Genomic DNA, 56,091 nt, shown 5'->3' with positions numbered 1-56,091 from the left:
GCGGCCTTCGGCGGCACCCTCGTCGAGCGCAATGGGCCGCGCTGGGCGATGGCCGTCTCGGCCGTCTGCTTCTCCTCGGGCTTCCTGGTGGCGGCGCTCGGCGCGGCCACCCGCCAGTACTGGCTCGTCGTCGCCGGCTACGGCTTGATCGGCGGCATCGGCCTGGGCATCGGCTACATCTCCCCCGTCTCCACGCTCGTCAAGTGGTTCCCGGACCGCCCCGGCACGGCCACCGGCATCGCCATCATGGGTTTCGGCGGCGGCGCCCTGATCGCCTCGCCGTGGTCGGCCTGGCTGCTGGGCGTGCTGGTCGCCGACCCGGCCGGTATCGCCCGTACGTTCCTGGTCATGGGGCTGGCGTACGCGGTGTTCATGACGCTCGGCGTGCTGCTGGTACGGGTGCCGCCCACCGGTGCGGACGCGCCCGGCAGGGGCCGCGCGGCCGCTCCCCGGCCGCTGGTCACCACCGCGCAGGTCTCCGCCCGTAACGCCCTGCGCACTCCGCAGTTCTGGTGCCTGTGGGTGGTTCTGTGCACGAACGTCACGGCGGGCATCGGCATTCTGGAGAAGGCCGCGCCGATGGTCTCCGACTTCTTCGCGCGCGGCCCCGCGCCGGTGACCGCGTCGGCGGCCGCGGGCTTCGTCGGCCTGCTCTCGCTCGCCAACATGCTCGGCCGGATCGTCTGGTCGACCGCCTCCGACCTCACGGGACGCAAGCACGTCTACCGCCTCTACCTCGGCGCCGGCGCGCTGACGTACCTGCTGATCGCGCTGGCGGGCGACGCGTCCAAGCCGCTGTTCATCGCGTGCGCCGCGGTGCTGCTGTCGTTCTACGGCGGCGGGTTCGCCACCGTGCCCGCCTACTTGGCGGACCTGTTCGGCACGTACCAGGTGGGCGCGATCCACGGCAGGCTGCTCACCGCCTGGTCGACGGCGGGCGTCCTCGGACCGCTGATCGTCAACGCCGTCGCGGACGCGCGCAGGTCCGCCGGGCACACCGGCCCCGAGCTGTACACGACGTCGTTCTTCATCATGATCGGGCTGCTGGTGGTGGGGTTCGCCGCCAACGAGCTGGTGCGGCCCGTGCATCCCCGGCACCACGAACCGCCGCCGGCCGGCGACCGGGCCGCCGCCCCCGCCGCCCCGAAGGGAGCCGCCCCGTGACCGGCCGCCGCACCGCCCTGCTCGTCGCGGCCTGGCTCTGGGTGGGCCTGCCGTTCGGGTACGGCCTTTACGAACTCGCCCTCAAGCTGAGACAACTCTTCACAGGATGAACCGGACCATCACCCACCGCACACGCGAAGGCGGACCCTCATGGCCGAGTTGCACGACCTGACCGCGCTGGAGCAGGCCGAGGGGGTCCGGACCGGCGAGCTGTCCCCCGTCGACCTCACCGAGCACTACCTCGCCCGCGCCGATCAGCTGGACGCCACGCTCGGCGCCTACCTCACCCGTACGCCGGAGATTGCACGCAAGCAGGCGTCCGCCGCCGAGGACGAGGCCGCCGCCGCCCGCCGCGAGAGCCGCGCGCTGCCGCCCCTGCACGGCGTGCCCGTACCGGTCAAGGATCTCAACCAGGTCGCCGGGGTGCGCTGCACGATGGGCTCGGAGGCGCTGGCCTCGTACGTGCCCGAGGTGGACGACCACGTGGTCACCAGGCTGCGCGGGGCGGGCACGATTCTGCTCGGCAAGACCAACACCCCCGAGTTCGGCCTGCCCTGCTACACGGAGAACCGCCTCGCGCCGCCGGCCCGTACGCCCTGGGACCTGGAGCGTTCGGCGGGCGGTTCGAGCGGCGGGGCCGCCGCCGCGGTGGCCGGCGGGCTGGCGCCCGTCGCGCACGGCAGCGACGGCGGCGGGTCCATTCGCATCCCCGCCTCGCTCTGCGGGCTGTACGGCATCAAACCCAGCCGCGGGCTGGTCAGCTCGGGCCCGCTGCTGCACGACGTGACGGGCCTGGGCACCTCCGGCCCGCTCGCCCGTACGGTCGCGGACGCCGCCGCGCTGCTGGACGTGCTGGCGGGCCCGATGCCCGGCGCCCCGTACGCGGCCCCCGCGCTGCCGCCCGGCGAGACCTACGCCTCGCACGCCCGGCGCGAGCCCGGGCGCCTGCGCGTCGGCTGCCTGACCGACGTGCCGTTCCCCGGCATCACGGTGCACCAGGACTGCCGGGACGCCGTCACGCGGACGGCCGCGCTGCTCGCGGAACTGGGCCACGACGTGGACGAGTTGACGCTGCCCGCCGACGACAGCTCCCGGTACGCCTTCACCCGCGTCTGGTCGGTGATCGCCGCCAACCGCCCGGTGCCGCCGGCGGACGAGGCGAAGCTGCTGCCGCTCACCCGCTACCTGCGCGAACGCGGCGCCGGCATCCCGGCCACCGAGTTCGCCCGCGCGCTGTACTCGTTCCGGATGCTGGGCCAGCTGGTCGCCGACGGCGTGATGCAGCCGGACGGCGGCTTCGACGTCATCCTGACGCCGACGGTCGCGCAGCCGCCGCCGCGCGTGGGCGGGCTGCGCAACGACGCCGACCCGCAGGCCGAGTTCGCCGCCGTGGGGGCCTTCACACCGTTCACGCCGCTCTACAACGCCACCGGCCAGCCCGCGGTCAGCGTGCCGCTGCACTGGAACGCGGCCGGCCTGCCGATCGGCGTCATGCTGGGCGGCCGGTACGGCGAGGACGCGACCTTGATCGCACTCTCCGCCCAGCTGGAGCAGGCCCTGCCGTGGGCCCACCGCAAGCCCGGGGTGTGGTGAGCGTCAGCCGTCCGTGCCGCGCGCGGCGGACGGTTTGCCGACCCGGTCCACACGCAGCCGCCGCGCGCCCGCTCCCTGCTCGCCGAGCTTGTCGTACGGGTTGGACAGCGCGCAGGTCTGGAGGGAGAGGCAGCCGCAGCCGATGCAGTCGGTGAGCCGGTCGCGCAGTTCGACGAGCTGGGCGATGCGCTCGTCCAGCTCGGTACGCCAGACCTCGGAGAGGCGGGCCCAGTCGTCCCGGTTGGGGGTGCGCTCGTCGGGCAGTTCGGCGAGCGCGTCACGGATCACCGCGAGCGGGATGCCGACCCGCTGGGCGGCGCGCACGAAGGCGACCCTGCGCAGTGCGTCGCGGGTGTAGCGGCGCTGGTTGCCCGCGGTCCTGGTGCTGCTGATCAGCCCCTTGGACTCGTAGAAGTGCAGGGCGGAGACCGCCGCGCCGCTACGCGCGGAGAGCTGGCCGACCGTGAGTTCGTGGACCTTGAAAGGAAGCTGAGGCACAGCGCAACCCTATCCACCGGTCACAGGTAGAAGCGGCTGAGCGTCTGTGCCACACACACCGGCTTGTCGCCGCCCTCGCGCTCGACGGTCACCGTCGTGGCGAGCTGCACCCCGCCGGACACCTCGGTCACCCCCGCGATCCGGGCCGTCGCCCGCAGCCGCGAGCCGACCGGGACGGTGGCGGGGAAGCGGACCTTGTCCACGCCGTAGTTGATGCCCATGGTGACGCCTTCGACCCGCATCAGCCGCGGTACGAGGGTGGGCAGCAGCGCCAGGGTCAGGTAGCCGTGCGCGATGGTGGTGCCGAACGGCCCGGCCGCGGCACGCTCCGGGTCGACGTGGATCCACTGGTGGTCGCCGGTGGCGTCGGCGAACAGATCGATCCGCTTCTGGTCGATCTCCAGCCAGTCGCTGGGGCCGAGGTCCTCGCCGACCGCGTTCCGCAGCTCGTCGAGCGAGCCGAACACCCGGGGCTCTGCCATGTGCGTGTGCCTCCTCAGTCTCCGCCGCCGCGGACCGCGACGTCCGCCGACTAAGCGCTTGCTCAGGATGCTCAGCGGGCCGCCCGCTGTCAATGCCGTCCGGTGCCCCGCTACGGCCGCCGCGCCCCCACCATGCGCAGGACCAGGTCGGCGTACAGGTCGCCCACTTCCTCGGGGGTACGGGCGCCCTCAGCGGAGAACCAGCGGGCCACGTCCACGCACAGCGACAGCACCGCGAGGGTGGTGCCCGGCACGTCGCCGACGGTGAACTCGCCCGCCTCCGCGCCGTCGCCGATGATGCCGCGCAGCGCACGGTCGGTGCGCCGCCGCAGGTCGGCGACCACGGCGTAGTGTTCCTCGCTCAGCGCCTGTAGCTCGTACTGGATGACCCTGGCGGTGGTGTGGTGCCGCGCGTGCCAGCGCGCGAAGGTGCGGACCGCGGCACCCAGCCGTTTGGTGGCGCTGCCGCCGGCGCCGGCCGCCGCCTCCATGATCCGCAGGGCCTTCTCGTGGCCGACGCCGCTGATCCGGTAGAGCAGCTCTTCCTTGGTCTTGTAGTGGATGTAGAGCGCGGCGGGGCTCATGCCGGCGCGCCCGGCGATGTCACGGGTGGTGGTGGCGTGGTAACCACGCTCGGCGAACGCCTGGACGGCGGCGCAGACCAGGCGGCGGGCCGCTTCCGGGGTCACGTCGGCCCAGTCCTCCGCCGGGCCGTCCGACCGCTCCGCCTCCGTGACCATCGCGCACCCCGATCCTCGGTCCGCCGCGGGCCATCCGCGACGGACCGAACACCTTACCCCGCCGGTGAGCAAGCGCTTAGAGCCGCCGGGGCACGGTGTGCGGTACGGGCTTCCTCAGAACGCCGGGACCCCGGTGAGCGCGCGGCCGATGACCAGCTTCTGGATCTGGCTGGTGCCCTCGTACAGCGTCATCACGCGGGCGTCGCGCAGCAGCTTGCCGACCGGGTACTCGTCGATGTAGCCGTAGCCGCCGAAGACCTGGAGCGCGTTGTTCGCGGCGCGCACGGCCGCCTCGGAGGCGAACAGCTTCGCCTTGGACGCCTCGGTGGCGAACGGCTCGCCGCGGTCGATCAGGTCGGCGACCCGCCAGGTCAGCAGGCGCGCGGCGTCCACGTCCACGGCGATGTCGGTGAGCAGTTCCTGCACCAGCTGGTGGTGGGCGATGGTGCGGCCGAACTGCTCGCGCTCGCCGGCGTACCCGACGGCGGCGTCCAGGGCGGCCTGGGCGATGCCCACGCAGCCGGCGGCGACCGACATGCGCCCCTTGGCCAGCGCCGACATGGCGATGGAGAAACCTTTCCCCTCGGGGCCCAGCAGCGCGTCGGCGGGCACCCGCACGTCCTCCAGCACCAGTTCGGCGGTGGCCTGCCCGCGCAGCCCCAGCTTGCCGTGGATCTCCCGGCGCGCCAGGCCGGGGGTGTCCGCGGGGACGAGGAAGGCGCTGACGCCCTTGTGGCCCGGCGCGTCACCGGTGCGCGCGAACAGCAGCACCACGTCGGCCCAGGTGCCGTTGGTGATGAACATCTTGGTGCCGTTGATGACGTACGTGCCGCCCTCCCGCACGGCGCGGGTGGTGAGGCTGCCCGCGTCCGAGCCGGTGCCGGGCTCGGTGAGGCCGAAGCAGCCGACGGCCTCCCCCGAGGTCAGCCGGGGCAGCCAGCGCCGCTTCTGCTCCTCGTCGCCCCAGGCCGCGACGGTCTTGGCGACCAGGCCCAGCGACACGGAGACGATGCCGCGGACCGCGGAGTCGCCGCGGCCCAGCTCCTCGGTCACCAGCGCGTACGCGAGGTGGCCACCGCCGGAGCCGCCGTACTCCTCGGGGACGGTCAGGCCGAGGAAGCCGAGCCCGCCGAGCTTCTTCACGATGCCGGGGTCGACCCGTTCGGCGCGGTCCCAGGCGGCGGCGTGCGGGGTGATCTCGCGGTCGACGAAGTCCTTGGCGAGCTGCCGGACGGCAGTCTCTTCCTCGCTGAGCTCCAGGTTCATCAAGGCCCCTTGGGAAGGGTGACGGCAACCGGGCCGCCGGGAAGGGCCGGGCGGCCAGTTAACTACCACTGCTAGTTTTTGGTCGGCAGCCTCTACTATGTGCGTCATGGCCCGACCCCGCAAGCCCCTCCTGAGCCGGGAGCGCATCGTCACCACGGCGCTCTCGCTCATCGACGCGGAGGGCCTGCCGGCCCTGTCCACCCGGCGGCTCGCCGCCGAACTGGGCGTCAGCGGACCGTCCCTGTACAACCACTTCACGACCAAGGACGAGATCCTCGACGCGGTCGCCGACACGGTGATCGCCGAGGTCGACGTGTCCGCCCTCGCGGCCGGCGCGGACTGGCGGACCGGCCTGCTGGCCTGGGCCCGCTCCTACCGCGCGGCGCTCGCCGCGCACCCGCACGTCGTGCCCGTCCTCGCCCAGGGGCCAGGACGCCGCCCGGCCGGGCTGAAAATGGCGGACGCGGCCTTCGGCGGCATGGTGGAGGCGGGCTGGCCGCCGGCCCAGGCGACCCGGATCTGCGCCATGGTGCGGTACTTCGTCGCGGGCTCCGCGCTGGGCTCCTTCGCGCGCGGCTTCGTCGACGACCCGAGCGCCTACGACCCGGCCGACTACCCCCACCTGGGCCAGGCGCACCTGCTGGCGGAGCACCAGCAGCGGGTCGACGAGGGGGCGTTCGAGACGGGCCTGCTGGCCCTGGTCGACGGGCTGGCGCTGCGCCATCCGGGCCCCGCCGCGCCGCCCGAGGAATAGCTGTAAGGTGCATCTGCCCGGGTGGTCCCGGCGCTGCGCGCGTACGGCCCGGCCCCGCGGCCCGGCGCGCTCCACCTTCACGTGGGGAGGACGACGTGCGAGACCCGATCGCCGCGGCACCGGACCGGAGCGCTCCCCGGGCCCTGGACCGCTGGGCCCGCCACCTCGTCCACGTACTGCGCGGCCAGGCACAGGTCGACTTCATGCCGAGCGCCGTCACGGGCGCGGTCTTCTCCCTCGCGCTCCTCGCGGCGGGCTGGTAGTACGCCCTGTACGGCCTCCTCGGCGCCACGGCGGGCACGGCCACGGCACGCCTGCTGGACGTGGACCGCGAGCGGGTGACCGCGGGGCTCGAAGGCTTCAACGCCTGCCTCGTGGCCGTCGGTTCGGCGGTCTTCCTCGGCGCCGGCCACCTGTCCACCGTGCTGCTCGCGGTCGGGGGCAGTGTGGTCGTCACGGTCGTGACCGCCGCGGTCGCGCGCGTCCTCGACACCTGGCGGCTGCCGACGCTCACCCTGCCGTTCTGCCTGGTGGCGAGCGCCATGACGCTCGGCGCGCCGGGCTTCGCGCGCGTCTGGCACCAGGGCGCCGGCCCGGCGGCGCTGCCCCGGCCCGCCGGACCCCCGTCCGGGCCGGCGTTCACCGACGTGTGGCACGGGCTGTTCGCGAACGTCGCCCAGGTCTTCTTCATGCCGCAGTGGTACGTCGGCGCGCTGTTCCTGGCCGGGATCTTCGCCGCGAGCCGGACGGCCGGAGCGGCGGCGGTCCTGGGCAGCCTCACCGGCACCGCCACCGCGTGGGCGCTCGGCGCGCCGGCGGCGCAGCTCGCGTCCGGCGCCGCTGGCTACAACGCGGTGTTGGTCGCGATGGCGCTGTGCGGGGTGTTCCTGCCCGCCGGGCGCGGGACCGCGGCGTACGCGGTCGTCGGCGCCGCGGCCGCGACGGCCCTGACACCGGCCCTGGCCGCGCTCACCGCCCCGCCCGGCGGGCACGCCTTCACCTGGCCGTTCGTCCTGACCACGCTCGTGTTCCTGGCGGCGGCCCCGGCGTTCCCCCGCCTGCGGGGAGCCTGACCCGCCGCGGGGAGCCCGGCCCGCCGCCCGGCGGCCGTACAGCGGTCACGTACCGGCCGCGCCCAAGTACCGCCGCAGCCCCACGCATTCGAGCGCAGCGAACACCGCGACCACCGCCGCGCCGAACGCCAGGAACACGGAGCCGAAGGCGGTGAGCGGCAGCGGGCCGGAGAAGGCGAGCAGCAGCATCGCCACGCAGGACAGGCCGTTGACCACGACGACGGCGGCGGCCGGGCCCTTGGGGATACGCGGATAGCCGGCGATGAGGGCGACGGCAGCGGCGGCGCCCAGCATGGCGACACCGGACGGCACCGACCAGGTGGTCGGCAGGCCGAGCGGTGCGCTGAGCGGTCTGCCGCCGGCGAGCAGGACGACGCCGAAGGCGGCGGCACTCCAGGCGTCGATACGCAGGACCGTGCGCAGCAGGCCGGCCGCGCCCGTGCGGGCCACCGGTGCGGGTCGGTGCGCGGTCGCGGAGCTGGTGGGGCTCATACGGGTCTCCTCACTCCGTGGGCGGTCCCGGCGGGACCGGGCCGTTGCGGGAGACGATGCCGCCACCGGAGCCAGGGCCTCAATTACCTGCGAGGTCATGGCCTTGGTGACCGTCGGCGGACGCGCCGGCCACTGGCGGACCGCGCGCCTCAGAAGACGACCAGCGCCCGGCCTCCCCTGCCCTCCCGCATCGCCTGGAACGCGGCGGGGATGCCGTCGAGGCCGATGCGCTCGGTGACCATGCCCGCCAGGTCGAGCGCCCCGCTGCGGACGTGTTCGGCGATGCGGGGCAGGTCCTTCGCGGGGTCGCTGTTGCCGTAGACGCAGCCCGACAGCGTACGGCCGAAGTAGAAGAGTTCCAGGGCGGAGAAGGCGACCTGCTGGTCCTGGCCGCCGATGCCGACGACCGTGGTGCGGCCGCCGCGCCGGGTGGACGACCAGGCCGTACGGATGGTCTCCGCCCGGCCGACGCACTCGATCGCGACGTCGGCGCCGTATCCGCCGGTGAGTTTGCGTACGCGCTTCGCGGTGTCGTCGGAGGCGGCGAGGAACTCGGTGGCGCCCGCCGCACGGGCCAGTTCCTCCTTGGCCGGGGACACGTCCACGGCCACGATCGTGCCGGCGCCCGCGATCCGCGCGGCCTGGAGGGTGGCCAGGCCCACGCCGCCCACGCCGAACACCACCACCGACTCCCCCGCGCCGACCCGCGCGCTGTGGTGCACGGCGCCCCACCCGGTCAGCACCGCGCAGCCCAGCAGCGCGGCGTCGGTGAGCGGGACGCCGGCCGGCAGCGGCAGGGCCGCGTGCGCCGGGACGACCGTCTCCTCGGCGAAGGCGGCGGTACCGAGGCCGGGGTAGAGGTCGCTGCCGTCGGCGGCGAGCCTGGCGTACGGGGCGCCCGCCGCCTTTCCTGCGTCGGCGCACAGCCACGGCTCGCCCAGTCCGCAGAAGTGGCAGGCGCCGCAGGCGGGGGCCCAGTTCAGGACGACCCGGTCGCCCGGGGTGAGGGTGCCGACGCCCGCGCCGACGGCGGTGACGGTGCCCGCTCCCTCGTGGCCGAGGACGGCGGGGGCGTGCTGCCGCAGCGTCCCGTCGGACAGCGACAGGTCGGAGTGGCAGACGCCGGCCGCCGCGAGGCGGACGCGCACCTGCCCGGGCCCCGGGTCCGGCAGTTCGATCTCGGCGACCTCCAGTGGGGCGCCCACGGCGGTCAGTACGGCGGCGCGGGTGGTCATGGCGTACGCGACTCCCTCTTCTGTCGGAACTGCGGGGGCTGTCAGAGCTGGAGGGACTTGGTCTGGAGGTATTCGCTCAGGCCGTGCCGCCCCAGCTCCCGGCCGAAGCCGGACTGCTTGTAGCCGCCGAACGGCGCGAGCGGGTTGAAGCGCCCGCCGTTGATGTCCACCTGCCCGGTGTCCAGGCGGCGGGCGAAGGCGACCGCCTCGTCGGTGCCGGCGGCCCAGACCGCGCCGGCCAGGCCGTACACGGTGCCGTTGGCGATCCGTACCGCCTCGTCCTCGTCCGCGTACGGCAGGACCGCGACGACCGGGCCGAAGATCTCCTCCTGCGCGATGGCCATGCCGGGCGTGACGTCCGCGAAGAGGGTCGGGCGGACGTAGTAGCCCCGCTCGCGGCCCTCGGGGGCGTCCGGGCCGCCCGCGACGACGCGGGCGCCCTCCGCGACGCCGCGCTCGATGTAGCCGCGCACCCGGTCGCGCTGCGCGGCGCTGACGACCGGGCCGAGCCGGCTGGCGCCGTCCAGCGGGTCGCCCGGCACGTACTTGGCGACGGCCGCGGCGGCCAGTTCCAGCGCCTCGCCGTACCGGTCGGCGGGGACCAGCATCCGGGTCCAGGCGCTGCACGTCTGGCCGGAGTTGGCCATGACGTTGGCGATGCCGACGCCCACGGCCCTGCCCAGGTCGCCGCTGGGCAGCACCACGTTGGCGGACTTGCCGCCGAGTTCGAGGGCGCAGCGCTTGACGGCGCCGCCGGCGATGGCGCCGATCTTCCTGCCGACGGCGGTGGAGCCGGTGAAGGAGACCAGGTCCACGTCCGGGTGCCCGGCCAGTGCCTGGCCCGCGACCGGGCCCAGCCCAGTGACGAGGTTGAAGACGCCGGGCGGCAGGCCCGCTGCGGCCACGCACTCGGCGAAGAGCTGCGCGACCAGCGGGGTGTCCTCGGCGGGCTTGAGGACGACGGTGCAGCCCGCGGCGAGGGCCGGGGCCACCTTGGCGACGATCTGGTGGAGGGGGTAGTTCCAGGGGGTGATCGCGCCGACGACGCCGACCGGTTCGTGCAGGACGGTGGAGTTGCCGATCTTCTCCTCGAACGTGTACGAGGCGGCCAGTTCGGCGTACGAACCGGCCACCGCGACCGGGACGCCGGCGTGCACCGCCTTGCTGAAGGCCAGCGGCGCGCCCAGCTCGGCGGTGACCGTCGCGGCAATCTCCTCGGCGCGGGCGGCGAGTTGGTCGCGGAGCGCGGCGAGGCGGGCGGCGCGCTCGGCGGGCGCGGTGCGGGCCCAGGCGGGCAGGGCGGCGCGGGCGGCCCGCACCGCCGCGTCCACGTCCTGGGCCGTCCCGGCGGGCACGGTGGCGATGACCCGTTCGTCGGCCGGGTTGACGACGTCGATGGCGTCCGGGCCCGCGGCGGGCCGCCAGCTTCCGTCGATGTACATAGCGTCGTGCTGCTTCACGTCGTCGCCCTCCCGCACCGGCTGCTGTTCCGTGAGCCCCGAAGGTACCCGCGAAACCCCAAACTAGCGGCGGTAGTTTTGAGCCGCCAACCCCACGCCGGCCACCGGCGCCGCAGGGGACCGGGTCACGCGGCCGGCGCGCGCATCGTCTCCGTGATCCGGACGAACTCCGCTCCCCCGTGACCGGCGGCGATCGTGCGGTCCATCAGCGCCTTGAGCGCGTCCAGCACGTCGGTGTTGACGCCGCGGTCCCGCGACGCCTCGACGATGTGCCCGACGCCCGCCGCCTCCATGGAGAGGCTGCCTTCCCCCGCGCCGTCGAGCCGCCCGGCGTCCAGGTCGCCGGCCATCCCCTCGGCGAGGGCCGGGAAGATCTCCACGATCACCCCGAGGTAGCCCATGAGGTCCTTGGCGGTGACCCCCTCCGCCCCGGCCAGGGTGAAGGCGTGCGCGAGGCCGGCCATGCCGGAGTAGAAGAAGCTGAGCATCGCCAGGTCGTAGACCGCCGCGACGCCGTGGTCGGCGCCGAGGTAGGGCGCGCGACCGCCCAGCGCCTTGAGTGTCTCCTCGTAGGTGTCGAAGGCCCGCCGGGAGCCGCTGTAGAGCACCATCGCCGCGGGGGTGCCGACGACGGGCGTCGGCACCATGATCGAGCCGTCGAGGTAGTCGATGCCGTGCCCTGCCGCCCACTCGGCGGCGCGACGGGAGCGTTCCGGGGTGTCGGAGGTGAGGTTGACCAGGACGCGTCCGGCCAGGTCGGCGCCGACCGGCTCCAGGATGCGGTGGGCGACCTCGTAGTCCAGGACGCAGACGACGACCAGCGGGCTCGCGGCGACCGCTTCGGCGACGCTGCCGGCCCGTACCGCGCCCGCGGCGACCAGCTCGTCGGCCTTGGCCGCCGAGCGGTTCCACACGGTGGTGGGGTGGCCGGCCTTGAGGAAGGCGCCGGCCAGCGCCCGGCCCATCGCGCCGAGTCCGAGCACGGTGACCGGCGTACGGTCCGCCGCGCCGGCGGCAGGGGCGGACGGGGTGGCGGGGGTGATTGCCATGGGGGCTGCTCCATCGGTCCGGCGGGCCCGGCCCGGTGCCGGGCCCGTCTGTCACCACCACCCTGCCGAGCCGCGCTTACGGATCACTTCGGGTCCGCTTCGGGTCCGCTTCGGTCAGGCCGGAAACGGGCCCGGAGGTCAGCAGCGGGCCGTCAGCAAGGGCTGGAAGTAGCCGTCGGCCGCCGGCTCGTGCCACACCAGGCGTTCGAACCCGGCGGCCGTGCCGAAGGCGGTGACCTGTTCCCTGGTCAGGGCCCAGGAGGTGGCGCGACGGCTGCGTACCTCCCAGGTGCCGCCGCGCGGCAGCAGCTGGATGAGGTCGAAGTCGTAGTGCTCGCCGTCGTCGTGCCACTCCCACAGTTGCAACGTGACGGCCCGGCCGCCGTCGGGGGTGCGGGCGACGCGGGGCGGCAGGACTTCCGGGTGCTCGCGGCGGGCCTCATCGTAGGCGCGCATGCCCAGCAGGAGCAGGCCGCCGGGGCGCAGCACCCGCCGCATGGAGCCGAGGGCAGCCCGGACGTCCTCGGGGGTGGTGAGGAGGGCCAGGGAGTTGTCGGCGCACACCACCGCGTCGAACCGGGCGTCGGGGAAGGGGAGCCGGCGCATGTCGGCGGCGGCCACCGGCAGACGCAGGCCGCGGGCGGCCGCTTCGTGCGCCGCGCGGGCCGCCGCGACCGGGCTCAGGTCGGTCCCCGTGACGGCGTGGCCGGCCGCCGCCAGGCCGATCGCCTGGGTGCCGATGCCGCAGGCGCAGTCCAGCAGGGTGTGCGGCCGGTCGCCGAGCGCGGCGCGCACGTACGCGTCGAGGGCGCGCCCCTGCTGGGCCACGGCTGCGGACCAGTCCGGGTACAACAGGTCGTAGGTGGGCGCGAGTTGGTTGAAGAACCGTTCCAATGGCGGGTCGGGCATGGGGTCACGATAGTGCGGCGGGCAGCGGCCTTCACCGGGTGGCGCGGGTTCCGTCGCCGGGGGCGGACAGCGGGGGGTCCGGGGGTGTCTTCCGGGCCGCCGCCGGTTCTTTCCGGGTGCGGCGGGCCGGGGTTGCGGTTTTCCGTGCGGGCGGCGGTGGCCGCGGAGACCAGGAGCAGGGCGCCGAGCATCGCGAAGGGGGCCGCGGTGCCGGCCAGCCCGGCCAGCAGGCCCGCGGTGGCGGGGGCCGCGACCTGGCCGAGGCGGTTGCCGGTCAGGCGCAGGGCCAGTGCGGTGCTGCGGGCCGCTTCGGGGGCGGCCTGGACGACCGTGGTCATGGACAGCGGCTGGCCGACGCCGAGGCAGAAGCCGAGCGCGGCGAGCATCACCGCCATGGCCCAGACGGGCGCGGGCAGGGTCAGTCCGGCGCAGAGCAGGCCCGCCAGCGCGCTGCTGCCGGCCATCAGGGCGGTGCGTCCGAGCAGGCGGATCAGGGGCGTCATGACGAGCCGGCAGGCGACCGTGGCCGCAGCCCGCAGGCTCAGCAGCAGGCCGACGGTGGCGGGCGCGACGCCGCGGGCCTCCCCGATGACGGGGAGGTAGGCGGTGAGGATGTCGGTCGCGGAGAGCACCGCCAGGCTCATGAAGATCCCGGCCGCGACGCCCCGGGTGCGCAGGATGCCGCGTACGGAGGGCGGGGGCGCCGCCGCTTGCGTACGGCTTTGGCGGACCGCGCCGCGGCCGGCGCCGCCGGGGCCCTGGCCGTGCTCCAGGCGCCACAGCGACCCGTACGAGAGGGCGGCGAGGGCTCCGGAGACCAGGAGGGCGGTGGCACTGGTGGCGGCCATCGCGTCGGCGTGCCCGGAGACGAGCAGCCCGGCGGCGGCCGGGCCGACGAGCTGGCCGAGGGAGGCGCCGATGGTGAAGTGACCGAAGTTGCGGTCGCGTTCGCCGGGGGCGCTGCGGCGCGCGACGATGGACTGGGCGCCGATGACGAAGCACAGGTGGCCCAGGCCCATCACCCCGCTCCAGGCGGCCATCGCCGGCAGGGAGCCGGCCACCCCGCTCAGCGCGCAGCCGCCGGTGATCAGGGCGACGCCCGCGACGAGCAGGGGTGCGCAGCGGCCGTGGTCGGTGCGGCGGCCGAGCGGCACGGCCACCAGCAGCGGCAGCAGCGCGTACACCGCCGTGATCACACCGACCGCCCGTTCGTCGGCGCCCAGCGCCAGCGCCCGGTAGGAGACGGCGGGCCGGGCCATGCTCACCGCGGACTGGGCACAGGAGAAGGTGATCACCAGGCGCAGCAGCCAGCCCCGGCCGGGCGTCGCGGCGTCCACGGGTCAGATGATCCCGTACAGCAGTCCGGCGGCGAGGACGACCAGGGAGGTCAGCACCGCCCACTTCACGGTGAACCTGGTGTGGTCGCCGAACTCCACCTTCGCCATGCCGACCAGGACGTAGACGGCGGGGACCAGCGGGCTGGACATGTGCAGGGCCTGGCCGACGAGCGAGGCGCGGGCGATCTCCAAGGAGCCGACGCCGTGCGCGGCGCCCGCTTCGGCCAGGATCGGGACGATGCCGAAGTAGAAGCCGTCGTTGGACATGAAGTACGTGAGCGGGATGCTCAGCACGCCGGTGACGATGCCCATGTGGGGGCCGAGCGCGTCCGGTATGCCGTCGACGAGCCAGCGGGCCATGTGCGCGACCATGCCGGTGCCGGTGAGGACGCCGGTGAAGACGGCGGCGGCGAAGACCATGCCGGAGACGTTCAGGACGTTCTCGGCGTGTGCGGCGATCCGGGCCTTCTGGTCCTTCATCTGCGGGAAGTTGACGGTGAGCGCGGTGGCGGCGCCGAGCAGGAAGAGCACCGGTATGGGCAGCGTCTGGAGGACGAGGAGGGTGAGCAGTGCGACGGTGAGCGCGGCGTTGAACCAGTAGAGCCTGGGGCGGAGGGTGGCGCGGTGCGGGTCCAGGCCCTGGAAGTCGTCGTCGGCGCCGGCCGGGGAGCCGGTGGCGGCCGGGGAGCCGGAACCGGTCGCGGAGCCGGACTCCGTGCCGCCGGTGGGCGCCGTGCCGCTGCCGCCGCCCGCCGTGGCGAGCACCGGCTCGGCCTTGGCCTCGGCCTCGTCGAGCGTGAGCAGGCCGAGCCGCTTGCGCTCCCGCCGCCCCAGGACGTACGCGAGCAGGAAGACCGCGACCAGGCCCGTGGCCAGCGCCGGGACCATGGGGACGAAGATGTCGCCGGCGTCCAGCTTGAGCGCGGTGGCGGCGCGGGCGGTCGGGCCGCCCCAGGGGACGGTGTTCATCACGCCGTTGGCGGTGGCGGCGACGCCGGTCATGACCACCAGGCTCATCTTCAGGCGGCGGTAGAGCGGGTAGAGCGCGGAGACCGTGATCATGAAGGTGGTGGAGCCGTCGCCGTCGAGCGAGACGATCGCGGCGAGCAGCGCGGTGCCGACCACGACCCGCACCGGGTCCGCCTTGCAGAACCGCAGGATGCCCCGGACGACCGGGTCGAACAGCCCGACGTCGATCATCACGCCGAAGTAGATGATGGCGAACATCAGCATCGCGGCGGTCGGCGCCAGGTCGCCCACGCCCTTGAGGACGTACTCGCCCAGGTGGGCCCCCTTGCCCACCAGGACGCAGAACAGCGCCGGGATCAGGATGAGCGCTGCCATCGGTGACATCTTCTTCATCATGATCAGCACCAGGAAGGTGGCAATCATGCCGAATCCGAGGATTGTCAGCATGCGGGTACCTCACGTTCGCCCTTGAACACCGCCGGAACGGCGGTCGAGGCGACGCTAGGTGGCCGAAACTTTCGTTAACAAGGTCTTGACGCGCGAGCAATACGAGCAAAACGCGAGGCCATGAGCGCGGCGTGGGGCGTTTTCCGGGGCGGTGCGGCCGGCGGCAGGGTGGCCGAGAGTCTCCGTTGACGGGCCGGGCCCGCAATCCTAAGGTCCTCCATAGGATTGCTGGATCCCCTGAGCGGCGGGAGCGCGCGATGACTGGCACGGGCAACGAGCGGGCGAGAAAGACGGCCGAGGGGCTCGCGTACTCCTCCGGCTTCGGCAACGAACACAGCTCCGAGGCGGTCACCGGCGCCCTGCCGGCGGGCCGCAACTCCCCGCAGCGCGCCCCCCTGGGCCTGTACGCGGAGCAGCTCAGCGGCAGCGCCTTCACCGAGCCGCGCGCCCACAACCGCCGCACCTGGCTCTACCGCATCCGCCCGTCCGCCGCGCACCCCGCGTTCGTACGGGCGGACAACGGCGCGGTGCGCGGCGCGCCGTTCACCGAGACCGCCCCCGACCCCAACCGCCTGCGCTGGAACCCGCTGCCCGCGCCCGAAGGCCCCACCGACTTCCTGGCCGGGCTGTGGACACTGGGCGGCAACGGCGACGCCACCCAGCGCACCGGCATGGCCATCCACCTGTATCACGCCAACGCCTCCATGGAACGGCGGGTGTTCGGCGACGCGGACGGCGAGCTGCTGATCGTGCCCGAGCACGGCGGCCTGCTGATCCGCACCGAGCTGGGCCTGCTGCGCGCCGAACCCGGCCATGTCGCGCTGATCCCGCGCGGCGTCCGCTTCCGCGTCGAACTGCTCGACGCCACCGCCCGCGGCTACGTCTGCGAGAACTACGGGCAGCCCTTCCAGCTCCCCGACCTCGGCCCGATCGGCGCCAACGGCCTGGCCAACGCGCGGGACTTCCTCGCGCCGGCCGCCGCCTACGAGGACGAGGAGGGGCCCTTCGAGGTCGTCAACAAGTTCTGCGGCAACCTCTGGAAGGCGACGTACGACCACTCGCCGCTGGACGTCGTGGCCTGGCACGGCAACCACGTTCCGTACGTCTACGACCTGCGCCGCTTCAACGTCATCGGGTCGATCAGCTACGACCACCCGGACCCCTCGATCTTCACCGTCCTCACCTCGCCGTCCGACACCCCCGGACTGGCGGGCGTGGACTTCGTGGTCTTCGCGCCGCGCTGGCTGGTCGGCGAGGACACCTTCCGGCCACCCTACTTCCACCGGAACGTGATGAGCGAGTACATGGGCCTGGTCGAGGGCGCCTACGACGCCAAGGCGGAGGGCTTCGTGCCGGGCGGCGGCTCGCTGCACAACATGATGTCCGCGCACGGCCCGGACCGGGAGACCTTCGACCGGGCCAGCGCGGCCGAGCTGAAGCCGCAGAAGATCGACGACGGGCTGGCGTTCATGTTCGAGACGCGCTGGCCGGTCACCCTCACCGGGCAGGCCGCGGGCGCGGACCACTTGCAGAGCGGCTACGACGGGGTGTGGCAGGGTCTTGAGCGCCACTTCCGTCCCTAAGAGCCTGCGCCCAGGCCCCGGCCCCTGATACGGAGTCGTCCGTGACCACCTTCGCCCCCGACTCGCTCGACCTGAACCGCAAGCTGCCGCTGTGGTACCAGGTCTCGCAGTCGCTGCGCGCGTCCATACTCGGCCGCTCCCCCGGCGCCCCGCTGCGCCTCCCGACCGAGGACGCGCTCGCCGTCCACTACGGCGTCAGCGTGCTGACCATGCGCCAGGCGCTCAAGGAACTGGAGGCGGAGGGGCTGATCAGCCGGCACCGCAGGCGCGGCACGTTCATCGAGCCGAGCGCCCGGCGCGGCGCGCCCGTGCGGCTGCTCGGTTCGGTGGACGCGATCGTGGCCCAGCAGTCCGGCATGAGCACCGAACTGCTGGGCCACGGGACGGCCGGCGTGCCGGCCGAACTGGCGGAGTACTTCCCCGGCCTGGCGGAGGTGGCCACGTACCGCAGGCTGCGCAGCGACGAGAAGACCGGCGAGCCGACGAACCACGCGGAGAACTTCGTGCACCCGGACGTGGCCGCCCGCGTCGACCTCGCGGACCTCGCGCGCTGGCCGATGACGAAGGTGCTGCGGGACGCGGTGGGCGTCTCCATCAGCCGGATCACCGACACGGTCGAGGCGCGGCTGGCCGACCCGGCGACCGCCAGGCTGCTCCAGGTGCCGCTGCTCAGCCCGATCCTGCACTACACGGGCATCACGTACGACCAGGAAGGCCGGGTGGTGGACGTCGCCCGCATCCACTACCGGGGCGACCGCTTCTCCTTCACGGTCACGCTCGACGCGCACTGAGCAGCGTCCTCCGGCCTCCGCGCGGACAGGGGCCGGGCCCGCGTGCAGGACATTCCGGCAGACCCCGCCCGTACCGACCGGCACCGCCCCAAGTCCCGCCCAGGAGGCACCCCGTGACCACCCCCGACCGTACGTCCCGCCACAAGCAGCCCGGCCCGCCGGCGGACATCACCACCGCCGGCGCCGCCGTCCCCCCGCTGGAGCGCCTGGCCGAGGAGATCAGCAGCCGCACCTCCGCGACGGTCGTCTACGGCGAGCCCGTCACCGCCGCGGGCGTCACCGTCATACCCGTCGCCGAGGTGAGCGTCGGCTTCGGTTTCGGCTTCGGCGGTGGTGCCGAGCGCCGGACCGGGACGGCGGGGGCCGGCGAAGGCGTGGCGGGCGGCGGGGTCAAGGCCCGTGCCCGCGGCTTCGTCGAGATCAAGGACGGCACCGCCAGGTACCGGCGGCTCCGGAGTCCCTGGCTGGACGCTGCCGTACCGCTCGCCGCTCTCCTGACGGGCATCGCCCTTCCGCACCTCGCACGCCGCCTTGCGGGGCGCCGCACCGGGTGAGCGAAGGGGCACCAAGCGCGCCCCGGGCGGGCGTCATATGCGCTCCAGGCTGCGGCCCGTGCTGCGCGGGCCGAGCAGCGCCACGTCCAGGCACAGCAGCCCCATCAGCACCGCCGAGCCGGTGAAGACGGCGCCGGGCCCCAGACCGTCCAGCACGCTCAGCGCGACGAACGGCAGCACCACCGAGGTGAGCCGGGACAGCGAGTAGGCGATGCCGATCGCGCTGCTGCGCAGGCCGGTCGGGAAGATCTCGGTCTGGTAGACGTGGAACGCGTTGGAGAAGACGTTGCTGCACACGGTCAGCGCGAAGCCGGCGCTCACGATCAGCCAGCCCGCGCCGGCGAAGCCGAAGGCCAGGCCGCTCACCGCCATGCCCAGCGCGGCGGCGATGATCAGCGTCTTGCGCTCGATCCGGTCGATGAGCGGCACGGACAGCGCCGAGCCGAGCGGGTAGCCGCAGAAGCTCAGGGCGGCGTAGCTCAGCGACGCGGTGACGGTGTGGCCCTTGGCGGCCAGCACGACCGGCGCCAGCGACCCGAAGCCGTAGTAGCCGACGGTCTGGAGGACCTGGAAGATCCACCACATGACGGTGCGCCGCCGCTGGTCGCCGCGGAACATCGCGCCCAGCGGGACGCGGCGCTGCGGCACCTCCGCCGCCACCGCGACCGACGGCAGCGTCTCGCCGGTCTCGCGCGCGACGCGCTCCTCGATGTCCGTGACGATGCGCGCGGCCTCCTCCTCGCGGCCGTGTACGGCGAGCCAGCGCGGCGACTCGGGCAGCCGGGCGCGCATGAGCTGGATGAACGCCGCGCCCAGCGCGCCCGCCACCAGCAGCCAGCGCCACCCCTCGACGCCGAGGAGTTCACGGGTGGCGACCAGGCGCGCGCCGACGAAGGCGGCCACCGGCACGCCGAGGAAGCCGAAGGTGTAGGCCCAGGCGATGTAGCGGCCGCGCACCGCGCGCGGCAGGAACTCGGCGAGGTAGGTGTCCACCAGGACCAGTTCGGCGCCGAGGCCGAGCCCGGCCAGGAAGCGCAGCGCGATCAGCCACTGGGCGTTCGGCGCGAAGGCGGCCAGCAGCGAACACAGCGAGTAAGCGCCCAGGTTGACCAGGAACATCCGGCGCCGTCCGAAACGGTCGGCGAGCACGGACAGCACGTTGGCGCCCGCGAACATGCCGAGGAACCCGGCGGCGATCACCCACGACCTGGTGGTGTGGTCCAGGTGCCAGCGCTCGGCGAGCACCGCGGCCAGCACGCCGCCGAGGAAGATCTCGTAGAGGTCGAAGAAGGCGCCGATACCCACGGTGAAGGTCAGGCGGCGGTGCCAGCGCGACGGCGGCAGCCGGTCCAGCCGGGCTCCCGCCCGCACCCCGGCGAGCTGCGTGGCGGTCATGGCGCTCCTCCCGGCGGACGGCGGCGGCACGGGCCTGCGGGCGTACGGCCAGGACCGTACCCGGCGTTGATCACTCGTAAAAGACCGCCTGCCGGCGTCGCCGTTACGATGCCTCCAGGCGACCGAGCGCACCGAAGGTCCAGGGAGGGCGGCCGCGTGACGGTGACACAGGCCACGGGCAGCGGCGGCGGCAGGCTCGCGGCGGCGCCCCGGCTCGACGACCTGATGCCCTGGTCGGCCGCGCCGCTGCGGCTCGGCCGCGGCTGGGTGATGGCCCCGGACTCCGCCTCGCTGCGGGCCCGCTGGGCGGCGCTGCACGAGGCCGGGGACGACGCGGCGCGCGAGCGGCTGTTCCGCCCCAGCCGCGCCCGTACGCTGCGGACGGCCGTGCCCCAGTTGCCCGGCCAGACCACCCCCACCGGCCGGCTCGCGCACACCGGCGGGCCGTGCCCCGAGCCGGTGCGCGTCCTGCACGGCCCGTTCGACCGGCAGTGGCTGCTGCCCGACCACCGGCTGATCGACAGCGCCCGCCCCGAGCTGTGGCGGGTCGCGGACGCGCGGCAGGTCTTCGTGGTCGAGCAGGGGCACGTGCCGCAGTCCGCGGGCCCGGCCCTGGTCGCCTCGGCGCTGCTGCCGGACGGCCGCTCGCCGGCCGGGCGGCCGGGCCGCATCCGCCCGCTCTACCGGCGCCCCGGCGGCCGCGAGCCCAACCTCGCCCCCGGGCTGGCGGAGCTGCTCGCCCGGCGCCTGGACCGGCCGGTCGGCGCCGCCGGGCTGCTGGCCTGGACGGTGGCGAGCGCCCGGCCCTCGCCGTCCGGCGCCGTCGTACCGCTGACCGCCGACGCCGGGGTGTGGGAGGACGGCGTCGCGCTGGGCGAGCGGCTGCTGTGGCTCCAGACGCGGGGCGCGCGGGGTGACGGGACGGCGTACGGGGCGCGTGCGGGCGACCGCCCTCGTATGCCCGGCGGGCGGCGCCCCTACGTGCGCGCGCCGCTGCCCGCCCGCGGGCTGCCCGACGGCATCTCCTACCTGCCCGACGAGGAAGCGCTGCTCCTCGGCCCCGGGCGGGTCTCCCCCGTGCCCGCCGCGGCCTGGGACTACGAGGCGGGCGGCGTACGCGTCCTGGAAGCGTGGTTCGAGCGCCGGACCGCTCCGGCCGCAGACCCGGAGAGCCTGGAGGCGCTGCGGCCTGCCGCCTGGCCCCAGGAGTGGACCACCGAGCTGCTGGAGCTGGTCTCGGTGCTCGCCCTGCTGGCCGAACTCCGCCCGGCGCAGGAAGCGTTGCACCGGCGCACGGCGGACGGGCCGCGCGTCGAGGCGCCGGAGCTGCGCGCCGCGGGCATCCTGCCGCCGCCCGGCACGGCCCGCCGCCCCGCCTCCGTCCTGGACCACCACGAGGAGGGACCCGGCGGGCAGTTCGCCCTCCTGTGACGCGGTCGGCGTTGCCCGGCGGGCGCGGACGGGTAGGTGCTCCGACCATGGACCCCACTCCCCCGCCGCAGCCGCCGCCCCTGGAGGGCATCACCGTCGTCGCCGTCGAGCAGGCCGTGGCCGCGCCGTTCGCCACCCGGCAGCTCGCCGACCTCGGCGCCCGGGTCGTCAAGGTCGAGCGCACCGACGGCGGCGACTTCGCGCGGACCTTCGACACCTCGGTGCGCGGGCTCGCCTCGCACTTCGTGTGGGCCAACCGCGGCAAGGAGTCGCTGGCGCTGAACCTGAAGGACCCGCGCGGCCGCGACCTGCTGGAACAACTGGTCGCCGGGGCCGACGTGTTCGTGCAGAACCTGGCGCACGGCGCGGCCGCGCGGCTCGGGCTGGACGCGGCGGCGCTGTGCGCCCGCTTCCCGCGCCTGGTCGCCGTCGACATCTCCGGCTACGGCGCCGCCGGCCCGTACGCGCACAAGCGGGCCTACGACATGCTCGTGCAGTGCGAGGCCGGGCTGGTCTCGCTGACCGGCACCCCGGAGGAGCCGGCGAAGGCCGGGATACCGGCGGCCGACATCGCGGCGGGGATGTACGCGTTCTCGGGTGTGCTGGCCGCGCTGCTGCGCCGCGGCACGACCGGGCGCGGCGGCCCGGTCGAGGTCTCGCTCCTGGACTCGCTGGCCGAGTGGCTGGGGCACCCGCTCTACTTCGGGATGTACGGCGGCGAGCCGCCCGCGCGTACGGGTGTCGCGCACGCCGTGATCGCGCCGTACAACGCGTACCCGACGGCGGACGGGCAGCCGGTCCTGCTGGCGGTGCAGAACGACCGGGAGTGGCGGCGGCTGGCGTGCCGGGTGCTGGAGCGGCCGGAGCTGGCCGGGGATCCGGCGTTCGCGACCAATGTCGCGCGGGTCGGCAACCGCGACGAAACGGACCGGGTGGTGGGTGCGGCGCTGGCCGGGATGGGGGTGGCCGAGGCCGTGCGGCGGCTGGAGGAGGCGGACATCGCGTGTGCCCGGCTCAACGGGGTGGCGGAGCTGGCCGGGCATCCGCAGTTCACCGCGCGCGACCGCTGGCGGGAGGTGGGGTCGCCGGCCGGGCCGCTGCGGGCGCTGCTGCCGCCGATCACGCTGCCCGGCGGCGCCGGGCCCGTGATGGGGGACGTCCCGGCCCTCGGCGAACACACCAACGCGCTGCTGGGCGCCCTCGGGCTGACGAGCGAGCGGATCGCAGCGCTGCGCCGGGACGGTGTGGTCGCCTGAGGGACCGGGTCGTCAGGCTGCCGTGACGCGTCAGCCGCGGCCGCCGAACAGCGACCGGCGCAGCCTGCGCAGCGGAGCGAACAGCGACACCCTGGCGCCGCGGCTCGTCCTCGTGCGCGTGTGGTCACGAGCGGTGAGCTCCTGCATCAACGAGGTCGCGCCCTCCGTCTCCCGCTGCGGGACGGCAGGTCCGCCCAGCACCGCGAGATGGCGGTCCAGCCGCGCGCTGGACGCGCCGCTTCCGCAACTGATCGCAGGCACTCGCGGCCTGCTGCGCATTGCTATCTGTTCCATGACTCTCCCCACCCGTACGAGGGCACCCGGCCCGGGCAGGGTAACCCTATCTCTCTCCCGCGACACGCGCGCGGCCTGGTCATCAGGATTCACCTGCCCCGCACCGACGTTGACGGCCACCTTACGGATCACGCCCGGCCGAGGGCGAGTTGGACGAGTACCGAGGTCGTGGGCCTGTCGGAGCCGCCGTCCGGTTCCAGCGTGACCGCGAGCCGGTCCGGCAGCCCCGCGGCACCGTGCCGAAGATCACGTACGACGGCGGGGCCCGCGACGCGGTACCAGGGCTGGTACGGCAGCAGCCCGGCCGGGCGGGCCGTGCCGGTGCCGTCGCGCAGCTGCCACAGCTGGTACACGTACCCCTCGGGCGGCGGCGGCAACCCGGAGGCGTTCACCACGGCCCGGTCCAGCGAGGCCGACTCGACCGCGCTCAGCGAGCGCCCGCCGACCGGGCGGCCGGCGACGGCCAGCGCGTCCGGCGCGGCCAGGACGGCGTTCACCTCCTGCGCCGCGGCCCGCTGTTGCTCCAGCTCGCCGTCCGTACGGGCGAGCTGGACGGCGAGCAGGGCGACGGCGGCGAGGCTCAGCGCGGCGACGGCGACGGCGATCCGGGTGCCGCGGCGCGCGGCGGCACGGCCGGGCACCGGTGCGGGAACCACGACCGGACCGACGGGTTCCGCAACCGGGACCTCCTGGGGGACGGCGCGCGCGGCCGCCAGCACGCGGTCGCGCAACCCGGCGGGCGCGGGCCGGGCGGCGGCCTGCGCCAGCCAGGTGACGTCCTCCGTCAGGCGGCGCAGCTCGGCCGCGCAGCCGGCGCAGCGGCGCACGTGCCGCTCGAAGCGGCGGCGTTCGCGCGGGGCGAGTGCGTCGAGCGCGTAGGGCGCGGCCAGGTCGTGCGCTCCCCGTGCGCCGGCGCGCAGCGCGTCGCGCAGGGCCGCGTACGGCGGGCGACGGCTCACCGGACGCCCGCCAGGCAGTCGCGCAGCCGCGCCAGCCCGTCGCGCAACCGGGACTTGACCGTGCCGAGCGGTACGGCCAGCCGACGGGCCACCTCGCGGTGGGTGTAGCCGTCGTAGTACGCCAGGGTGACCGACTGGCGCTGCAGCACGGTGAGCCGTTCCAGGCACCGGCGCACCCACTCGCGTTCGAAGGCCCCCTCGACCGCTTCGGACACCTCGTCGAAGGCGGGCGCCACGGCCCGCCGCGCGGCCCGCGCCTCGCGCTCGCTCGCGGCCCGCGCCGAACGCACCCGGTCCACCGCGCGGCGGTGGGCGAGGGTGAGGATCCAGGAGTGCGCGCTGCCGCGCAGGGGGTCGTACCGGCCCGCCCCGCGCCAGATCTCCAGCAGCACGTCCTGCGTCACCTCCTCGGCCTGCGCGCCGTCCCGCAGCACCCGCCGGGCCATGCCGAAGACGGGCGCCGACACCAGGTCGTACAGCTCCGCGAACGCGCCGTGGTCACCGCGCGCGATCAGGGGCAGCAGCGCCTCGGCGCTGCGCCCGGCAGCCATTCGGGACTCCACGCGGCCTCACCCCGCTCCGTCCGGACCGGACATTGTCCCTCCGGGGCGGGCCCGGGGCGAGAGGCGCGGCGGCCGGGTCGCGGCGCCGGGAAATCGGGACCCATCCACCGGGCGCGCGGCCCCGAATAGCCGCCACAGCGCCGGACCGGCGGGCGTCCGCCGGTCCGCTCCGACCCGCACACGCCCGAAGGACCCACACGATGACCGCCACCACGAGCACGAGAAGGACCGGCAGGACCACCAAGGCAGGCAAGGGCGGGAAGGCCCGCAGGACCGTCGCCGTGCTCGCGTGCGGCTCGCTGGTCACTGCGGGCGTCGCGGGCGCGGCCGCAGGACCGCTCGCGAACCGCTCCGCGCAGGCCTCCAGCCACCGGGAGGCCCCGCAGATCTCCGGGCAGCCGGAGTACGACACCACGGACGTGTACGCCTACCAGAGCCCCGACAAGCCGGACACCACGACGCTGACGGTGAACTGGTGGCCCTTCGCGGAGCCGGCGGGCGGCCCGAACTTCTACAAGTTCGCCGCCGACGCCCAGTACGACGTGCACGTCGACAGCGACGGGGACGGGCAGGGCGACCTGGTCTACCGGTGGACCTTCAAGGACCACTACCGCAGCGGCGACACGTTCCTCTACAACACCGGGCAGGTCACGTCCCTCGACGACAAGGACCTGAACTTCTACCAGACGTACGACATCGACCTGCTGCGGCTGAAGGACCAGAAGGTCGTCTCCAGCACGAAGATCGCGAACGACCTGGTCGCCGCGCCCTCCAACGTGGGCAAGGCATCGATGCCCGACTACCAGAAGCTGCGCGACCAGGCGGTGCGCCCCCTCGCGGGCGGCGCGCAGTCGTTCGCCGGCCAGGCGGACGACCCGTTCTTCCTGGACCTGCGCGCCTTCGACCTGCTGTACGGCGGCGACCTCTCGGAGGTCGGCCGGGACACCCTCAAGGGGTACAACGTGCAGTCCGTCGCCCTCCAGGTGCCGACGAGCACCCTGCGGCAGTCGGCCGCGCAGCCGGTGATCGGCGTCTGGTCCACCACCCAGCGCAAGAACGCCTCCGGCGGCTGGTCCCAGGTGTCGCGGCTGGGCAACCCGCTCGTCAACGAACTGGTCGTACCGCTCAAGGACAAGGACCGCTTCAACGCGTCCGCGCCCTGGAACGACGCGCAGTTCCTGAAGTACGTCACCGACCCCGAGCTGGCCCGGCTCATCGAGAAGATCTACGGGATCAAGGCGCCGGCCCTGCCCCGCAAGGACCTGGTCCAGGCGTTCCTGACCGGCATACCGAAGCTGAACCAGCCGCCCAACGTGCGCCCGGCGGAGGCCCTGCGGCTGAACACCGCCATCGCGCCCACGGCCCAGCCGAAGCGCCTGGGCGCCCTCGACGGCGACAACGCGGGCTACCCGAACGGCAGGCGGCTCACCGACGACGTCGTGGACATCTCCCTCCAGGCGGTGATGGGCGAGCTGGTGGGGCAGAAGAACGACCTGGGCGACGCGGTCGACGCCAACGACCGGGCCTTCGGCAAGACCTTCCCCTACCTGGCGCTGCCCGCCTCCGGCTCCGAAGGCCCGCTCGCCAAGAAGGGCGGCAGCGGCACGAGCGGGCAGGACCAGGGCGCGGTGAACCAGTCGTCGGGCTCGCGGACCGGGCTCCGGCCGCAGGACGACGACACCGTGCTGATCGTCTCCGCCTCGGCGGGCGCCGCCGGGCTCGCGCTCGCCGGCCTGGGCCTGCTGTGGCTGCGCGCCAACCGCCGACGGCACGGCGAGCGTTGAGGGCCCTCGTGATGTCCGGGAGCGTGCGCGGCCGGTTCGCCACCGCCGTCCTGACCGTGCTACTGGCCGGCGCGATCACGGTCGGCGGGCTCGCCCTGGACGGCGCCGGCGGCCGGGCACCCGCCCTCGTGCCCGTGCCGCCGGCGGCCGACGTGCCGGTGGGCCGGGGCGCGGCGGCCGGGCTGGCCGGCACGGTGGCCGCCCTCCAGTCGCGGCTGCGCGAGCAGCCGGGGGACTGGGCCGGCTGGGCGCAGCTCGGCGCCGCCTACGTCGAGCAGGCCCGTACGACCGGTGACCCGACCCGCTACCCGCAGGCCGAACGCGCCCTCGCCCGCTCGCTGGCGCTCCGCCCGCACGGCAACGACGCGGGGCTCGCCGGGCGGGCCGCGCTCGCCGCGGCCCGGCACGACTTCCGTGCCGCACTGCGGGACGCCGACGCCGCGCTCGCGGTCAACCCGTACGGCGAGCGGGCGCTGGCGGTCCGCGTGGACGCGCTGGTCGAACTCGGCCGGTACGACGCCGCCGCGGCGGCGGCACGGCACGCCGACACGGTGCGTCCGGGCATTCCGTCCTTCACCCGGCTCGCGTACGTGCGGGAGCTGCGCGGTGACACCGAGGGCGCCCGGAGGGTGCTGGGGCAGGCCCTGCGGTCCGCCGCGCGGCCCGACGACCTCGCGTACGTCGCCACGGCGCTCGGCCATCTCGCGCGCGGGCAGGGCCACTACACCGCGGCCCTGCGCCACTACGCGACCGCGCTGCGCGCCGTCCCCGGCCACCTTCCCGCCTTGGAGGGGCAGGCCCGCACGTACGCGGCGCGCGGCGAACTCGGCACGGCGGCCCGCAAGCTGCGCGAGGTGGTACGCCGCTACCCGCTGCCAGGGCCGCTGGCCGCGCTCGGCGAGGTGTACGAAGCGCGCGGCGAACGGGCCGCCGCCGCGCGGCAGTACGCCCTGGCCGCGACCTGGGTAACCCTCGCACGGGCCAACGGCGTGGCGGTGGACCTCGACACCGCGCTGGTCGCCGCCGACCACGGCGACCGCCTCGCCGCACTGCGCGCTGCCCGCGCTGAGTGGGCCCGCCGCCACACCGTGCACACCGCCGACGCCCTGGCCTGGGCCCTGCACCGCACCGGCCGCGACCGCGAGGCCCTGCCCTACGCGCTGCGCGCCGCCTCGCCCGGCTACCGGGACGCGGCGTTCCGCTACCACCGGGGCATGATCGAGCGCGCCCTCGGCCGAGACGCCGACGCCCGCCGCAGCCTGTCCGCCGCGCTGCGCCTGGACCCCGGCTTCTCGCCCACGGGTGCGGCCGCCGCCCGGTCCGCGCTGGCCGCCCTGGAGGCCGGACGATGAGGAGGCGTACGGCCGCCTTGCCGGCCGTGGTGTCCGCGGCCGTACTGCTGGTGCTCGCGCCGGCCGGTTCCGCGGGCGCGCACCCGCTCGGCAACTTCACCGTCAACCGGTACGACGGGCTCACCGTCCGGCCGAGCGAGCTGCGCGTGGACCACGTCGAGGACCTCGCCGAGATCCCGGCCGCGCAGCAGAAGGACCGCATCGACCGGAACCGGGACGGGACGGCGGACCGTGCCGAGCTGGCGGCATGGGCCCGGGAACGGTGCGGGCAGGCGGCGCGCGGCAGCGGGCTGACCGTGGACGGGCGCCCGGAGCGGCTGCGGACGGCGGGCGCCACCGCCGCCGTCCGGCCCGGCCAGGCCGGGCTGCCGACGCTGCGCCTGGAATGCCGGCTGACCGCGCGGCTGCCCGCCGACGGCCGCGCCGCCCTGCGGTTCCGCGCGGCCGGCGGCGACGGCGGGCCCGGCTGGCGGGAGGTCACGGCGCGCGGCGACCGGACCCGGCTCACCGCGTCGGACGTGCCGGCGGAGTCCGTCTCCCGCCGGCTGACCGCCTACCCGCGCGACGTGCTGGCGTCACCGCCCGACCGGCGGTCGGCGGCCGTGCGCGCCGAACCGGGCGGGCCGCCGCTCTCCGGCGCGGCACCGGCGGCCGGCCCGTCCGTACTGCCGCGCGGCGCGGACCGCTTCACGCGGGCGCTGACCGGGCTCGTCGCCCGGCACGACCTGACGCCCGCCTTCGCGGCGCTCGCACTCGGCACCGCGCTGCTGCTCGGCGCTCTGCACGCCCTCGCGCCCGGGCACGGCAAGACCATGATGGCGGCGGCAGCGGCGGCCGGAGGGCGGGGTTCGCGGCGGGACGTGCTGGCGCTGGGCCTGTCGGTGACGGTGACGCACACGCTCGGGGTGTTCGCGCTGGGGCTGCTGGTCACGACCGGGTCGGCCGCCGCGCCCTCCGTGGTGGCCTGGCTCGGTGTGGCCAGCGGGGCGCTGGTGGCCGGGGCCGGCGCGGTCCTGCTGCGCCGCGCCTTGCGCCCGCGCGGGCGCCGGCACGCGCACGACCACGGCCACGCGCACGACCACGGGCATCCGCACCACCACCCCCGCGCCCGCCCCCGCACGAAGCGCCCCGGCCTGCGCGGCACGGTGCTGCTCGGCTTCGCCGGCGGGCTGGTGCCGAGTCCCTCCGCCGTCGTGGTGCTGGTCGGCGCCGCCGCCCTCGGCCAGGCGTGGTTCGGCTTCCTGCTGGTCGTCGCGTACGGCGCGGGGCTGGCCTGCGCCCTGGCCGCGGCCGGGCTGCTCGCGGTACGGCTGACGCTGCGGCTCGGGGAGCGGCTGACCGCCGGGCGCGGCGCCGGCGCGCGGCTGCTGGCGCGGGCGCACCGCCTGGCGCCCGTCGCCACCGCCGCCGTAGTACTGCTGCTCGGCTGCGGATTGTTGCTCAAGGGGGCGGCAACCACGCTGGGTTGAGGTACGTTTCCCACCGAATCGCTCTCTTGCGAGGGGGGCTCGTCCATGAGCGAGGATCCAGGCGGTGCGGAACCCGGCGGCGAACGGGATGGCGGGGACGGCGCGCGGCTGCTGGCCGGGCGCTACCGGCTGGCCGACGAGCTGGGCCGGGGCGGCATGGGCGTGGTGTGGCGGGCCCGGGACGAGGTGCTGGCCCGCGAGGTCGCCATCAAGGAAGTACGGGCCCCGCGCGAGCTGACGGCGCAGGAAGAGCAGATGCTGTACGCGCGCCTGGAGCGGGAGGGCCGGGCCGCCGCCCGCATCTCGCACCGCAACGTGGTGACCGTCTACGACGTGGTCTCCGAGCAGGGGCGGCCGTGGATCGTCATGGAGCTGGTGCGCGGCCTGTCGCTGGCCGAGGTGCTGGACGCCGAGGGGCCGATGCCGCCGCGCCGGGCCGCCGCGATCGGCGCAGAGATACTGGCCGCGCTGCGGGTCGCCCACGAGGCGGGCGTCCTGCACCGCGACGTGAAGCCGGGCAACGTCCTGCTGTCCAACGACGGCCGGGTGGTGCTGACCGACTTCGGCATCGCGCGGGTGGCGGGCTCCTCCGCGCTGACGATGACGGGCGAACTGGTCGGCTCGCCCGAGTTCCTGGCGCCGGAGCGGGCGCTGGGGCAGCAGGCGGGCCCCGAGTCGGACCTGTGGTCGCTGGGCGTGACACTGTACGCGGCCGTGGAGGGGCACTCGCCGTTCCGCCAGGACACCCCGCTGACCACGCTGCGCGCGGTGGTCGACGAGCAGCTGCCGCCGCCCCGCCTGGCGGGGCCGCTGACGCCCGTCCTGGAGGGGCTGCTGCGCAAGGACCCGCGGGAGCGGCTGGACGCGGGCGCGGCGCAGCGGATGCTGGAGGCGGTCGCGGGCGGCGGTACGCCCACGGTGGTGGTGCCGCCAGGCGCGTACCCGCCGGCGATGGCTGACGACCAAACCCGTACGGGGTACGGCCCCGCCACCCCGATGCCGCCGCCGGTGCCGCCGGCCGGGGCGCCGGGCACGGACACCACGACGACGGCCGCGGCCGACCGGGAGGCCGAGCGGCGCCGGCGGCGGTCGGTCCGGCTGCTGGTGGCGGGGGCCCTGCTCGCGGCGCTGGCGGCGGGCGGGGTGGCGTACGCGCTCCTGGACGACGGCGGTACGCCCGACCGCACGCCGGGCAGTACGACGGGCGGCGGGGGTTCCGGCGGAAACACCGGCGGCGGTGGCGGTGGCGGTACGAACGGAGGCGGCGGCGCCACACCGGGGAGCACGTCGCCCGGCAGCACCTCCGCCGCCACCACGCCGCAGGGCACCACCCCGCCCGGCCGTACGTACCCCGGCACCACGCCGCCCGGCCACACCTATCCCCGTACCACCCCGCCCCGCCCGACGTCCTCGGCGCCGCAGCCCACCGAGCCCACCACGTCCGCTCCCACGACGGGCGGGGCGACGACCGGGGGCGGGGCAACGGACGGCGGGACGTACGGGGGCGGTACCGGCGCGACGGGCGACGGCGGGTAGCCGCACGAGGAGGCCCCGCCCGTGACGGCGGGGCCTCCTCGGTGCGCGGGCGGGGCGCCGGGTCAGGCGGCGGAGCCGAAGACGGGCAGGTATCCCCTGGCCTGTCCGTTGACGGTGGGATGGTAGGAGTTCTCCACGGGGAGGGTGACGCTGTGCAGCCAGGGGGCGCCGGAACAGATCTCGTGCCCGGCGAAGGTCGTGTTGACGTCCCCGAAGGCGAAGCCGTGGTCGGCGGCGCGCTTGGCGGTGACGGCGTTGATGTCGTCGGCGGCGGCGTTTATGGCCGCCCGGGACTTCTCGGAGAGGCCGACGGAGCAGCTGCCGCCGAGCTTGTAGAAGCGCGGGTAGCCCAGGACGACGACCTGCGCCGAGGGCGCCCTGCCGTCGATGGCGTCGTAGACCTGGTCCAGCTTGGCCGGCAGCGTGTCCCTGACGTACGCGCGGGCCTGCGCGATCCGGGCCAGGCAGGCGGACTCGCCCTGGAGGGCGCAGGTGGTCATGGTGTCGGCGAAGCCCGCGTCGTTGCCGCCGATGGTGATGCTCACCAGGTCGGTGCCGGCGTTCAGCGGGGCCAGCTGCTTGGCCAGCACGTCTCCCGTGCGGGCGCCCGAGCAGGCGGTGAAGTCGAACTTCGCGGGGTCGTTGGCGGCGGCCCACAGGGCCGCGTAGGACTTGGCGCTGCGCTTGCACGCGCCACTGCTGCCGTAGTAACTGCCGGCTCCCACACCGGAGGAGTAGGAGTCGCCGAGGGCCACGTAATCGGTGGCACGGGGCTGCGGCGCGGACGCGGCGGCGCTCGCGCCGGAGAGCGCGAGCGCCGAGGTGACGAGGAACGCGGACATCGTGGCCGCGCATCGGGACAGTCTCATGGAACCTCCCTGAGCAGGATCTCTGCCACTTCTCATGTAGCAGGACCCATCGGTGCCGGGAAGCGTCGCCGCCGATTGTCACGAGCACGAGTGATCTCCATGGCCGTGCCATGGCCATGGCATGACGCGCATACGGGTGAACGCCGGGGGCTCCCCGCCGCCGCCAAGCACGCTGCGGCCATGGCCCGTTCACGCCTTCTTTGCGTCTTGACGGGCGCGCGCGCCCTGCGCGACATTGAAGCCCGGCATCAGGCGCTTATGGGGGGCCAAGCTGCCCATGCACACCACCATCAACGGCAACGCGCCCAACGGCGGCAGACCGGACCGTGACGGGACCGCGCACGATGGCCCGGGTGACAGCGGGCCGGGCGATCCGGAGCCCGTCACGGACGGCCGGGGCGGCGGCAGGTTCCGCGCGGACACGGCGCCCGTGCTGGCCGGGGCCGCCGTGGCCGTGGGCGGGGTGGGCGCCGTCCTGGCGCTCGCCGACATCGCCTCCCCGCTGCGCGCGCTCTGCGTCCTCGTCTTCCTGCTGCTGGCGCCGGCCGCCGCCATCGCCACGGCGCTGGGCCGGCTGGACCCGCTCGGCCGGGCCGTCGCCGCGGGTGCCGGGGCGCTCGCCGTCAACCTGCTGGTGGCGCAGGCCATGCTCGCGCTGCACAGCTGGTCGGCGCGCGGCGGGGTGGTGGCCGTCGCGGTGCTCAGCGGCATCGTATTCCTAGGGGTCAGCGTGCGGCGCCGGCGTGCCGGCGCCCGTGGACGGGGAAGTCGGACGAACTGACGTGGACATCAGCGTGTACCGCACGGGCGAGTTGAACGGCACCGATCGGGCGGCGTGGAGCACCGTGCAGTCCCAGGCCCATCTGCTGGGGACACCGCAGCTGGCGAATCCTTTTCTCGCCCCCGAGTTCGCGCTCGCCGTCGGCCGCTGCCGGCGCGGGGTGCGGATCGCGGTGATCCGCGAGGACGGCGAGCCGGCCGCTTTCCTGCCCTTCCAGCGCTCGGCGCTGGGCGTCGGGCGGGCGATCGGGCTGGGGGTGTCGGACGCCCAGGGGCTGGTGCACCGTCCCGGCTTCCAGTGGGACCCGCGTGAACTGCTGCGGGCCTGCGGCCTGGCGGTGCTGGAGTTCGACCACCTGGTGGAGGGCCAGAAGCCCTTCGAGACGGCGTCGCTGCGCAGCTTCCCCTCCCCCGTCGTCGACGTGGACCAGGGGTTCGACGCGTACATGGCGCGGCTGCGGGAGCAGTCCCCGAAGTTCATCCGCAGGACCCTGACCAAGGGGCGCAAACTGGGGCGGGACATCGGCCCCGTGCGGTACGTGCACGACGAGCGGGACCCGGTGATGCTGCGCCGGCTGCTCGACTGGAAGTCGGCGCAGTACCGCAGGACGGGGCGCAGCGACCGCTTCGCGCACCCCTGGATCGTCCAGCTCGTCAACCAGCTCTTCCACACCCGCACCGCGTCCTTCGCCGGGCAGCTGTCGGTGCTCTACGCCGGCGAGCAGCCGGTCGCCGCGCACTTCGGCATCCGTTCCGAGCGGGTGCTCTGCTGCTGGTTCCCGGCCTACGACCCGGCGTACGCGAAGTTCTCGCCCGGCCTGACGCTGCACCTGCACATGGCCGAGGGGGCCGCCGCCGACGGGTTGGCCTATGTCGACCTGGGGCGCGGTGAAAAGCAGTACAAGGACTGTCTCAAGACCCGTGAACTGACGGTGTCGGAAGGGTGGGTGGCACGGCGCCACCCGGTGGCCCTGGGCCATCGGGCACATCGCGTCCCGGTACGGGCCTTGCGCAACACGGTGGTGTCCAGGCCGGAATTGTTCGAGCCTGCTGATCGTCTTCTCAAACGGATGGGCCGGATCCGCTCGGGAGGTTGAGGAAGGCACCGCTCCATATTCGCCAATGATGCCAAACGGGATGCGAGGTCGAGGTATTGCCATAGAGTCCCAGTCATCAATACCGTCGTACATCCACCCGCACCGGCCCGTCATGCAAAGCGGCACTAGGGGAGGGCTCAAGCGTCGCGAGGGGGCCCGGGGCGGGGCGCGGTAGGGGGGTGCCGTGCTCGATCTTCACGTGACGATCACCGCGTCGATCATCGGGACACGAGCCGCGCGGCCGGAAACACGCATGCCAGCTCGCCCTGTTCGCACGGCGAAAAGATCTCTGCCGTCATGAGCGGGGTGTGAACCCCCCTTTCGAACCGGATACCCATCCGGGCCGCCCGGGGGTGGGCGGTCCACCGGACGAGAGGGAAAAAGACTCATGAGTTCATCCCTTCGCCCCGCGGAAACGGATAAAAAGCCGTTGTCGCTGGTCTCCGAAGCGCAATACCGTCCCGTTTCCTCACACCTGGCCATCGCTCCGCCGGTCAGTGTGGTGATTCCCGCCATGAACGAGGCGGAGAACCTCCCGTACGTCTTCAAGACACTTCCGGAGTGGATACACGAAGTGGTGCTGGTGGACGGGAATTCCACCGACGACACCGTCCGGGTCGCGCGCGAGCTGTGGCCGGAGGTCAAGGTCGTCGAGCAGCGCGGCAAGGGCAAGGGCGATGCCCTGATCAGCGGGTTCGCGGCGTGCACCGGCGACATCATCGTGATGGTCGACGCGGACGGCTCGGCCGATGGCGCGGAGATCGTCAGCTATGTCTCCGCGCTGGTGGGGGGCGCGGATTTCGCCAAGGGCTCGCGGTTCGCCAACGGCGGCGGCACCGACGACATGACGCCGGTGCGCAAGCTGGGCAACCGGGTGCTGACCACCGTCGTCAACGCCAAGTTCGGCGCCCGCTACACCGACCTGTGCTACGGCTACAACGCGTTCTGGCGGCACTGCCTGGACGAGATCGCCCTGGACTGCGCCGGGTTCGAGGTCGAGACGCTGATGAACATCCGCGTCGTCAAGGCCGGCCTGCGGGTCCAGGAGATACCGAGCCACGAGTACAACCGCATCCACGGCGTGAGCAACCTGCGCGCCGTGCGGGACGGGTTCCGGGTGCTGAAGGTGATACTGCGTGAGCGCAGCACGCGCCACAAGCGTCCCGCCCGCCCGTCCGTGATCTCGGGAGAGGCGTCTTGAGCGTCCGCGTCTCCGTCGTCGTCTGCGCATACACCGAGGACCGCTGGGGTGACATCCTCGCCGCGGCGGCCTCGGTGCGCGACCAGTCCCACCCGGCTCACGAGACGCTGCTCGTGGTCGACCACAATCCGGCGCTGCTCACGCGGCTCAGGGCTCATTTCGCGTCACCCGAGTGGCCCGCGTCCCTGCGCGTCCTGGCCAACGCGGGGCCGCGCGGGCTGTCCGCCGGGCGCAACACCGGCATCGCCGAGGCCACCGGCGAGGTGATCGCCTTCCTCGACGACGACGCGGTGGCCGAACGCGACTGGCTGCTGCACTTCGCCGAGAACTACGCCGACCCGAAGGTGATGGCGGTCGGCGGCCGGACCGAGCCGGTGTGGTCCTCGGGGCGCCGGCCCGCGTGGTTCCCCGAGGAGTTCGACTGGGTGGTGGGCTGCGCCTACCTGGGCCTGTTCCCCGCGGACGGCGGCGCCGGGCGCCCGCACACCGTCCGCGTGCGCAACGTGCTGGGCGGCAACGCCTCCTTCCGCAAGGAGGCGTTCGAGGCCGTGGGCGGGTTCGCCACCCACATCGGTCGCGACCGCGGCAAGCGGCCGCTGGGCTGCGAGGAGACCGAACTGTGCATCCGGCTCTCCCGCGCGGTACCGGAAGCCGTCCTGCTGCTCGACGACCGGTCGGTGATCCACCACCGGGTGCCCGCCGGCCGCGAGCGCTTCGCCTACTTCCGGTCCCGTACGTACGCCGAAGGGCTGTCCAAGGCACTGGTGGCACGCAGCGTGGGTGCGCGGGACGGGCTGTCGGCGGAGCGCCGCTACGCGACCCGGGTGCTGCCCGCCGGGGTCGCGCGCGGCGTGCGGGACACGCTGCTGCGGCGGCCCGGCGGCGCCGGCCGGGCGGGCGCGATCGTGGCGGGCGTGGCCTCCACCACGTACGGCTACGCGCTCGGCAGGGTACGGGCGCTGCGCGACCGCGGGCGGCTCGCGGGCACCGGCGGACCGGCCGGGGCGCCGGACGGTGCAACTGCCCGCGCCCGCGGCGAGTCTTCGTCTGCGGGGAGTGAGGGGGCGGTCGCATGACGACACCGTGTGTGGTGCCGATCCTGATGTACCACGCGGTCGCGCACGCGCCCGCGCCGGCCGCGCTCGACCTGTCGGTCAGCCCGGAGGCGTTCGCCGAGCAGATGGCGGTGCTGGACGACCGCGGCTTCACCCCGCTGACCACCGCCCAGCTGGGGGCGGCGTGGCGGGGCGGCCGGCCGCTGCCCGCACGGCCGGTGCTGATCACCTTCGACGACGGCTACGACGGCGTCCACCGGCACGCCCTGCCCGCCCTGACCAAGCACGGCTTCGCGGCCACCCTCTTCGTCTCCACGGGCTGGCTGCGCGGCCCGTACGACACCGGGGGCGGCCTGGACACCATGCTCGACTGGGACCAGACGCGGGAACTGGCCGCCGCCGGGGTGGAGATCGGGGGGCACAGCCACGCCCACCCGCAGCTGGACCAGATCTCCGACGACCGCCTGTGGTTCGAGGTCTCGCGCTGCAAGCAGATCGTCGCCGACGAGCTGGGCACGCCGCCGGTGTCCTTCGCGTACCCGTACGGCCATTCCAGCCGGCGGGTGCGGCGGGCGGTGCGCGGCGCGGGCTTCCGGCAGTCGCTGGCGGTGAACAACGCCCTGGCGGGGCGCTGCCAGGGCCCGTACGCGCTGACCCGGCTGACGGTACGGCGCAACACCGGCACCGAGGAGTTCGAGCGGCTGGTGGAAGGCCGCGCCGTCGGGCGCTACTTCGCCAGGGAGCGGGCGCTCACCAAGGGATACGCCGTGGTCCGCAGGACCCGTCAGGCTGCCAAGGCAGTGGGGAAGGTGCGCGGAAGCCGTGTCTGACACGTCCACCCGGACCGAGCAGCGTACGGAGCGGGAACCGGCCGGGGGCGGGCGCAAGCGCCTGTTCGGCGGCCGGTTCCCCGGCGCGAAGGACGGCGGCGGGGGCAGCCAGCTGTTCCGCAACGCCTACGCGCTGATGCTGAACACCGGCATCTCCGGGCTGCTCGGCCTGGGGTTCTGGCTGGTCGCGGCCCGGTACTACACGGAGTCGGCGGTCGGCCAGGGCTCGGCGGCCATCGCCGCGATGAAGCTGCTGGCGGGCCTCACCTCGCTGACGCTGACCGGCGCGCTGGCCCGCTACATCCCGATCGCGGGCCGGACCACCGGGCGGCTGGTCCGGCGCACCTACCTGGGCAGTTCGGTGGTCGTCGCGCTCGCCGCGACGGTCTTCCTGCTCACGCTGAACCTCTGGGGCCCCTCGTACCGGTTCCTCCACGGGCCGCTGCACGGGCTCGGGTTCGTCGTCGCCGTGATCGCCTGGTCGGTGCTGACCCTCCAGGACGGCGTGCTGACCGGGCTGCGCAGCGCCCTGTGGGTGCCGGTGGGCAACCTGGTGTTCTCCACGGTCAAGCTGGCGCTGCTGGTCGCGTTCGCCGCGGCGATACCGACGGCGGGCGTCTTCGTCTCCTGGGTGGCCGCCATCGGGGTGTCCGTGCTGCCGCTGGGCTGGCTGGTCTTCCGGCGGCTGGTGCCCCGGCACGTGCAGGCCACCGAACGCACCGCCCGGCCGCCGTCGCTGCGCGAGATGGGGCGCTTCCTGGCCGGTGACTACACGGGCTCGCTCTTCTCGCTGGCCGTCGTCTACCTGGTGCCGGTGCTGGTCGCCTCCCAGGTCAGCTCCACCGACAACGCGTACTTCTACATCACGACCACCATCGGCGGCACGGTCAACCTGCTCGCCATCAACATGGGCGCCTCGCTGACCGTGGAGGGCTCGCACGACCCGGCGCGGCTGGCGGAGAACACCCGGGCGGCGCTGCGCCGGATGGCCCGGATCATGATCCCGGTCTGTCTCTTCCTGTTCGTCTGCGCGCCGTACATCCTGCGCGTCTTCGGCGCGGGGTACGCGGATGCCGCCACCCCGCTGCTGCGCTGGTTCGCGGTGGGCGCCGCGCTGCGCGTCGTCATGGAGGTCTACTTCGCGGTCCTGCGCGCGCAGAGCCGTACGTCGGGTCTGGCGTACATACAGGGCCTGTTGTGCGTGCTGGTGCTCGGCCTGACGGTGCTGCTGCTGCCGCGCATGGGGCTGACCGGTGCGGGCGTCGCCGAGATCTCCAGCCTGTCCGTGATCGTCTCGATCGCCTCCGTCAAGCTGTACCGCATCCTCAAGGGCCACCCCTCCGCTCCCCTGACGCGGGCCCCCGCCGAAGGGCTGGCCCCGGACGGCGACCTGGCGGACCTCGCCGTCAACGGTGACCTGGGCGACGTGCGGGCGCCCGGCGCCCCCGTGCCGCCCGGCCGCACCGCGCAGGAGGCGGGCGCCACGGCCGGTACGGAGGCGCACCGGCCCAGTTGGGCGGAGCGCACGCTGCGGGACGTCGACACGGTGCCGCTGGGCCTGCACGTGGACTTCGAGCACATGGAGCGCAGGCCGGACGTCCGGCCGCCGGCGGTGGGCCCGTCCTGGGCGAAGGGCGACGACGACAGCGACACGGAGCAGGAGGAAGCGCCGCTGCCGCCGCGCTTCCGCAAGGAGCCGGAGGCATCCGCGCCGGCGCCCGCGCCGGTGCCCGCGGCCGCGTCCGCTCCCCCTGCCGCGTCCACCACCGCCCCGCCCGCCGCCCGCCTGGCGGCCTTGACCACACCCGGGGCCCGGCTCGCCGCCCGCCTCGGCCGCCGCCCTGACCTCGGCGTCTGGGCCCTGCTGGCCGCCGCCGTGATCCTGTTCTGGCTGCCGCTGCGCGGCATGGGCGACGCCGACCTGGACCGGATGGGCGGGCTCGGGCTGATCAGCGTGCTGCCCGCGGCGACGCTGGTGGGCGCCGTGCTGCTGGTGCTGGCCTTCGCATCGGCCCTGTGGCTGTCCCGGCCGCGCCACGTCCTCCTGGCGGCCGTACTGGTCCTGACCGTGGTGGCCCTGCACGCGCTGCCCGCCGTCCTGGAGGCCGAACCGCGCTTCCCGACGGCCTGGCAGCACCTGGGCTTCCTGGACTACATCAACCGGACCGGCGTGGCGGTGCCGGACCTGGACGCGCGCTGGAGCTGGCCCGGCTTCTTCGCCGCAGCCCAGTTCGTCGCCGAGGCGTGCGGCGTCACGGACTTCACCGAGGTGCTGCGCTGGTGGCCGCCGGCCATCCAGCTCCTCTACCTCGCCCCGGTGCTCCTGCTGCTCAAGGCCGTACGGGCGAGCTGGCGGGCGAAGTGGAGCGCGGCGTGGCTGTTCGCGCTGTGCGGCTGGGTCGGCCAGGACTACTTCTCCCCGCAGGGCTTCACCTACCTGCTCTACCTGGTCTTCGTCGCGATCCTGCTGGTGTGGTTCCGCGACCCGCGGGTGCTGCGCGGCAAGCGCTGGCCCGGCGAGGCCGAGGTGGCTCCGGCCGGGCGCGGACAGCGGGCGGCGCTGCTGGCGGTGCTGGCGGCGCTGTTCCTGGCGTCCGTGGCGGGCCACCAGCTCACGCCGTTCGTGATGCTGGGCGTGCTGACGTTCCTGGTGCTGCTGCGCCGTACATCCCTGTACGGGCTGCCGCTGCTGTTCGGCGTCGTGGCCGTGGTCTGGATCGGGTTCCTCGCCGAGCCGTACTGGTCGGGCCACTTCGACGAGCTGTTCGGCGGGGTCGGCGGCATCGGCGGAAACGTCTCCTCATCGGTCTCCGGCCGCATCGGCGGCGACAGCACCCACAAGCTGGTGCTGTACGCGCGGGTGGCACTGGCCGGCGGGGTGCTCGCGCTGGCCTGCTGGGGCGTGCTGCGGCGGCGCGCCGCCGGCTTCTCCGAACGCTCCCTGCTGGTGCTGACCTTCGTACCGTTCCTCGCCTTCGGCATGCAGTCCTACGGTGGCGAGATGGCGCTGCGGGTCTTCATGTTCGCGCTGCCCGGCGCCTGCGTCCTCGGTGCGCTGGCGCTCTTCCCGCGCGCCGCCGGCACCCGCCGCGGCCTGGGCCCGCTCGCCGCCCTGCTGACGGGCGTGGTGCTGATCACCGGCTTCCTGGTGGTCCGCTGGGGCAACGAGCCGTTCGAGCGCGTCCGGCCCGGCGAGGTGGCCGCGATGGACTACGTCTACGCCCACGACCGGCCCACCGCTCGGCTGCTGTGGCCGTCCAACGACACCGTCAACGACGTCACCCCGGCCATGCCGTGGGGCGCGAAGGACATGGAACGGGTGCAGTACGTGCCCGTACCGGCGCCGCGCGACCCGGTCCTGGTCGACGCCCTCGTCAAGGCCCTGCGGGACGCCGGTCCCAACTCGTACTTCATGGTCAACCGCAGCCAGGCGGAGTCCCTGCGCCTGGGCTCGGGCTACGCCGCCTCCTGGGAGCAGCGGCTGCGCGCCGCCCTCGACCAGCGGCCCGAACTGCGCCGCGTGATGAGCAACGCGCACGCGGCGCTGTACGCGCTCAAACAGCAGCCACCGGGCCCGGTGGCCGAGCCGGCCCCGGGACCGGCCGGCCCGCGCATCACCTGGACGCCGTGGTCGGTCATCGGCGCCCTGGCGGCCGGTGCCCTGATCCTGCTGCTCGCGGCGCGCGAGGCGGTACGCGTGGCCGTGGCGCCGAGCGTACGCAAACTCCGCTGGATGCAGGCGTCCTTCTGGTTCTCGCTCCCCCTGATGCTGGTGTTCCTGGTGGCCCTGGTCCAGCGCTTCGTGTCGATGTCCTGAGCGGCCGGGTGCCGCCGCCCCGGCGGCCCCCGGCCCCGGGCGTCACGACCGGTCCAGCCACCGGATCCCGTACGCGTCCAGGGTGACGTTCTGCCCGTCCACCCGCGCCTCGACGGGCCGGCCGAGCGTGTTCACGACCAGGGCGGTCCGGCGGTCGGCCAGGACCCGGAGGCCGGCGCGGTCGCCGGAGGTCACGTCCACGCTCTCGTAGGAGGTGCCGGGCGGGAACGCGCGGGAGAAGCGGGACAGCAGGTCCATCATGGGCAGCTTGCTCCCGCCGCCGGGCAGTTGGGTGCTGCGCCACAGACAGCCGGGGCAGTCGGCGCCCTCGTTCTGCGGGTTCCAGTAGAAGCCGCTGGTGGCCCCGCCCTCGGCCATGGAGATCAGGGCGCTCGCCTGGACGGCGGTCCGGCGCGGCTCGCTCCAGCCGTTGCGGTCGTCGTTGGCGTCGGCGACCTCGACGTACCACTCCGCCCACCACAGCGGCAGCCCGGTCTGCTTGCGGAGCCAGCGCCCGATGTCGGCGAACTTGCGGGTCGCGGCGAACTCGCCGGGCACGTACCGGTCGTCCTTGGTGTAGCTGGACCCGTCGACGACGACGAAGTCCGCGCCCGCCTTGTGCTCGTTCCAGTACTCGACGGCGTCGACGGCCCGCTGGTCGAGGCTGCCCCAGGGGCCCTTGACGTCGGAGGCGTACGTGTCGTCGCCGGGCGCGTGGCTGTCCATGACCGCGTACGGGCCGCCCACCTGGTTGTCGGGGTTCACCTTTTTCAGTTCCTGGTAAACAAGGTTGTACAGGCGGGTGTACCCCTCGTAGTTCCAGCGGTTCTTGGCCTCGTCGAAAAAGCCCTTCAATTCGTTCCAGACGACGAAATGGCGGATGTCGGGGTAACGGCGGGCGACGGTGCCGACCAGCTTGGCGAAGTCCTCGTAATGCTGCGGACTCGGCGCCTTCTCCAGCGTGCTCCAGTCCGTTTCCCCCGCCTTGCCGCCCTTCATCCAGTCCGGGGCGCAGCACAGCGTCAGCACGGGCGTGCCGCCGGTCCGCCGGATCAGGCCGACGCGGCTGTCCAGCTCCTTGAAATCGGAACTGCCGGGGCTCGGCTCGGGGTTCTGCGCGCCCCAGCCCATGATGTGCTGGTTCTGCGGCATCGGGGCCTCCGACAGCAGCCGGTCGGCGCTGGCCGTGGCCGTCTTGTTGCCGGTGTCCGCGCTGTACTCGGTGTGCGTGAACCCCCAGCCCACCTCGGCCGCGCGCGAGGAACCCGACCGCGGCCCGCCCCCGCCCTCCGGCGGGAAGCCGCACATCACCAGGGCCATCGCCAGCGCCGCCACGCCCGTCGCCAGCAGGGCCGTGCCCCGCCACCGGTTGCGGTACCCGCGGCCGCCCTGCCGTTCCCCACCGTGACGTTCCCCACCATGACGTCCCACAACGGGCCAGCCTAGCCAGCTTCGCGGGCCGCACGGCCCGTTTCCCGCTAAGTGCCGGGGCCCGGCCGGGCCCGGCGCCTTTCCCCAAGATTCGGAAAGGAGTGGGGGCCGCACGGATATTCCGTGTACGCGGCGGCCGGTATTGGCGGATCATGGCGGGCATGTGTGCCGACCACGTCCAGCCGTCCGCCGCCGAGGAGTCCCTTCCCATCCGCCTGAACATGGACGACAGCGACTCGCCGTCCGATGTCGTCGACGCCCTGTTCCTGGGGCGTTTCGCCAACGGCGAGCAGCCGTACGCGCGCAGCCGCTCGGTGGACCGGGTCAGGGCCGGGCTGACGCTGCTGCCGCCCGGCGCCAAGGTGCTGCGCTCCGCGCGCGACGAGGACCGCAGCGCCACCCTCGCCGAGGGCGACGGCTTCACCCTGCTGGTGTCGCGGTGGAACCGCGGCGCGGACGTGACCGTCACGGCCACCACCGACGAGCTGGCCGAGAAGGTGCTGGGCCAGTCGGCCGACGGCGCGGAGGACGAGCCCGAACCGCAGCCGGAGAACGTCCCGATGGGCTTCTGGTACTTCTCCCCCCGGCGCGGCCCGCACCGCACGACCCGGCAGATCTCGGCCGGCACGTGGGACGAGATCCGCCCCAACTACACCGCTCCGGTGGCCGGTGCCCTGGAGCGGCTGATGAAGGTCGCGCCGGAGGAGATCGCCGGGCGGCTGCTGTTGCTGCACGGCCCGCCCGGTACGGGCAAGACGTCCGCGCTGCGCACCCTCGCCCGCTCCTGGCGCGACTGGTGCCAGGTCGACTGCGTTCTGGACCCGGAGCGCCTGTTCAACGACGTCGGCTACCTGATGGACATCGCGATCGGCGAGGACGACGTGGCGGGCAAGGGCCGCTGGCGGCTCCTCCTCCTGGAGGACTGCGACGAGCTGATCCGCGGCGAGGCCAAGCACACGGCGGGACAGGCGCTGTCCCGGCTGCTGAACCTGACGGACGGGCTGCTGGGCCAGGGCCGCAACGTCCTGGTCGGCGTGACGACCAACGAGGACCTGGAGCGGATGCACCCCGCGGTGGTACGCCCCGGCCGCTGCCTGGCCCGCATCGAGGTCGGCCCGCTGACCCGCGCCGAGGCGGTCGGCTGGCTCGGCAGGGAGGAGGGGGTCGGCCGCGACGGCGCGACCCTCGCCGAGCTGTACGCCCTGCGGCGCGGCACCCGCCCCGCCTCGGTGCCGGCCCAGGACCCGGGGGCCGACGCGGGGCTGTACCTGTAGTACTCCTCCCACTGGTCCAGCGCCCGGTCCGGGTCGACCGGGCGCCGTTCGACGTGGGTGACGATCCCGTCGGCAAGGCGCGGCCCCGGACGGCGGACGAGGGCCTTCCTGCCGGTCACGCTAGTGCCCCGCCCTGAGGGCCTTGACCCCGTCGTAGGCGGCCATCCCGACCTCCAGACCGCGGTTGTCGTCCCCGGGCTCGCGCATCTGGTTCGTCACGTACGCCACCACCGTGCGGGTGTCGGGCTCGATCATGACCAGCGAACCGCCCCAGCCGCCCCAGCCGTAGGTGCTGCCGAACAGGCCGTAGCCCAGGCCGTAGCACATCGGCATGCCCAGGACGCGGTCCTCGCCGCGGAACTGCTCCTCCCACGCGCGGTCGCGGCCCGCCTGCGACAGCAGCCGCACCCCGCGCACGGCTCCCCCGCACGCCATCACCGACTGCACGAGAGCGACCGAGCGGGCGTTGCCGAACCCACTCGCCGCGGGGATCTGCGCGCGGCGCCAGGCGACGCTGTTCCCGTCGCGGACCCGGATCCCCGTCCCGGCCGTGGGAGCCGCGGTCTTGCCGGGCGCGCTCGCGAGGTAGTCCTCGTCCCGCGACGGCGGCGGGACCGAGGACGCGACCCGGTGGTCGTGTTCGGCGGACAGCCCGATGTGGAAGTCCGCGCCCAGCGGCCCGGCCACCTCGTCCGCGAGGAACCCGCCCACGCTGCGGCCCGTGATCCGGCGCACCACCTCGCCCACGAGAAACCCCTGGGTCAGCGAGTGGTACCCGGCCGCGGTGCCCGGCTCCCACCGCGGAGCCTGCGCGGCGAGCCGCGCCGTGGCGGACGGCCAGTCGTAGAGCTCCTCGACCGGCCCGTCCCAGTCGGGCAGGCCCGCGGTGTGCGCGAGCAGGTGCCGCACCAGCACCCCGCCCTTGCCCGCCGCGGCGAACTCCGGCCAGTACCGGGCCACCGGAGCGTCCATGTCGAGGTCGCCGCGGTCGGCCAGCACGAGGGCGCACAGCGCCGTCATCGTCTTGGTGACGGACCACACGCCGGTGATCGTGTCGCGCCGCCACGGGACCGTGCGGTCCGCGTCGGCGCACCCTCCCCAGATGTCCACCACCGGCTCGCCGTCCACGAAGACCGCCGCCGAGGCGCCCGCGTCCCCGGCGTCCAGCAACGCGGCCAGCGCCTCGGGCACCGCGGTGAAGAGATCGTCGTAAAAACCCTGAATCTCGGCCATACACGAAGCTAGCCCGCGCCGCGCCACCCCGGTCAACCGGATTTCCGCCGGGCCGGAGCCACCGCGGTCACTCGAACGACCGCCGCCCCGCACGGGCCGCCGTGCGGCTCATGCGGGGCGGGAACGGGCGCGGCTGCGTGCGCGCCCGGTGTGGTCGTGTCGTTACGGCCGCTTGCCGGCGACCCGGCAGGCGACGTTGGCGACGTTGGCGCGCACGCCGAGGGCCTTGAACTCCTTCTCGCACTTCTTCTGGCTCGTGACCCCGGTCTGGCAGGCGTGCCGGGTCTTCGGGCCGACCTTGTAACCGGCGTTCTGGATCTGGTCCACGCAGAACGGAACCATGGACGCACATCATGATCAAAACGGACTTGGGGGAAGCGGTCCCGGTGCGTGCTCCGTCAGGCGTCCTCGCCATAGGCGGCGCGCAGGGCGTCCGTGACGGCCGCGAGGGCGGCGGCGTGGTCCAGGCCGAGCCGCCGGGCGCGCCGCGCGTACGTGTCGGCGGCGGCCGCGGCTTCCCTGTCGGCGGCCTCGCCGGCCGCCGCGACGAAGGTGCCGTTGCGCCCGCGTGTCTCGATCACGCCGTCCGTCTCCAGGGCGCGGTAGGCCTTGGCCACGGTGTTGGCGGCCAGCCCGAGTTGTTCGGCGAGGCCGCGTACGGTGGGCAGTTTGCGGCCGACGGGCAGGCCGCCGGCGCGGGCCTGGCCGGCGATCTGGGCGCGGACCTGTTCGAACGGCGCGTCCGCCGCGTCCGGGTCGATGGTCAGCCGCAGGGGCGGCGCTTGCTGGACGGCCACGGTGGCTCTCCTGGTACGAGGGCTGCGGGGGACGCGAGGGGTGGGTCACACCCATTGTGCGCCAGGGGCGACCGCCGTGTCCGCAGGGTCCGCCCGCGTCGCGCCGCGGTAGGGGGCGCACGCCGGATCACGCGCCCGGACCGCGCTCCCCCGATATTCGGAGGCGGCGCGCCGCCGCCGGGCGTACCGTGCCCGCTGATGACTGTCACCGTGCGCCCCTTCCGCCGCTCCGACGCCAGAGACGTCTGTGACGTGCGGCGTCGCGCGCTGCCTTATGCGATCGCCACCCCGCAGTCCGTCGCCTGGGAAGTCGCCGAGGCGCCCGCCGCCCGGCAGTTGCGGGTGTTCGTCGCCGAGACGGCCGGCCGTGTCGTCGGCGCGGCGAAGACCTTCGTCAGGCACGACAGCAGTACGCCGGGGCAGGGCGTCGTGGCGCCCCTGGTGGACCCGGACCACCTCGGGCGGGGCATCGGCAGTGCCCTGCTGGCCGCCGCCGAGGACCATGTGGCCGGTCTGGGCGCCACCCGTCTCCACGCTTACGCCCAGGACGACTCCCGCTCGCCGGCCTTCGCCGAACGCCGCGGCTACCGCCGCCTGCGGCAGGGCCACTACCTCCGTCTCGACCTCGCCCGCGCCGCGCTGCCGCCGCTGCCCGGCACCCTGCCGCCCGGGGTGGAGCTGCGCACCGCCGCCGACTTCGGGGCCGACCCCCGTCCGCTGTTCGAGGCGGACGCCGAGGCGACGGCCGACGAGCCGGACGAGCTGACCGTCGACGCGATGACCTACGAGGACTGGATCGTCCAGTTCTGGGAGCATCCGGACACGGACCTGGACCTGACCACGGTGGTGACCGTGGACGGCGAGGTCGCCGCGTTCAGCGTGGCCAGGACGGACGGGCAGGGCCGTTACGGGTCTCAGGGGACCGGCACCCGCCGTGCTCACCGCGGCCGCGGGCTGGCCAAACTGGCCAAGGCCGCCTCCCTGCGCCGCGCCCGCGACGCCGGCTGCACGGAGGCGTTCACGGCCAACGACGCCGCCAACGCCCCCATGCTCGCCATCAACACCGCGTTCGGCTACCGCCGTTTCGCCGGCGACTGGCACTGCGTCAGGGACGTCGCGGGCACGGACGCGTAGGCGGCCCGGTGTCCACGGGGTGCGGCGTCCGCCGGATACTCCGGATCCTGTCAGGAACCGAACAACCCCGAGCACACTCCTGCGGATGCGGGACAAGTTCCAAGGGAAAGTGCCAGCGGCCCTGTTGGGCCCGGCCGTCTGCGTAACCTCCTCCTCGCCCGGGAAGCCGGGAGCGCCGACCGGCGTGTCAGGAGAGGGAGTTCGCGTGCCCGGTATCGTTGTGAGCCTGTTGGAGACCATGAACGTGCCCGGCGCACGGGGCGCCGCGCTCGTGGACTGGACGTGCGGGTTCGCGCTGGAGTCGGCCGGCGAACAGGCCATGGGCGGGCCCGAGGCGACGGCCGCCGAAGCGGCCGAGCTGGCCCGGCTGGTGATGGGGGCCTCCATGTTCGCCGAGGGCCCCGGCCCCGTACCCGTCCCGCCGGTCGAGGACCTGATCGTCACCACCCGCAGCGGTTATCACTTGGTGCGCTTCGTGAACCCCACCGCGGAGCACAGCGTGCTCCTGCACCTGTGGCTCGACCGTACGTCCGGCAATCTCGCCCTGGCGCGCCTGCGCCTGGAGGGCGTGGCCGGACAGCTGGCCTTGACATGAGCACCGCACCGCTGGCGGCGCCGCCCGCCCTGCCTCCCCGCCCCTCGATGCTGTCGCGCCTGGCCGCGGAGCGCGCCACCGGCGCGCTCCAGTGCGGCCCCGGCTCGCTCTATCTGGTGGACGGCCGGGTCGTGCACGCCGAGAGCCCGGCGGCCCCCGGGCTGGAGGTCCTGCTCACCGCGAAGGGGCGGGTGCCGCAGGCCGCGTGGGACGAGGCGCTCGGACGGGCGGGGGTCCCCGACCACGTACCCAGCCGCCTGGTCAAGGAGGGGCTGCTGTCCGTGAGCCAGGCCGAGGTGTGGTGGCTGACCGCCCTCTTCGACGCGGCGTTCTTCGTCCTGGCTCCGCACAGCCGCCCGACGCGCTTCCAGCACGGCTTCGTACGGGAGGGGGGCGGCCATCCGCGCTCCGTCGAGGCGGAGCGGGTACTGCGGGAGACATGGCGGCGCAGGCGGCTGCTGGACGCCCGGTGGCCGGGGCCGGACATCGACACCGCACCCGTCGTGCGCCGGCCGGCGGCGGGCCTGCGGGTTCCGGCGCGGCTGGAAGCCGTGCTGGACCTGGCCGACGGGACGCGCACCGCGGGCGCCATCGCCCGCGAACTGGGGCGGCCGGCCTTCCACGTCCTCCTGGAGGTACGGCGTCTCGCCGTCGCCGGCCTGCTCGGCCCCCGCCCCTCGCCCCCGCCTCCCGGCGGCTGCCCGCCCGGCGCCCCGGGCGGCACGCGCCCACGGGCGCCGGGCCCTCCGGAGCCGCCCGACGTCGCCTTGCTGCGGCGCGTCCGTGACGCACTGGAGGCCCGTCTGTGAAGTCACCCCGCTCCGTCGTCGGCGGAGCACCGCCGTGAAGCGTGTATCGCGTCGCCTGTTCGGAAGGAAGCACGTCATGGCGACAGAGGCCGAGCTCGTCGGTGAACTGGAGCGGCTGCGGGCCTGTGTCGCGCAGGTCACCGGGGCACTGGTCGTCGGCGACGACGGCCGGGTGCTGGCCAGGGATATCTCCGGCGAGCATCCGCACCACCTGGGTCCCCGCGCCGCGGAGGCGCTGCGGACCGCCCTGCGCCTGGCCGCGGCGGCCGGGCACGGCACCGCCCGCGAACTCCTGGTCCGCGCGGACCACGGCTGGGTGGGCGCCTACACCGCGGGCCGCTCGGCCGCGCTGGTCCTGGTGACGGCCCCGCAGGCCAACGTCGGCCGGCTGCGCCTGGAAGCGCTCCGGTCCAGCACCCGCATCAGCGCGCTGATCGATGGCGCGCCGGAACAACAGGAGAACTCCAGACCATGAACCGGACCACCCCCCGCTCCCCGCAAGGACGAAAGGCAAGTGCGACTCCCATGATCAACACAGAGACCGCCCTCAAAGAAGCGATGACCGGCATCGAGGGTTCCCTGGGCGTGGCCCTGGTGGACTACGGAAGCGGCATGGCGCTCGGCACCCTGGGCGGCGGCAAGGACCTCGATCTGTCCGTCGCCACCGCCGGCAACACCGACGTGGTGCGCGCCAAGGTCCGCACCATGGACATGCTCGGCCTCAAGGACGAGATCGAGGACATCCTGATCACCCTCGGCACGCAGTACCACCTCATCCGGCTGCTCAAGTCCCGCAACAGCAGCGGGCTGTTCCTCTACCTGGCGCTCGACAAGGAGCGGTCCAACCTCGCCATGGCCCGGCACCAGCTCCGGCGCATCGAAAGCGAACTGGACATCTGACCGGGTCAGGGGCGGCGCCGCGCGCGGAAGGCGGCGCCGCTCCGCGTGCCGTCGGGCACGGCCGCCGGGCCGGGTCCGCCCACGTAGTGGAACCCCGGCTCCGGGTGCATCAGGAAGTCGTGGTGGGAGATGTTCCAGGCGTACGCGCCGGCCAGGGCGAAGGCGACCCGGTCGCCGGCGCGCAGGTGGGCCACCGGGACCCGGCGGGCCAGTACGTCCTTCGGGGTGCACAGCTGTCCGGCGAGGGTGACCGGCTGGTCGTGCGCGCCCGGCCGCGGCCAGGGTCTGGTCCACTCGTCGACCGGCAGGACGACGAAGGGGTGGTCGTGGCCCTTGGCTGCCGGGGTGCGCAGGTGGTGGGTGCCGCCGCGCAGTACGGCGAACGCCTCGCCGTGGCTGTGCTTCACGTCCAGCACCTCGGTCACGTACCAGCCGCAGTACGCGGTCAGCGCCCGGCCCGGTTCGATGCGCAGGGTGAACTCGGGGTAGCGGTCGGCCAGGTCGGCGAGGCCGGTGCCGTAGGCCGCCCAGTCGAAGCGGGTGTGCGGGCATTCGTAGTCGACCGCCATGCCGCCGCCCAGGCCGACTTCGCACAGGGAGTGGCCGTGCCGGGCGGCGAAGTGCCGGGCCCAGTCGGTGATGCGGGCGGCGAGGGCCAGTTGGGCGGGCGCGTCCAGGCCGCTGGCCAGGTGGGCGTGGATGCCGCGCAGGCGCAGCGGGCCGTCGCAGAGCAGCGGCAGGCAGTGCTCTGCGCGGGCGGGGTCGAGGCCGAAGGGGGTGGCCAGGCCGCCCATGGCGAGGGCGGCGCCTGCCGTGGCCGCCGCGCCGAGGGACAGGTTGACACGGAGCAGGACGTCCGCGCGCCGGCCGGCTTCGGTGGCGAGCGCGGTGAGCATCCGGAGTTCGTGCTCGCTTTCTATGTGGAACCGCTCCACGCCCAGGTCGAGGGCCGACCGCAGCTCCGCCTCGGTCTTTCCCGGCCCGCCGAACGCCAGGGGCAGCGCGGGCACGGCCGCGCGCACGTGTGCGGCCTCGCCTCCCGAGGAGACCTCGCAGCCGTCGGCGTACGGGGCCAGCGCCCGCAGCAGGCGCGGGTCGGGGTTGGCCTTGGCCGCGTAGTACAGCTCGACGCGCGGCGGCAGGGCGGCGCGTACGGCGGCCGCGTGGGCGGCGAGGTCGGCCAGGTCGTAGACGTAGGCGGGCAGCGGTCCGCCGGGGCCGGGGTGGCTTGCCGTGAGGGTGTCGAGATGGCGTACGGCCAGCTCCGTGATCATGTCGTACTCCGGAGGCGGTAGGCGGCGGCCCGGGGGCCGGGGAGGAGGCGGGACGCGGCCGGGCCGCCGGCCACCGTACCGTCCGGGCCGCCGGGGCCGACCGGCGAGGCGATCCGTACGTACCCCGCCTCCCGGTCCGCGGCGCGCCCCCACCGGGCCAGCAGGTTGGCCTTGGCGGGCAGCGGCGCGCCGGCCAGCAGGGCGCGCAGTTCCGCCGGTTCGCCGTGCGCGGCGCTCCGCTCGCGGAGCACTCCGCGTACGGCGCGCCACAGCTCGCCTTCGAGCGCCGGGTGCCGGTCGGCGAGGGCGGCGGCCGTCTCGGCCAGGTGGTTGACGAGGAGGCAGTAGACGACCCGGTCCCAGCCGCGCTCGGGTGTGTACACGAGGGGGCGCGCCACCTCCGCCGGCAGTCCGGCGAGGAACGCGGCGTGCGGTTCCGGCAGCAGTTTGGTGCCCTCCAGGTCACGGAAGAGGACCTGTGCGGGCGTGCCGGCGGCGTCCACGCCGAGCACGACGTTCTGGAGGTGCGGTTCGAGGACGACGCCGTGGTCGAAGTAGGCGGCCAGTACGGGCGGTACGAGCAGCGAGAGGTACGCGTCCCACCAGCCCAGCGCCGCCACCGGGCCCGCGCCGCGCAGCAGCTCGCCGACCTGGGCGTCGCTCGCCGGGTGTTCGTCGGCGACGGCGGCGGCCAGCAGCGGGGTGGTCCCGGGCAGCAGCCGTGCCCCCAGCCCTTCCCGCACGATGACGCCGAGCCCTTCGGCCAGCTCCCGGTCGCCCGTGTCCACGGTGCGGTATCCGGGTTCGCGCAGCAGGTCGCAGCCGGGGAAGCGGGCGGCGAGCGCGGTGGCGGCCGGTTCCAGGTGGCGGGTGAGGGCGACGGCGCCGCGCAGTTCGTAGTCGGCGTTCTTGCGTACGCAGTTGGTGATCCGCACGTGGAGGCTGAACTTGAGGAAGTCCCGGCCGTCGTAGAGCGTGCGGACGGACGCGGTGGGCGCGAAGTGCGTGCCGCGCTCCCCCAGGTCGAGCACGTCCCCGCGCCGCACGGCGGCCCGGAGGGCGGGGTGGTCGCGGAGCATGGCGTACTGCCAGGGGTGCGCGGGCAGCAGCCGGTACCCGTCGGGCGCGTCGCCCTGCCGGTCCAGCGCCGCCAGTGCGCCGGGCGAGGCGGCCTCCTGGCGTACCAGGCCGGCGCGTACGGCCAGGTGGCGCAGCGGGAAGCGGGCTCCGGCCTCGGGTGCGTACCGGGCCCAGTCCTCGGCGCTGCCGGTGCGGGACTTGGGCGTGGGGTGGAACCGGTGGCCGAACAGCAGTGACTGTTCGGAGCGCAGGTAGCGGGCGTCGGGGCCGGTGCCGCCCGGCGGGTGTCCGGGGCCCGCGGCGTGGCGCAGGCCCGCGGTGACGCCGGCGTGGCTCGACGCGACCTGCGCGCGGAATTCCTCGTTCCGTACTCCGGTGCGCAGTTCCAGCTCGCGCTGCGCGCAGTCGGCCAGTTCCTGCCAGCCCAGTTCGCGCCAGCCGCCGTCGCTCCACCGCCCGGCGGGTCCGCGGAAGCGGTGGGCCCCGGTCAGCGAGGTGCGGCGCAGCCCGATGCGGAGCAGTTCGCCGCAGCGCGGCAGCCGCAGCAGCAGGTACGCGCCGTCCACGGCGGTCTGCTGTTCCGGGCCGCAGATCTCCCGCAGCAGGCAGTTGAGCAGGGTGTGCGCGACGGGTTCGTCGGCCGGGAGCGGGACCGTGCGGTCCGCGTCGGCCGCGCGGGTGGGGGCGAGGGGCATGCGGGGACTCCAGCGAGGGGACGGAAGGGGGACGGCGGGGTCCGGCGCGTCACACGGGGCCTGCGGGGCGCGGCGGCCGTCAGCGGCCCGGCGCCAGGTAGTTCGGGCCGGTGACGTAGTGCTTGTTGACGTCCGTCGCGCCGGACCGCCGCTTCGTGAGCAGGCTGCCGGCGGTGAGCATGGCTTTGACGGGGAGCCTGCGGGCGTCCAGGACGCGGGTGCGCAGCACGGCGGCGGCCGCTCCGGGCGCGCCGTCCAGCCGGTCGACGGCCTCCGTCAGCCGGGCCCTGAGCTGCCCGAGCAGCACCGGCAGCGGCGCGCGGCCGAGCCGGGCCAGTTCGAAGGCGAGGGCTCCGGCGCACAGGTGGACGGTGATGGTGGCGAAGACGTCCGCGACCGGCCCGTCGCTGCCCACCAGGATGCGCCGGTCGTCGAATCCGCACAGGTCGGCGGCGTCCCCGCCCAGGACGGCGGCCAGCCGTACGGCGTTCACCCGCGGCCCGTCGTTGTCCTTGAGCAGCAGGCGCAGGCGGGGGTGCCCGGCGACCTCGTCCAGGACGACCGAGGTGTTCTGCTGGTGCGACTCCAGCGCGATGCCGTACGCGAAGAGGGTGGTGTGCCAGTCCAGGAGGAGGGTCAGGTAGGCGTCCAGGAAGGCGTACAGGTCGCCGCCGTAGAAGCGGCGGGCGAGGTCGTCGGCGACCAGGGAACCGTCCGGCATCCGGGCCGCGAGCGCGGCCACCGGCACCACCCGCGCGCCTCTCAGGCCGCTCGACCCGCGCAGGCCGCGCAGGCTCCGCGCCCCGTTCAGCCCGTCGGCGCCCCCGCACGCGGCCGCGGCGTCGCCGCTTCCCTTGGGGTAGCGGCGCACCAGGGCGGCCAGCAGGTCGTGCCCGGCGTCCAGGTGCGTGGCCTCGTCGGCGAGGAGCACGGTCTCGGCGAAGCGCGGGTGGCGGGCGACGACGGCTTCCAGCAGCCGCTGGCCCACCGCGCCGTCCACGAGCGTGCCGGGTTTCATGCCGCGCCGGTTGAGGCGGCCCAGGGTGGCGGTGGCGAGGGGAAGTTTGAGGTGGGTGTACGGGTCGTCGGCGACGGCGACGGTCCGCATCGACAGGGTCGGCCGCACCCGCAGCCACGCGCGTCCCGCGAGGTGCGCGCCGCCTTCGAGGCCGCGGTCGCGCAGCGCTTCGGCCAGCGGCCCGTCCGCGGTGAGCGGGTGGACGGGCAGGGCGAGGTGGCTGCCGTCCAGCCGGGGCAGGCCCAGGTCCCCGGGGGCGGGCCACCAGTGGGGCAGCGCCGCCGGGTCGCCGTTGACGTGCTCGTACGGGAGGGCCAGCCAGCGCAGCGCGAAGCCGGGCGCGAATTCCGGCGCGTAGGCGCGGATCTGGTGCTCCTCCAGGCCGATGCGGGCCCGGCCGGCGGGGTACACGGGGTGGTCGCGGTAGGCGGCGAGCGTGTCGTAGTCCAGCGCGCCGCCGGGGCCGCACCAGGCCCGGTCGCCGTCGCCGGTGCCGTACGCGCCGCCGCCCGCGTGCGGGCCGAGCCGGGCGACCACCTCCGCGCGCTCCGCCGCCTGCATCCGGGCCGTGGCCAGGGCCTGGCGGCACTCGCCTGCGAAGGCGTCGAAGCCCGGCAGGTCCTCGGGGGCCACCGCGGGGCGCAGCAGCCCCAGCACTCCGTCGACGCCCACCGCACGGGTGCCGTCGGGGCGTTCCAGTTCTCCCGTACGGGCGGCGATCTCGCACTGGAAGCCGTCGGCCTCGACCGGGAGCAGCGCCGGGCCGTCCGGGAGGCGCAGCCGCAGCCAGTCGCCGTCGGCCCTGCGCACCGGCCCGGCCCGGCGGCGCAGCCCGTACGCGTCCTCGCGCAGCAGCGCGCTCAGCACGCGCCGCATCAGTTCCGCTTCGGGGTCCTCCCGGCGGCCGGGGTAGCCGTCCCTCGGGGCGGCACCCAGCGTCGTGCCCGGCACCCCGTCACCCGTCACCGCCGTCACGGCACGATCTCCCAACAGTGGGCGGCCAGGAACTCCCGTACGGCCGCGTCGATCCGTCCCTCGTCGCGGCCGGTCGCCCGCAGCACCCCGAGGAAGTCGCGGTTGGTGCCGTACAGGGGGTGCCGCTCGCCGGTCTCCCGTAAGGGCCGGTAGTCCAGGAGGACGCCGCCCGCCTCCCGTACGTGCGCCTCCGGAGCCGCCTTGAGCACTCCGGCGCGGTCGGCGCAGACGTACTCCATCCGCACCCGGACGCCGCGCCGCGCGCCGAGGCGGTCCGGCAGTGGTTCCCCCAGGTGTGTGCGGAGGATCAGTTCGAAGAGCGGCAGGTCCAGGGCTTCCGCGAAGGCGAGGTCGCACCGGTCGCCGATGGCGCGGTAGTTGACCTCGATGAGCCGGGCGCGGCCGCCCTGGTCCACGTATTCGGTGTGGCAGGCGCCGAAGCCGACGCCGAGGGCGCGCAGTTGCGCCAGCACCTGGCCCGTGCAGGGCTGCGGTGGCGCGGGGAGCAGGCGCAGCCGTTCCTCGACGAAGTGCGGGGGCGGCGAGACGTCCGTACGGAAGGCGGCGAGCGGGTGCAGGATGTGCCCGTCGCCGAGGGTTTCCAGGGTGTGCAGCGCGCCGTCCAGGTACTCCTCCACGACCAGCGCGGCGCCGGGCCGCCCGGCCCTGATCTCGCGGCACCTGGCGGCGAGTTCGGCGTCGTCCGCGACCAGGAAGACGTCCTCGCTCGCGACTCCCTCGCGCGGCTTGACGACGCAGGGGTACGGGACGCCGTGGCCGGCCGGGTCGTCGTCCGGTGCCAGTTCGGCGGAGGCGACGGTGTCCAGTCCGGCGACGGCCAGGCTCCGGCGCAGCTCGGCCTTGTTCTTCGTACGGAACGCCGCCCGCCAGTCCTTGCCGGGCAGCCCGAAGTAGTCGGCGGCCAGCGCGGCCTGGACCTGGAGGTGGTCGCTGTTGGTGAAGACGGCGGCGGGCGGTCCGGAGCGCGTGCCGCGCGCGGAGATCCGCGCGATCACCTCGCGGGCGTCCGGCACGTCGCAGGGCACGATCTCCGGCGGCGCTCCGGCGGGCGGCCCGCCCGCGCGCCGCCCGTCCGCGTGCCGCTCGTACGCCTGCCGGTGGGCGTCCGGCTGGTCGGTCAGCAGGGTCACGGCGAGGCCGAGGCGGGCCGCGGCCGGCAGGAACCCCTCCGTCACGGAGTCGGTGGGGTTGCGGGCGAGGAGGACCAGGCCCGCGCAGGCGTCGTTCGGGGTTGCGGCTCCGTTCACATCCCGAACATTAGGTTAGGCATACCTAACCTTGTCAACTCGCGCCGCGCCGCGCCGCCATGGCCCCTCCCGGCACCCCGGACCGCACGTTCCGCGCCCCCGCCACCCACCCCTTCCGCCCCGCCCCGCGCCCGGGCTTAATCCCTCCTCAGATCTCCCTTAACGGCGCCATAAAGATCGCCCCCAACCGGCTTGCGGCCGCAAAATCGCTGCTCAGCGGGGTTAGCGTGCTGATCGCACCGCCGGGCCCGAGCGCTCAGGGCGGTGCCGCTCCCCCTGACCGACGAAGGAGACCCCCACGATGACCGCTCGCCGCAAGGCCGCCGGGATCGCGCTGACCGGGATCACGCCGCTGGTGCTCACCGCGCTCACCGCGACCCCGGCCGTCGCCCACGGCTCGATGACCGACCCGGTCAGCCGGATCTCCGCCTGCTTCGCCGAGGGCCCCGAGCACCCGAAGTCCGCCGCCTGCAAGGCGATGGTCGCGGCCGGCGGCACGCAGGCCCTCTACGACTGGAACGGCGTACGGGACGGCAACGCGGGCGGCCAGTCCAGGAAGCGCATCCCGGACGGCAAGCTGTGCAGCGCCAACAGCCCCGAGTACAAGGGCCTGGACCTGCCGCGGGCCGACTGGCCGTCCACGAACCTCAAGGCGGGCGACCACACCTTCCGGTACAAGGCGACCGCCCCGCACCGCGGCTCCTTCGAGCTGTACATCACCAAGGACGGCTACGACCCCGCCAAGCCGCTCAAGTGGTCCGACCTGGAGGCCAAGCCGTTCGCCAAGGTCACCAACCCGAAGCTGACGGGCGGCGACTACGTCTTCGGCGGCAAGGTGCCCGCCAAGTCGGGGCGCCACCTGATCTACAGCATCTGGCAGCGCTCGGACAGCCCCGAGGCGTTCTACACGTGCTCCGACGTCGTCTTCGGCAAGGGCGGTACGGGCCGGGGCGCCGCCGCCGGCCCGGCCGCCGCCGCCCCGAGCGACCGGCAGATCGCCGCGGACGCCGCCAAGTCGACCATCGACCACACGCACCACAAGGGCCACGGCGGCGACGCGGCCGCGGCCGACGGCACCGCCGGCAACGCCGCACGCCCCAACGGCGGCGCCGCCGAGGAGGCCGTCACCAAGCAGGCCGGCAACCAGCAGGCCGCCGGCGACCTGCTCGCCGAGACCGGCGGCGACGGCTCGACCGCGCCGATCGCCATCGGCGGCGCGGCCGTCCTGGCGCTGGGCGCCACGGTCGTCTTCGCCACCACGCGCCGCAAGGCGGCCCGCCAGCGCGGCTGACCCGCGCCCCTGTTCCCCCGCACGCCACCCCCCACGCACCACCCCCCACACTGGCGCCGCCGTCCCCTTTCCTTCACCTCAGGGGACGGCGGCGCCGCCGTGGGCGCCCCGCCCCCCCCCCCCCCCCCCCCGGGGGGGGCGGGGGGGGGGCCCGGGCGCCCCCCGCCGGGGGCGGGCGGGGCGCCCCGGAAGACACAACCCACCCCGCCCCCCCCGCGCGGCCCCCGCCGCCG

50 protein-coding genes and 2 pseudogenes (1 of these 52 only partly in view) are annotated in these 56,091 nt (G+C 74.6%); 27 read left to right on the top strand and 25 right to left on the bottom strand.

From position 1 onward, the window contains the following. Positions 1-1,164 carry the 3' portion of an OFA family MFS transporter gene (locus tag ACH4OW_RS03140; RefSeq protein WP_398024537.1) on the top strand. It extends 207 nt beyond the left edge of the window, so only the last 1,164 of its 1,371 coding nucleotides appear in the window; the start codon falls outside the window, past its left edge; it ends in the stop codon at positions 1,162-1,164. Positions 1,165-1,314: 150 nt separating this feature from the next. Beyond that, the gene (locus ACH4OW_RS03135; protein ID WP_398024534.1) at positions 1,315-2,757 is read left to right on the top strand and encodes an amidase; all 1,443 of its coding nucleotides are present in this window, start codon (positions 1,315-1,317) and stop codon (positions 2,755-2,757) included. Positions 2,758-2,760: 3 nt separating this feature from the next. Here ACH4OW_RS03135 and soxR read toward each other — a convergent pair whose 3' ends face one another. From soxR to ACH4OW_RS03115, 4 genes are all read right to left on the bottom strand, one after another. After that, positions 2,761-3,255 (bottom strand): redox-sensitive transcriptional activator SoxR, encoded by a 495-nt coding sequence (gene soxR, locus ACH4OW_RS03130; RefSeq protein WP_360128200.1) that lies wholly within the window; start codon positions 3,253-3,255, stop codon positions 2,761-2,763. A 20-nt stretch (positions 3,256-3,275) separates the two neighbouring features. Then, positions 3,276-3,737 carry a MaoC family dehydratase gene (locus tag ACH4OW_RS03125; protein ID WP_398024530.1) on the bottom strand — a complete coding sequence of 154 codons (462 nt, stop codon included), beginning with the start codon at positions 3,735-3,737 and terminating at the stop codon, positions 3,276-3,278. A 110-nt stretch (positions 3,738-3,847) separates the two neighbouring features. Continuing rightward, the gene (locus tag ACH4OW_RS03120) at positions 3,848-4,477 is read right to left on the bottom strand and encodes a TetR/AcrR family transcriptional regulator (RefSeq protein WP_398024529.1); all 630 of its coding nucleotides are present in this window, start codon (positions 4,475-4,477) and stop codon (positions 3,848-3,850) included. A gap of 114 nt (positions 4,478-4,591) precedes the next feature. Continuing rightward, positions 4,592-5,743: an acyl-CoA dehydrogenase family protein gene (locus tag ACH4OW_RS03115; RefSeq protein WP_360128212.1), complete on the bottom strand. Its 1,152-nt coding sequence runs from the start codon at positions 5,741-5,743 to the stop codon at positions 4,592-4,594. 106 nt (positions 5,744-5,849) lie between these two features. On the opposite strand from ACH4OW_RS03115, the gene ACH4OW_RS03110 reads away from it, so the two are divergent. The 3 genes from ACH4OW_RS03110 (at position 5,850) to ACH4OW_RS03100 (ending at position 7,570) form a co-directional block, all read left to right on the top strand. Continuing rightward, positions 5,850-6,497, top strand: coding sequence for a TetR/AcrR family transcriptional regulator C-terminal domain-containing protein (locus ACH4OW_RS03110; protein ID WP_360128215.1), 648 nt, complete (start codon positions 5,850-5,852; stop codon positions 6,495-6,497). Between the two features lie 95 nt (positions 6,498-6,592). Next, positions 6,593-6,760 (top strand): hypothetical protein, encoded by a 168-nt coding sequence (locus tag ACH4OW_RS03105; protein WP_398024526.1) that lies wholly within the window; start codon positions 6,593-6,595, stop codon positions 6,758-6,760. Positions 6,761-6,820: 60 nt separating this feature from the next. Then, on the top strand, positions 6,821-7,570 hold the full coding sequence (locus ACH4OW_RS03100) for an urea transporter (protein WP_398024524.1): 750 nt from the start codon (positions 6,821-6,823) through the stop codon (positions 7,568-7,570). Positions 7,571-7,615: 45 nt separating this feature from the next. Here ACH4OW_RS03100 and ACH4OW_RS03095 read toward each other — a convergent pair whose 3' ends face one another. The 7 genes and pseudogenes from ACH4OW_RS03095 to ACH4OW_RS03065 all read right to left on the bottom strand — a co-directional run bounded on the left by ACH4OW_RS03095 (position 7,616) and on the right by ACH4OW_RS03065 (position 15,468). Beyond that, positions 7,616-8,062, bottom strand: coding sequence for a hypothetical protein (locus tag ACH4OW_RS03095; protein ID WP_398024523.1), 447 nt, complete (start codon positions 8,060-8,062; stop codon positions 7,616-7,618). A 149-nt stretch (positions 8,063-8,211) separates the two neighbouring features. Then, positions 8,212-9,297, bottom strand: coding sequence for a Zn-dependent alcohol dehydrogenase (locus tag ACH4OW_RS03090; protein ID WP_398024521.1), 1,086 nt, complete (start codon positions 9,295-9,297; stop codon positions 8,212-8,214). Between the two features lie 41 nt (positions 9,298-9,338). Continuing rightward, on the bottom strand, positions 9,339-10,757 hold the full coding sequence (locus ACH4OW_RS03085; protein ID WP_398024519.1) for an aldehyde dehydrogenase family protein: 1,419 nt from the start codon (positions 10,755-10,757) through the stop codon (positions 9,339-9,341). A gap of 125 nt (positions 10,758-10,882) precedes the next feature. Beyond that, a complete protein-coding gene (locus ACH4OW_RS03080; protein WP_360128230.1) occupies positions 10,883-11,806 on the bottom strand; it encodes an NAD(P)-binding domain-containing protein in 924 nt (307 codons plus the stop codon). Positions 11,807-11,944: 138 nt separating this feature from the next. Continuing rightward, positions 11,945-12,715 (bottom strand): class I SAM-dependent methyltransferase, encoded by a 771-nt coding sequence (locus ACH4OW_RS03075; protein ID WP_398024517.1) that lies wholly within the window; start codon positions 12,713-12,715, stop codon positions 11,945-11,947. Positions 12,716-12,852: 137 nt separating this feature from the next. Further along, a pseudogene (locus ACH4OW_RS03070) lies at positions 12,853-13,974 on the bottom strand (MFS transporter); the annotation flags it as partial. Positions 13,975-14,055: 81 nt separating this feature from the next. Next, complete coding sequence (locus tag ACH4OW_RS03065) at positions 14,056-15,468, bottom strand: CitMHS family transporter (protein WP_398024515.1); 1,413 nt, start codon at positions 15,466-15,468, stop codon at positions 14,056-14,058. A 257-nt stretch (positions 15,469-15,725) separates the two neighbouring features. Between ACH4OW_RS03065 and hmgA the strand changes: the two genes are divergently transcribed. The 3 genes from hmgA (at position 15,726) to ACH4OW_RS03050 (ending at position 18,396) form a co-directional block, all read left to right on the top strand. Further along, complete coding sequence (gene hmgA / locus ACH4OW_RS03060) at positions 15,726-17,051, top strand: homogentisate 1,2-dioxygenase (protein WP_398024513.1); 1,326 nt, start codon at positions 15,726-15,728, stop codon at positions 17,049-17,051. A 41-nt stretch (positions 17,052-17,092) separates the two neighbouring features. After that, positions 17,093-17,842, top strand: coding sequence for a GntR family transcriptional regulator (locus ACH4OW_RS03055; RefSeq protein ID WP_360128245.1), 750 nt, complete (start codon positions 17,093-17,095; stop codon positions 17,840-17,842). 113 nt (positions 17,843-17,955) lie between these two features. Next, complete coding sequence (locus ACH4OW_RS03050; RefSeq protein WP_398024510.1) at positions 17,956-18,396, top strand: spore germination protein GerW family protein; 441 nt, start codon at positions 17,956-17,958, stop codon at positions 18,394-18,396. Positions 18,397-18,429: 33 nt separating this feature from the next. Here the strand turns inward: ACH4OW_RS03050 and ACH4OW_RS03045 are convergent, their stop codons facing one another. Continuing rightward, the gene (locus ACH4OW_RS03045) at positions 18,430-19,791 is read right to left on the bottom strand and encodes an MFS transporter (RefSeq protein ID WP_398024508.1); all 1,362 of its coding nucleotides are present in this window, start codon (positions 19,789-19,791) and stop codon (positions 18,430-18,432) included. 162 nt (positions 19,792-19,953) lie between these two features. Between ACH4OW_RS03045 and ACH4OW_RS03040 the strand changes: the two genes are divergently transcribed. Further along, positions 19,954-21,222: a type ISP restriction/modification enzyme gene (locus ACH4OW_RS03040; RefSeq protein WP_398025212.1), complete on the top strand. Its 1,269-nt coding sequence runs from the start codon at positions 19,954-19,956 to the stop codon at positions 21,220-21,222. Positions 21,223-21,269: 47 nt separating this feature from the next. Next, positions 21,270-22,478 (top strand): CaiB/BaiF CoA transferase family protein, encoded by a 1,209-nt coding sequence (locus ACH4OW_RS03035; RefSeq protein ID WP_398024506.1) that lies wholly within the window; start codon positions 21,270-21,272, stop codon positions 22,476-22,478. Between the two features lie 30 nt (positions 22,479-22,508). Here ACH4OW_RS03035 and ACH4OW_RS03030 read toward each other — a convergent pair whose 3' ends face one another. The 3 genes from ACH4OW_RS03030 to sigK all read right to left on the bottom strand — a co-directional run bounded on the left by ACH4OW_RS03030 (position 22,509) and on the right by sigK (position 24,282). Further along, positions 22,509-22,772: a hypothetical protein gene (locus tag ACH4OW_RS03030; RefSeq protein ID WP_360128257.1), complete on the bottom strand. Its 264-nt coding sequence runs from the start codon at positions 22,770-22,772 to the stop codon at positions 22,509-22,511. Positions 22,773-22,900: 128 nt separating this feature from the next. Beyond that, complete coding sequence (locus ACH4OW_RS03025) at positions 22,901-23,731, bottom strand: anti-sigma factor (protein ID WP_398024504.1); 831 nt, start codon at positions 23,729-23,731, stop codon at positions 22,901-22,903. Further along, positions 23,728-24,282 (bottom strand): ECF RNA polymerase sigma factor SigK, encoded by a 555-nt coding sequence (sigK, locus tag ACH4OW_RS03020; protein WP_360128262.1) that lies wholly within the window; start codon positions 24,280-24,282, stop codon positions 23,728-23,730. The genes ACH4OW_RS03025 and sigK overlap by 4 nt, the downstream gene beginning before the upstream one ends. A 212-nt stretch (positions 24,283-24,494) precedes the next feature. On the opposite strand from sigK, the gene ACH4OW_RS03015 reads away from it, so the two are divergent. The 4 genes from ACH4OW_RS03015 to ACH4OW_RS03000 are packed head-to-tail and all read left to right on the top strand — an operon-like array spanning position 24,495 to position 30,435. Further along, the gene (locus ACH4OW_RS03015; protein ID WP_398024501.1) at positions 24,495-26,078 is read left to right on the top strand and encodes a DUF4331 domain-containing protein; all 1,584 of its coding nucleotides are present in this window, start codon (positions 24,495-24,497) and stop codon (positions 26,076-26,078) included. A gap of 11 nt (positions 26,079-26,089) precedes the next feature. After that, positions 26,090-27,430, top strand: a complete 1,341-nt coding sequence (locus ACH4OW_RS03010) for a hypothetical protein (RefSeq protein WP_398024499.1) — start codon at positions 26,090-26,092, stop codon at positions 27,428-27,430. Further along, positions 27,427-28,899 carry a nickel transporter gene (locus ACH4OW_RS03005; protein ID WP_398024497.1) on the top strand — a complete coding sequence of 491 codons (1,473 nt, stop codon included), beginning with the start codon at positions 27,427-27,429 and terminating at the stop codon, positions 28,897-28,899. Before ACH4OW_RS03010 ends, ACH4OW_RS03005 begins: the two co-directional genes overlap by 4 nt. 45 nt (positions 28,900-28,944) lie before the next feature. Then, positions 28,945-30,435 carry a serine/threonine-protein kinase gene (locus tag ACH4OW_RS03000; protein ID WP_360128273.1) on the top strand — a complete coding sequence of 497 codons (1,491 nt, stop codon included), beginning with the start codon at positions 28,945-28,947 and terminating at the stop codon, positions 30,433-30,435. A 62-nt stretch (positions 30,436-30,497) separates the two neighbouring features. On the opposite strand, the gene ACH4OW_RS02995 is transcribed toward ACH4OW_RS03000, so the two are convergent. Beyond that, the gene (locus ACH4OW_RS02995) at positions 30,498-31,304 is read right to left on the bottom strand and encodes an SGNH/GDSL hydrolase family protein (protein ID WP_360128276.1); all 807 of its coding nucleotides are present in this window, start codon (positions 31,302-31,304) and stop codon (positions 30,498-30,500) included. 277 nt (positions 31,305-31,581) lie between these two features. Between ACH4OW_RS02995 and ACH4OW_RS02990 the strand changes: the two genes are divergently transcribed. The 6 genes from ACH4OW_RS02990 to ACH4OW_RS02965 all read left to right on the top strand — a co-directional run bounded on the left by ACH4OW_RS02990 (position 31,582) and on the right by ACH4OW_RS02965 (position 40,084). Continuing rightward, positions 31,582-32,085, top strand: a complete 504-nt coding sequence (locus tag ACH4OW_RS02990) for a hypothetical protein (protein WP_398024495.1) — start codon at positions 31,582-31,584, stop codon at positions 32,083-32,085. Between the two features lies 1 nt (position 32,086). Beyond that, positions 32,087-33,181 (top strand): GNAT family N-acetyltransferase, encoded by a 1,095-nt coding sequence (locus ACH4OW_RS02985; protein ID WP_360128282.1) that lies wholly within the window; start codon positions 32,087-32,089, stop codon positions 33,179-33,181. Between the two features lie 388 nt (positions 33,182-33,569). After that, positions 33,570-34,382 carry a glycosyltransferase family 2 protein gene (locus ACH4OW_RS02980; RefSeq protein WP_360128285.1) on the top strand — a complete coding sequence of 271 codons (813 nt, stop codon included), beginning with the start codon at positions 33,570-33,572 and terminating at the stop codon, positions 34,380-34,382. Then, a complete protein-coding gene (locus ACH4OW_RS02975; protein ID WP_398024491.1) occupies positions 34,379-35,458 on the top strand; it encodes a glycosyltransferase family 2 protein in 1,080 nt (359 codons plus the stop codon). Before ACH4OW_RS02980 ends, ACH4OW_RS02975 begins: the two co-directional genes overlap by 4 nt. After that, the gene (locus ACH4OW_RS02970) at positions 35,455-36,267 is read left to right on the top strand and encodes a polysaccharide deacetylase family protein (RefSeq protein ID WP_398024488.1); all 813 of its coding nucleotides are present in this window, start codon (positions 35,455-35,457) and stop codon (positions 36,265-36,267) included. The genes ACH4OW_RS02975 and ACH4OW_RS02970 overlap by 4 nt, the downstream gene beginning before the upstream one ends. Continuing rightward, positions 36,260-40,084, top strand: a complete 3,825-nt coding sequence (locus ACH4OW_RS02965) for a lipopolysaccharide biosynthesis protein (RefSeq protein ID WP_398024486.1) — start codon at positions 36,260-36,262, stop codon at positions 40,082-40,084. Before ACH4OW_RS02970 ends, ACH4OW_RS02965 begins: the two co-directional genes overlap by 8 nt. A 42-nt stretch (positions 40,085-40,126) precedes the next feature. Here the strand turns inward: ACH4OW_RS02965 and ACH4OW_RS02960 are convergent, their stop codons facing one another. Further along, positions 40,127-41,515 (bottom strand): xylan 1,4-beta-xylosidase, encoded by a 1,389-nt coding sequence (locus tag ACH4OW_RS02960; protein ID WP_398024484.1) that lies wholly within the window; start codon positions 41,513-41,515, stop codon positions 40,127-40,129. A gap of 161 nt (positions 41,516-41,676) precedes the next feature. Here ACH4OW_RS02960 and ACH4OW_RS02955 point away from each other — a divergent pair, with 161 nt between their 5' ends. Then, positions 41,677-42,789: a DUF5925 domain-containing protein gene (locus ACH4OW_RS02955; protein ID WP_360128297.1), complete on the top strand. Its 1,113-nt coding sequence runs from the start codon at positions 41,677-41,679 to the stop codon at positions 42,787-42,789. Here the strand turns inward: ACH4OW_RS02955 and ACH4OW_RS02950 are convergent. The 4 genes and pseudogenes from ACH4OW_RS02950 to ACH4OW_RS02935 all read right to left on the bottom strand — a co-directional run. Continuing rightward, positions 42,789-42,908 (bottom strand): annotated as a pseudogene (locus tag ACH4OW_RS02950) (N(G),N(G)-dimethylarginine dimethylaminohydrolase); the annotation flags it as partial. The gene ACH4OW_RS02955 and the pseudogene ACH4OW_RS02950 overlap by 1 nt on opposite strands. 1 nt (position 42,909) lies before the next feature. Beyond that, the gene (locus ACH4OW_RS02945; RefSeq protein ID WP_398024482.1) at positions 42,910-44,022 is read right to left on the bottom strand and encodes a serine hydrolase domain-containing protein; all 1,113 of its coding nucleotides are present in this window, start codon (positions 44,020-44,022) and stop codon (positions 42,910-42,912) included. A gap of 162 nt (positions 44,023-44,184) precedes the next feature. Then, on the bottom strand, positions 44,185-44,364 hold the full coding sequence (locus tag ACH4OW_RS02940; RefSeq protein WP_398024480.1) for a hypothetical protein: 180 nt from the start codon (positions 44,362-44,364) through the stop codon (positions 44,185-44,187). A gap of 56 nt (positions 44,365-44,420) precedes the next feature. Beyond that, positions 44,421-44,819 (bottom strand): GntR family transcriptional regulator, encoded by a 399-nt coding sequence (locus tag ACH4OW_RS02935; protein ID WP_360128306.1) that lies wholly within the window; start codon positions 44,817-44,819, stop codon positions 44,421-44,423. A gap of 198 nt (positions 44,820-45,017) precedes the next feature. Between ACH4OW_RS02935 and ACH4OW_RS02930 the strand changes: the two genes are divergently transcribed. The 5 genes from ACH4OW_RS02930 to ACH4OW_RS02910 all read left to right on the top strand — a co-directional run bounded on the left by ACH4OW_RS02930 (position 45,018) and on the right by ACH4OW_RS02910 (position 48,257). Beyond that, positions 45,018-45,953 (top strand): GNAT family N-acetyltransferase, encoded by a 936-nt coding sequence (locus tag ACH4OW_RS02930; RefSeq protein WP_398024478.1) that lies wholly within the window; start codon positions 45,018-45,020, stop codon positions 45,951-45,953. Between the two features lie 205 nt (positions 45,954-46,158). Next, complete coding sequence (locus ACH4OW_RS02925) at positions 46,159-46,548, top strand: hypothetical protein (RefSeq protein WP_360128312.1); 390 nt, start codon at positions 46,159-46,161, stop codon at positions 46,546-46,548. Continuing rightward, a complete protein-coding gene (locus ACH4OW_RS02920) occupies positions 46,545-47,357 on the top strand; it encodes a transcriptional regulator (RefSeq protein WP_360128315.1) in 813 nt (270 codons plus the stop codon). Before ACH4OW_RS02925 ends, ACH4OW_RS02920 begins: the two co-directional genes overlap by 4 nt. Before the next feature lie 76 nt (positions 47,358-47,433). Continuing rightward, positions 47,434-47,832 (top strand): roadblock/LC7 domain-containing protein, encoded by a 399-nt coding sequence (locus ACH4OW_RS02915; RefSeq protein ID WP_398024475.1) that lies wholly within the window; start codon positions 47,434-47,436, stop codon positions 47,830-47,832. 50 nt (positions 47,833-47,882) lie between these two features. Then, complete coding sequence (locus ACH4OW_RS02910; protein ID WP_360128321.1) at positions 47,883-48,257, top strand: hypothetical protein; 375 nt, start codon at positions 47,883-47,885, stop codon at positions 48,255-48,257. Between the two features lie 5 nt (positions 48,258-48,262). On the opposite strand, the gene ACH4OW_RS02905 is transcribed toward ACH4OW_RS02910, so the two are convergent. From ACH4OW_RS02905 to ACH4OW_RS02890, 4 genes are all read right to left on the bottom strand, one after another. After that, positions 48,263-49,531, bottom strand: coding sequence for a type III PLP-dependent enzyme (locus tag ACH4OW_RS02905; protein ID WP_398024473.1), 1,269 nt, complete (start codon positions 49,529-49,531; stop codon positions 48,263-48,265). Next, complete coding sequence (locus ACH4OW_RS02900) at positions 49,528-51,306, bottom strand: IucA/IucC family protein (protein ID WP_398024471.1); 1,779 nt, start codon at positions 51,304-51,306, stop codon at positions 49,528-49,530. Before ACH4OW_RS02900 ends, ACH4OW_RS02905 begins: the two co-directional genes overlap by 4 nt. 79 nt (positions 51,307-51,385) lie before the next feature. Next, complete coding sequence (locus ACH4OW_RS02895; protein WP_360128408.1) at positions 51,386-53,200, bottom strand: IucA/IucC family protein; 1,815 nt, start codon at positions 53,198-53,200, stop codon at positions 51,386-51,388. A gap of 95 nt (positions 53,201-53,295) precedes the next feature. Then, positions 53,296-54,567 (bottom strand): acetyl-CoA carboxylase biotin carboxylase subunit family protein, encoded by a 1,272-nt coding sequence (locus tag ACH4OW_RS02890; protein WP_398024469.1) that lies wholly within the window; start codon positions 54,565-54,567, stop codon positions 53,296-53,298. A 301-nt stretch (positions 54,568-54,868) separates the two neighbouring features. On the opposite strand from ACH4OW_RS02890, the gene ACH4OW_RS02885 reads away from it, so the two are divergent. Beyond that, on the top strand, positions 54,869-55,858 hold the full coding sequence (locus tag ACH4OW_RS02885) for a lytic polysaccharide monooxygenase (RefSeq protein WP_398024466.1): 990 nt from the start codon (positions 54,869-54,871) through the stop codon (positions 55,856-55,858). Positions 55,859-56,091: the final 233 nt, after the last annotated feature.

Source organism: Streptomyces sp. NPDC017056, assembly GCF_044332485.1.
In the GTDB taxonomy this organism is placed as follows: Bacteria; Actinomycetota; Actinomycetes; order Streptomycetales; family Streptomycetaceae; genus Streptomyces.
The sequence above is the reverse complement of the archived record's forward strand: the minus strand, read 5'-3'. Positions and strand labels throughout refer to the sequence as shown.

Bases quoted from the DNA above. Each gene is read 5' to 3' on its own strand.
- ACH4OW_RS03115 (WP_360128212.1), bottom strand. From the start codon at position 5,743: ATGAACCTGGAGCTCAGCGAGGAAGAGACTGCCGTCCGGCAGCTCGCC.
- sigK (WP_360128262.1), bottom strand. From the start codon at position 24,282: ATGGCTGCCGGGCGCAGCGCCGAGGCGCTGCTGCCCCTGATCGCGCGC.
- ACH4OW_RS03095 (WP_398024523.1), bottom strand. From the start codon at position 8,062: ATGAGCCCCACCAGCTCCGCGACCGCGCACCGACCCGCACCGGTGGCC.
- ACH4OW_RS03090 (WP_398024521.1), bottom strand. From the start codon at position 9,297: ATGACCACCCGCGCCGCCGTACTGACCGCCGTGGGCGCCCCACTGGAG.
- ACH4OW_RS03075 (WP_398024517.1), bottom strand. From the start codon at position 12,715: ATGCCCGACCCGCCATTGGAACGGTTCTTCAACCAACTCGCGCCCACC.
- ACH4OW_RS02995 (WP_360128276.1), bottom strand. From the start codon at position 31,304: ATGAGACTGTCCCGATGCGCGGCCACGATGTCCGCGTTCCTCGTCACC.
- ACH4OW_RS02945 (WP_398024482.1), bottom strand. From the start codon at position 44,022: ATGGCCGAGATTCAGGGTTTTTACGACGATCTCTTCACCGCGGTGCCC.
- ACH4OW_RS02905 (WP_398024473.1), bottom strand. From the start codon at position 49,531: ATGATCACGGAGCTGGCCGTACGCCATCTCGACACCCTCACGGCAAGC.
- ACH4OW_RS03120 (WP_398024529.1), bottom strand. From the start codon at position 4,477: ATGGTCACGGAGGCGGAGCGGTCGGACGGCCCGGCGGAGGACTGGGCC.
- ACH4OW_RS02900 (WP_398024471.1), bottom strand. From the start codon at position 51,306: ATGCCCCTCGCCCCCACCCGCGCGGCCGACGCGGACCGCACGGTCCCG.
- ACH4OW_RS02970 (WP_398024488.1), top strand. From the start codon at position 35,455: ATGACGACACCGTGTGTGGTGCCGATCCTGATGTACCACGCGGTCGCG.
- ACH4OW_RS03135 (WP_398024534.1), top strand. From the start codon at position 1,315: ATGGCCGAGTTGCACGACCTGACCGCGCTGGAGCAGGCCGAGGGGGTC.
- ACH4OW_RS02895 (WP_360128408.1), bottom strand. From the start codon at position 53,200: ATGCGGCGCGTGCTGAGCGCGCTGCTGCGCGAGGACGCGTACGGGCTG.
- ACH4OW_RS03125 (WP_398024530.1), bottom strand. From the start codon at position 3,737: ATGGCAGAGCCCCGGGTGTTCGGCTCGCTCGACGAGCTGCGGAACGCG.
- ACH4OW_RS03065 (WP_398024515.1), bottom strand. From the start codon at position 15,468: ATGCTGACAATCCTCGGATTCGGCATGATTGCCACCTTCCTGGTGCTG.
- ACH4OW_RS03045 (WP_398024508.1), bottom strand. From the start codon at position 19,791: ATGACCGCCACGCAGCTCGCCGGGGTGCGGGCGGGAGCCCGGCTGGAC.
- ACH4OW_RS02915 (WP_398024475.1), top strand. From the start codon at position 47,434: ATGGCGACAGAGGCCGAGCTCGTCGGTGAACTGGAGCGGCTGCGGGCC.
- ACH4OW_RS03035 (WP_398024506.1), top strand. From the start codon at position 21,270: ATGGACCCCACTCCCCCGCCGCAGCCGCCGCCCCTGGAGGGCATCACC.
- ACH4OW_RS03005 (WP_398024497.1), top strand. From the start codon at position 27,427: ATGAGGAGGCGTACGGCCGCCTTGCCGGCCGTGGTGTCCGCGGCCGTA.
- ACH4OW_RS02885 (WP_398024466.1), top strand. From the start codon at position 54,869: ATGACCGCTCGCCGCAAGGCCGCCGGGATCGCGCTGACCGGGATCACG.
- hmgA (WP_398024513.1), top strand. From the start codon at position 15,726: ATGACTGGCACGGGCAACGAGCGGGCGAGAAAGACGGCCGAGGGGCTC.
- ACH4OW_RS03010 (WP_398024499.1), top strand. From the start codon at position 26,090: ATGTCCGGGAGCGTGCGCGGCCGGTTCGCCACCGCCGTCCTGACCGTG.
- ACH4OW_RS02990 (WP_398024495.1), top strand. From the start codon at position 31,582: ATGCACACCACCATCAACGGCAACGCGCCCAACGGCGGCAGACCGGAC.
- ACH4OW_RS02910 (WP_360128321.1), top strand. From the start codon at position 47,883: ATGATCAACACAGAGACCGCCCTCAAAGAAGCGATGACCGGCATCGAG.
- ACH4OW_RS02920 (WP_360128315.1), top strand. From the start codon at position 46,545: ATGAGCACCGCACCGCTGGCGGCGCCGCCCGCCCTGCCTCCCCGCCCC.
- ACH4OW_RS02930 (WP_398024478.1), top strand. From the start codon at position 45,018: ATGACTGTCACCGTGCGCCCCTTCCGCCGCTCCGACGCCAGAGACGTC.
- ACH4OW_RS03030 (WP_360128257.1), bottom strand. From the start codon at position 22,772: ATGGAACAGATAGCAATGCGCAGCAGGCCGCGAGTGCCTGCGATCAGT.
- ACH4OW_RS03080 (WP_360128230.1), bottom strand. From the start codon at position 11,806: ATGGCAATCACCCCCGCCACCCCGTCCGCCCCTGCCGCCGGCGCGGCG.
- ACH4OW_RS02940 (WP_398024480.1), bottom strand. From the start codon at position 44,364: ATGGTTCCGTTCTGCGTGGACCAGATCCAGAACGCCGGTTACAAGGTC.
- ACH4OW_RS03110 (WP_360128215.1), top strand. From the start codon at position 5,850: ATGGCCCGACCCCGCAAGCCCCTCCTGAGCCGGGAGCGCATCGTCACC.
- ACH4OW_RS03015 (WP_398024501.1), top strand. From the start codon at position 24,495: ATGACCGCCACCACGAGCACGAGAAGGACCGGCAGGACCACCAAGGCA.
- ACH4OW_RS02955 (WP_360128297.1), top strand. From the start codon at position 41,677: ATGTGTGCCGACCACGTCCAGCCGTCCGCCGCCGAGGAGTCCCTTCCC.
- ACH4OW_RS03000 (WP_360128273.1), top strand. From the start codon at position 28,945: ATGAGCGAGGATCCAGGCGGTGCGGAACCCGGCGGCGAACGGGATGGC.
- ACH4OW_RS02980 (WP_360128285.1), top strand. From the start codon at position 33,570: ATGAGTTCATCCCTTCGCCCCGCGGAAACGGATAAAAAGCCGTTGTCG.